General features: G+C 73.9%; 53 protein-coding genes and 4 tRNA genes (1 of these 57 running past the window's edge). 29 read left to right on the top strand and 28 right to left on the bottom strand.

The annotated features are described in order from the left end of the window. Positions 1-191 carry the end of a cysteine hydrolase family protein gene (locus tag AMK19_RS01330; protein ID WP_073807347.1) on the top strand. Its footprint begins 364 nt before the window's first position, so 191 of the gene's 555 nt are visible here — the last part of the coding sequence; its start codon lies off the left edge, out of view; its stop codon occupies positions 189-191. A 7-nt stretch (positions 192-198) separates the two neighbouring features. Here AMK19_RS01330 and AMK19_RS01325 read toward each other — a convergent pair whose 3' ends face one another. Beyond that, positions 199-1116 carry a LysR family transcriptional regulator gene (locus AMK19_RS01325; RefSeq protein WP_073807346.1) on the bottom strand — a complete coding sequence of 306 codons (918 nt, stop codon included), beginning with the start codon at positions 1114-1116 and terminating at the stop codon, positions 199-201. A gap of 274 nt (positions 1117-1390) precedes the next feature. Between AMK19_RS01325 and AMK19_RS01320 the strand changes: the two genes are divergently transcribed. Further along, entirely contained in the window at positions 1391-2839 is a 1449-nt protein-coding gene (locus tag AMK19_RS01320; protein ID WP_241844191.1) for an MFS transporter, read from the top strand. Between the two features lie 18 nt (positions 2840-2857). Here the strand turns inward: AMK19_RS01320 and AMK19_RS01315 are convergent, their stop codons facing one another. Then, positions 2858-3634 (bottom strand): MarR family transcriptional regulator, encoded by a 777-nt coding sequence (locus AMK19_RS01315; protein WP_073807344.1) that lies wholly within the window; start codon positions 3632-3634, stop codon positions 2858-2860. Positions 3635-3859: 225 nt separating this feature from the next. Between AMK19_RS01315 and AMK19_RS01310 the strand changes: the two genes are divergently transcribed. From AMK19_RS01310 to AMK19_RS01295, 4 genes are all read left to right on the top strand, one after another. Further along, positions 3860-4528 (top strand): DUF4097 family beta strand repeat-containing protein, encoded by a 669-nt coding sequence (locus AMK19_RS01310; RefSeq protein ID WP_073807343.1) that lies wholly within the window; start codon positions 3860-3862, stop codon positions 4526-4528. 142 nt (positions 4529-4670) lie between these two features. Then, complete coding sequence (locus AMK19_RS01305; protein WP_073807341.1) at positions 4671-5633, top strand: ATP-binding cassette domain-containing protein; 963 nt, start codon at positions 4671-4673, stop codon at positions 5631-5633. Beyond that, positions 5630-6406 (top strand): ABC transporter permease, encoded by a 777-nt coding sequence (locus AMK19_RS01300; RefSeq protein ID WP_073807340.1) that lies wholly within the window; start codon positions 5630-5632, stop codon positions 6404-6406. Before AMK19_RS01305 ends, AMK19_RS01300 begins: the two co-directional genes overlap by 4 nt. Positions 6407-6595: 189 nt before the next feature. Next, a complete protein-coding gene (locus AMK19_RS01295) occupies positions 6596-7963 on the top strand; it encodes an alpha/beta hydrolase family protein (protein WP_198953151.1) in 1368 nt (455 codons plus the stop codon). 12 nt (positions 7964-7975) lie between these two features. Here AMK19_RS01295 and AMK19_RS01290 read toward each other — a convergent pair whose 3' ends face one another. The 5 genes from AMK19_RS01290 to AMK19_RS01270 are packed head-to-tail and all read right to left on the bottom strand — an operon-like array spanning position 7976 to position 11449. Further along, entirely contained in the window at positions 7976-8803 is an 828-nt protein-coding gene (locus tag AMK19_RS01290; RefSeq protein ID WP_073807337.1) for a hypothetical protein, read from the bottom strand. Next, entirely contained in the window at positions 8800-9333 is a 534-nt protein-coding gene (locus AMK19_RS01285; protein ID WP_073807335.1) for a SigE family RNA polymerase sigma factor, read from the bottom strand. The genes AMK19_RS01290 and AMK19_RS01285 overlap by 4 nt, the downstream gene beginning before the upstream one ends. Positions 9334-9372: 39 nt before the next feature. After that, positions 9373-10365, bottom strand: a complete 993-nt coding sequence (locus AMK19_RS01280) for an ABC transporter permease subunit (protein WP_073807334.1) — start codon at positions 10363-10365, stop codon at positions 9373-9375. Next, positions 10362-11261 (bottom strand): ABC transporter ATP-binding protein, encoded by a 900-nt coding sequence (locus tag AMK19_RS01275; RefSeq protein WP_073808284.1) that lies wholly within the window; start codon positions 11259-11261, stop codon positions 10362-10364. The genes AMK19_RS01280 and AMK19_RS01275 overlap by 4 nt, the downstream gene beginning before the upstream one ends. After that, entirely contained in the window at positions 11258-11449 is a 192-nt protein-coding gene (locus AMK19_RS01270) for a hypothetical protein (RefSeq protein ID WP_073807332.1), read from the bottom strand. The genes AMK19_RS01275 and AMK19_RS01270 overlap by 4 nt, the downstream gene beginning before the upstream one ends. 118 nt (positions 11450-11567) lie before the next feature. Between AMK19_RS01270 and AMK19_RS01265 the strand changes: the two genes are divergently transcribed. The 3 genes from AMK19_RS01265 (at position 11568) to AMK19_RS01255 (ending at position 14804) form a co-directional block, all read left to right on the top strand. Further along, a complete protein-coding gene (locus tag AMK19_RS01265) occupies positions 11568-12704 on the top strand; it encodes a sensor histidine kinase (protein WP_198953150.1) in 1137 nt (378 codons plus the stop codon). A 40-nt stretch (positions 12705-12744) separates the two neighbouring features. Beyond that, the gene (locus tag AMK19_RS01260) at positions 12745-13419 is read left to right on the top strand and encodes a response regulator (protein WP_073807329.1); all 675 of its coding nucleotides are present in this window, start codon (positions 12745-12747) and stop codon (positions 13417-13419) included. A gap of 131 nt (positions 13420-13550) precedes the next feature. Then, positions 13551-14804, top strand: coding sequence for a serine hydrolase domain-containing protein (locus tag AMK19_RS01255; RefSeq protein ID WP_073807328.1), 1254 nt, complete (start codon positions 13551-13553; stop codon positions 14802-14804). Positions 14805-14865: 61 nt separating this feature from the next. On the opposite strand, the gene gap is transcribed toward AMK19_RS01255, so the two are convergent. The 3 genes from gap to AMK19_RS01240 form a co-directional block, all read right to left on the bottom strand. Then, positions 14866-15864: a type I glyceraldehyde-3-phosphate dehydrogenase gene (gene gap, locus AMK19_RS01250; RefSeq protein WP_073807326.1), complete on the bottom strand. Its 999-nt coding sequence runs from the start codon at positions 15862-15864 to the stop codon at positions 14866-14868. A 152-nt stretch (positions 15865-16016) separates the two neighbouring features. After that, positions 16017-16973, bottom strand: a complete 957-nt coding sequence (locus AMK19_RS01245; RefSeq protein WP_073807324.1) for a GlxA family transcriptional regulator — start codon at positions 16971-16973, stop codon at positions 16017-16019. A 181-nt stretch (positions 16974-17154) separates the two neighbouring features. Then, positions 17155-17727, bottom strand: coding sequence for a DinB family protein (locus tag AMK19_RS01240; RefSeq protein ID WP_073807323.1), 573 nt, complete (start codon positions 17725-17727; stop codon positions 17155-17157). A 143-nt stretch (positions 17728-17870) separates the two neighbouring features. Here AMK19_RS01240 and AMK19_RS01235 point away from each other — a divergent pair, with 143 nt between their 5' ends. Further along, the gene (locus tag AMK19_RS01235) at positions 17871-18863 is read left to right on the top strand and encodes a helix-turn-helix transcriptional regulator (RefSeq protein ID WP_073807321.1); all 993 of its coding nucleotides are present in this window, start codon (positions 17871-17873) and stop codon (positions 18861-18863) included. Further along, positions 18860-19240 (top strand): MerR family transcriptional regulator, encoded by a 381-nt coding sequence (locus AMK19_RS01230; RefSeq protein WP_073807319.1) that lies wholly within the window; start codon positions 18860-18862, stop codon positions 19238-19240. Before AMK19_RS01235 ends, AMK19_RS01230 begins: the two co-directional genes overlap by 4 nt. A 111-nt stretch (positions 19241-19351) precedes the next feature. Here the strand turns inward: AMK19_RS01230 and AMK19_RS01225 are convergent, their stop codons facing one another. Next, positions 19352-19873, bottom strand: a complete 522-nt coding sequence (locus AMK19_RS01225) for a DinB family protein (protein ID WP_073807317.1) — start codon at positions 19871-19873, stop codon at positions 19352-19354. Further along, positions 19873-20673 (bottom strand): VOC family protein, encoded by an 801-nt coding sequence (locus AMK19_RS01220; protein WP_073807316.1) that lies wholly within the window; start codon positions 20671-20673, stop codon positions 19873-19875. The genes AMK19_RS01225 and AMK19_RS01220 overlap by 1 nt, the downstream gene beginning before the upstream one ends. A gap of 329 nt (positions 20674-21002) precedes the next feature. Between AMK19_RS01220 and AMK19_RS01215 the strand changes: the two genes are divergently transcribed. Further along, complete coding sequence (locus AMK19_RS01215; protein ID WP_073807314.1) at positions 21003-22091, top strand: PD40 domain-containing protein; 1089 nt, start codon at positions 21003-21005, stop codon at positions 22089-22091. A 194-nt stretch (positions 22092-22285) separates the two neighbouring features. Then, positions 22286-23293 carry a TolB family protein gene (locus AMK19_RS01210; RefSeq protein WP_073807313.1) on the top strand — a complete coding sequence of 336 codons (1008 nt, stop codon included), beginning with the start codon at positions 22286-22288 and terminating at the stop codon, positions 23291-23293. 15 nt (positions 23294-23308) lie between these two features. On the opposite strand, the gene AMK19_RS01205 is transcribed toward AMK19_RS01210, so the two are convergent. Next, a complete protein-coding gene (locus AMK19_RS01205; RefSeq protein WP_073807311.1) occupies positions 23309-23908 on the bottom strand; it encodes a hypothetical protein in 600 nt (199 codons plus the stop codon). Between the two features lie 26 nt (positions 23909-23934). Beyond that, complete coding sequence (locus AMK19_RS01200) at positions 23935-24444, bottom strand: SixA phosphatase family protein (protein WP_073807310.1); 510 nt, start codon at positions 24442-24444, stop codon at positions 23935-23937. Positions 24445-24539: 95 nt separating this feature from the next. Here AMK19_RS01200 and AMK19_RS01195 point away from each other — a divergent pair, with 95 nt between their 5' ends. Continuing rightward, positions 24540-25124: an HhH-GPD-type base excision DNA repair protein gene (locus AMK19_RS01195; protein WP_073807308.1), complete on the top strand. Its 585-nt coding sequence runs from the start codon at positions 24540-24542 to the stop codon at positions 25122-25124. A gap of 54 nt (positions 25125-25178) precedes the next feature. Then, on the top strand, positions 25179-25673 hold the full coding sequence (locus AMK19_RS01190) for an FBP domain-containing protein (RefSeq protein WP_073807307.1): 495 nt from the start codon (positions 25179-25181) through the stop codon (positions 25671-25673). 7 nt (positions 25674-25680) lie between these two features. On the opposite strand, the gene AMK19_RS01185 is transcribed toward AMK19_RS01190, so the two are convergent. Beyond that, positions 25681-26202: a YbhB/YbcL family Raf kinase inhibitor-like protein gene (locus AMK19_RS01185; protein ID WP_073807305.1), complete on the bottom strand. Its 522-nt coding sequence runs from the start codon at positions 26200-26202 to the stop codon at positions 25681-25683. A 49-nt stretch (positions 26203-26251) separates the two neighbouring features. Then, a complete protein-coding gene (locus AMK19_RS01180) occupies positions 26252-27088 on the bottom strand; it encodes an alpha/beta hydrolase (RefSeq protein ID WP_073807304.1) in 837 nt (278 codons plus the stop codon). A gap of 95 nt (positions 27089-27183) precedes the next feature. On the opposite strand from AMK19_RS01180, the gene AMK19_RS01175 reads away from it, so the two are divergent. From AMK19_RS01175 to AMK19_RS01165, 3 genes are all read left to right on the top strand, one after another. Continuing rightward, positions 27184-28347 (top strand): hypothetical protein, encoded by a 1164-nt coding sequence (locus tag AMK19_RS01175; protein ID WP_073807303.1) that lies wholly within the window; start codon positions 27184-27186, stop codon positions 28345-28347. Positions 28348-28423: 76 nt separating this feature from the next. Next, the gene (locus AMK19_RS01170; RefSeq protein WP_014136828.1) at positions 28424-28720 is read left to right on the top strand and encodes a type II toxin-antitoxin system VapB family antitoxin; all 297 of its coding nucleotides are present in this window, start codon (positions 28424-28426) and stop codon (positions 28718-28720) included. Positions 28721-28928: 208 nt separating this feature from the next. Continuing rightward, positions 28929-29603: a LytR C-terminal domain-containing protein gene (locus AMK19_RS01165; RefSeq protein WP_073807301.1), complete on the top strand. Its 675-nt coding sequence runs from the start codon at positions 28929-28931 to the stop codon at positions 29601-29603. Between the two features lie 87 nt (positions 29604-29690). Here the strand turns inward: AMK19_RS01165 and upp are convergent, their stop codons facing one another. Next, positions 29691-30326: a uracil phosphoribosyltransferase gene (gene upp, locus AMK19_RS01160; RefSeq protein WP_073807300.1), complete on the bottom strand. Its 636-nt coding sequence runs from the start codon at positions 30324-30326 to the stop codon at positions 29691-29693. Positions 30327-31024: 698 nt separating this feature from the next. On the opposite strand from upp, the gene AMK19_RS01150 reads away from it, so the two are divergent. The 3 genes from AMK19_RS01150 to AMK19_RS01140 all read left to right on the top strand — a co-directional run bounded on the left by AMK19_RS01150 (position 31025) and on the right by AMK19_RS01140 (position 32311). Next, on the top strand, positions 31025-31588 hold the full coding sequence (locus AMK19_RS01150; RefSeq protein WP_073808282.1) for a tRNA adenosine deaminase-associated protein: 564 nt from the start codon (positions 31025-31027) through the stop codon (positions 31586-31588). A 29-nt stretch (positions 31589-31617) separates the two neighbouring features. Then, positions 31618-32157: a tRNA adenosine(34) deaminase TadA gene (gene tadA, locus AMK19_RS01145; protein WP_073808281.1), complete on the top strand. Its 540-nt coding sequence runs from the start codon at positions 31618-31620 to the stop codon at positions 32155-32157. Positions 32158-32224: 67 nt separating this feature from the next. Beyond that, positions 32225-32311 (top strand) — tRNA-Ser (locus AMK19_RS01140). Between the two features lie 75 nt (positions 32312-32386). Here the strand turns inward: AMK19_RS01140 and AMK19_RS01135 are convergent. After that, positions 32387-34381 (bottom strand): DUF7507 domain-containing protein, encoded by a 1995-nt coding sequence (locus tag AMK19_RS01135; protein WP_073807297.1) that lies wholly within the window; start codon positions 34379-34381, stop codon positions 32387-32389. A 263-nt stretch (positions 34382-34644) separates the two neighbouring features. Between AMK19_RS01135 and AMK19_RS01130 the strand changes: the two genes are divergently transcribed. From AMK19_RS01130 to AMK19_RS01110, 6 genes are all read left to right on the top strand, one after another. Then, positions 34645-35067, top strand: a complete 423-nt coding sequence (locus AMK19_RS01130; protein ID WP_143200005.1) for a DUF4337 domain-containing protein — start codon at positions 34645-34647, stop codon at positions 35065-35067. Then, positions 35064-38771 carry a HEAT repeat domain-containing protein gene (locus AMK19_RS01125; protein ID WP_073807294.1) on the top strand — a complete coding sequence of 1236 codons (3708 nt, stop codon included), beginning with the start codon at positions 35064-35066 and terminating at the stop codon, positions 38769-38771. The genes AMK19_RS01130 and AMK19_RS01125 overlap by 4 nt, the downstream gene beginning before the upstream one ends. A 402-nt stretch (positions 38772-39173) precedes the next feature. Beyond that, positions 39174-39314, top strand: coding sequence for a hypothetical protein (locus AMK19_RS36380; RefSeq protein ID WP_198953198.1), 141 nt, complete (start codon positions 39174-39176; stop codon positions 39312-39314). 96 nt (positions 39315-39410) lie between these two features. Then, a complete protein-coding gene (locus tag AMK19_RS01120) occupies positions 39411-39704 on the top strand; it encodes a Dabb family protein (protein ID WP_073807292.1) in 294 nt (97 codons plus the stop codon). A gap of 205 nt (positions 39705-39909) precedes the next feature. After that, positions 39910-40767, top strand: coding sequence for an RNA polymerase sigma factor SigF (locus AMK19_RS01115; protein ID WP_073807291.1), 858 nt, complete (start codon positions 39910-39912; stop codon positions 40765-40767). 143 nt (positions 40768-40910) lie between these two features. Continuing rightward, the gene (locus AMK19_RS01110; protein ID WP_241844225.1) at positions 40911-41732 is read left to right on the top strand and encodes an RNA polymerase sigma factor SigF; all 822 of its coding nucleotides are present in this window, start codon (positions 40911-40913) and stop codon (positions 41730-41732) included. 9 nt (positions 41733-41741) lie between these two features. On the opposite strand, the gene AMK19_RS01105 is transcribed toward AMK19_RS01110, so the two are convergent. The 8 genes from AMK19_RS01105 to AMK19_RS01070 form a co-directional block, all read right to left on the bottom strand. Further along, positions 41742-42590, bottom strand: a complete 849-nt coding sequence (locus AMK19_RS01105; protein WP_083646421.1) for a tyrosine-protein phosphatase — start codon at positions 42588-42590, stop codon at positions 41742-41744. Positions 42591-42693: 103 nt separating this feature from the next. Further along, positions 42694-42897: a hypothetical protein gene (locus AMK19_RS01100; protein WP_073807288.1), complete on the bottom strand. Its 204-nt coding sequence runs from the start codon at positions 42895-42897 to the stop codon at positions 42694-42696. 205 nt (positions 42898-43102) lie between these two features. Further along, positions 43103-44065 (bottom strand): C40 family peptidase, encoded by a 963-nt coding sequence (locus AMK19_RS01095; RefSeq protein WP_073807286.1) that lies wholly within the window; start codon positions 44063-44065, stop codon positions 43103-43105. Further along, positions 44062-45297 (bottom strand): SPFH domain-containing protein, encoded by a 1236-nt coding sequence (locus tag AMK19_RS01090; protein WP_073807285.1) that lies wholly within the window; start codon positions 45295-45297, stop codon positions 44062-44064. Before AMK19_RS01090 ends, AMK19_RS01095 begins: the two co-directional genes overlap by 4 nt. A gap of 212 nt (positions 45298-45509) precedes the next feature. Continuing rightward, entirely contained in the window at positions 45510-48539 is a 3030-nt protein-coding gene (locus AMK19_RS01085) for an Ig-like domain-containing protein (RefSeq protein ID WP_073807283.1), read from the bottom strand. A gap of 506 nt (positions 48540-49045) precedes the next feature. Next, positions 49046-49121 (bottom strand) — tRNA-Arg (locus tag AMK19_RS01080). A gap of 34 nt (positions 49122-49155) precedes the next feature. Then, positions 49156-49231: transfer RNA gene (locus AMK19_RS01075), tRNA-Arg, on the bottom strand. Between the two features lie 177 nt (positions 49232-49408). Beyond that, positions 49409-49499, bottom strand: a tRNA-Ser gene (locus AMK19_RS01070). 201 nt (positions 49500-49700) lie between these two features. On the opposite strand from AMK19_RS01070, the gene AMK19_RS01065 reads away from it, so the two are divergent. After that, positions 49701-52916: a PAS domain-containing protein gene (locus AMK19_RS01065; RefSeq protein WP_073807282.1), complete on the top strand. Its 3216-nt coding sequence runs from the start codon at positions 49701-49703 to the stop codon at positions 52914-52916. A gap of 48 nt (positions 52917-52964) precedes the next feature. On the opposite strand, the gene AMK19_RS01060 is transcribed toward AMK19_RS01065, so the two are convergent. Both AMK19_RS01060 and AMK19_RS01055 read right to left on the bottom strand, forming a co-directional pair. Further along, complete coding sequence (locus tag AMK19_RS01060; RefSeq protein WP_241844189.1) at positions 52965-54416, bottom strand: sensor histidine kinase; 1452 nt, start codon at positions 54414-54416, stop codon at positions 52965-52967. After that, positions 54409-55086, bottom strand: coding sequence for a response regulator transcription factor (locus AMK19_RS01055; protein WP_073807280.1), 678 nt, complete (start codon positions 55084-55086; stop codon positions 54409-54411). The genes AMK19_RS01060 and AMK19_RS01055 overlap by 8 nt, the downstream gene beginning before the upstream one ends. 135 nt (positions 55087-55221) lie before the next feature. Here AMK19_RS01055 and AMK19_RS01050 point away from each other — a divergent pair, with 135 nt between their 5' ends. After that, complete coding sequence (locus AMK19_RS01050) at positions 55222-55809, top strand: PepSY domain-containing protein (RefSeq protein ID WP_073807279.1); 588 nt, start codon at positions 55222-55224, stop codon at positions 55807-55809. The last annotated feature ends 18 nt before the right edge of the window (positions 55810-55827 follow it).

The raw sequence follows: 55827 nt of genomic DNA, 5'->3' as shown, positions 1-55827 counted from the left end.
TCCTCGCCGGTCTCAGCACCGGCGGCGCCGTCCTGGCCACCGCCCTGGACGCTGCCGACCACGACTACCGCCTCCGCGTGCTGTCCGACGGCGTCGCCGACCCGGACCCGCACCTCCACGAACTGCTGCTCGAAAAGGTGCTCCCGGCCCGCGCCGAACTGCTCAACTGCTCAAGCCTGAAGGCAGGTTGAGCGCAGCTCACGCCGCCGCCCCCTCCATCGCCAGCCGGGCGAACGCGGCGCGCGCCGTGGCGAGGAACGCCGGTACGGCGGGCCGCGTCTCGGCGCGGCGCAGCCAGGTCATGGTGATCGTCGTCCGGGCGGCGTCGCCGAGCAGCGGGACGGCGGTGAGTTCGCCGCGGGACGCCGCGTCGGCCACCGCGAGTTCGGGCAGCAGGGCGCAGCCCAGGCCGGCGGCGGCGCACTGGCGAAGGGCGGCGATGCCGGCCAGTTCGGTCTCGATCACAGGGGCGTCGGAGTCGAGGCTGTCGATCAGGCGGTCCAGCATCTCGCGGAAGCCGCAGCCGACCGGGGTGGCCAGGAACGGCTCTCCGCGCAGTTCGGGCCCGGCGAGCTGCGCGTACTGGGCCAGCCGGTGGCCGTTCGGGGCGACCACCATCAGCCGCTCGCCGGCCAGCGTCTCGCTGGCCGTCGCCTCGCCGCGGGGCGCCCGGCCGAAGGTCAGTACGACGTCGATCTCGCCGCGCCGCACCCAGTCGTACAGTTCGCCGCGGCTGCCCTGGCGGACCGACACCTGCACCCGGGGGCACTCGCGGCGGTAGGCGGCGAGGACGGCGGGCAGGCGGTGCGCGCAGAGCGTCTCCAGGCCGCCGACGACCAGTCGGCCGCCGGGGTGGCGGTCTCCGTCCTCGACGGCCGTCCGGGCCTCCTGGACGAGCAGCAGCATCCGGTCGGCGTACTCGACCAGTCGCTCCCCGGCGGAGGTGAGGGAGAGCCGGCGGTGGCTGCGGTCGAACAGTTTGGTGCCGAGTTCGGCCTCCAGGGCCTGGACCTGTTCGGTGACGCTGGACTGGGCGTAGTTCAACTCGGCTGCGGCGCGAGTGAAGTTGAGCGTCCGGGCGACGGTGCGGAAGGTCCGAAGGTGGCGCAGTTCCACGGCGTCCGCTCCTCGTCAGGTCGGTGTCGGCCGCCGTACCGGCTGCATGGCGTGTACCGCTTGCGTCGCTCGCATCGCGTGCGTCGCGTGCATCGCTTGCATCGGTTCCGGCGATGGGTGTCATCGGAAGCGCCCGCTTCCTCAACCACCCTGGCACGGCCAGAATTTCAGTGACCGCCCGCCGTGCACAACCGGCGAGGTGAACTCCGGTGCCGCCACCGTCCGGCGCGCCCTTCGCATCCATTCACTTCTTTCGCACCCTCGGGGGACAACTGTGCCCGGTCGTCGACGGACCGACTCCCGGCGTGGGAACGGGCTGCTGCTGCTCGGACTCTCGCTCGGCTACTTCATGGTGATGCTGGACACCACGGTGGTGACCGTGGCCCTGCCGGCGATCGGCGCGGACCTGTCGGGTTCGCTCGGCGCTCTGCAGTGGGTCTCCAACGGTTACACCCTCACCTTCGCCGCGCTGCTGCTCACCGCGGGTGCGCTGGCCGACCGGCACGGCGGACGGCGGGTGTTCCTGGCCGGGCTGTGGCTGTTCGGCGCGTGCTCCGGCGTGAGCGCACTGGCCGGTTCGATGGGCGCGCTGATCGCGCTGCGGGCGCTGCTCGGGGTGGCGGGCGCGCTGCTGCTGCCGGCCTCGCTGGCGGTGATCGCGCACGCCTGGACCGAACCGGCGGCCCGGGCCCGGGCGATGGGCGTCTGGGCGGCGATCAGCGGCAGCGCGCTGGCCGCCGGGCCGCTGGTCGGCGGGGCGCTCACCGACCGGTTCGGCTGGCAGGCGATCTTCCTGGTCAATGTGCCGGTGGCGTTCCTCGCCCTCGCCCTGACGGCACGTCACGCGCCGGCGGACCGGCCCGGGGCGGACCGGGGCAGGGCGGACCGGGGCGTGGACCGGGGTGTGGACCTGCCGGGGCAGGTCTGTGCGGTGCCGGCCCTGACCGGCCTGACCTGCGCCCTCATCGAGGGCGGGCCGGCGGGCTGGGGCTCGCTGCCGGTGCTCGGCGGCTTCGCGGTGTTCGCGCTGTCCGGCGGCCTGTTCGTGCTGGTCGAGCGGCGCCGGGAGACCGCGGGACGTGCCGTGATGCTGCCGCTGGGACTGCTGCGCGACCGGACGCTCGCCACCGGGCTGGGCGCGGGGCTGCTGGTGAACTTCGGCCTGTCGGGGGTGCTGTTCGTGCTCTCGCTGCACTTCCAACGGGCGCACGGCCTGAGCGCGTTCGGCGCGGGCGTGGCGTTCCTGCCGCTGATGCTGCCGACCGCGTTCAACCCGGTGTTCACCGGCCGCCTGGTGGGTCGGATCGGCGCTCGCCGCCCGGCCGTCGCCGGGTTCCTGCTGATGGGCGTCGGGGTGCTGGTGGCCGCCGCGGCGACCGGGGGTTCGACGGTCGCGCGGGTGGCGACGGCGGGCGGGCTGCTGGTGCTCGGCTTCGGGGTGTCGTTCGCGATCCCGTCGCTGATGACGGCGGTGGTCGGCGCGGTCGCCAAGGAGCAGTCCGGGATCGCCTCGGGCGCGCTGAACTCGGCTCGGCAGACCGGCGCGGTGCTCGGCGTGGCCGTACTGGGCGCGACGGCCGACGCGGCCGGGGACGGCTCCGGCACCCGGCTCGCGCTGCTGGTGGCCGGTGTCGCCCTGCTGGCCGGCGCCGCGGCGGTCGGCGCGTTCCTGGCCCGCCCGGTCGGGCCGCGCGGCCCGAACCCGGCCCGGCCCACGGCCTGACCGGGCGGGCCAGGACCCTCAGCCCCTGCCGCCGCCGACCACCGCGTCCTCGGCGGCTTCGGCGGCTTCGGTGTCCTCGGCGTCCGGATCGGGCTTGGCGTGCTGGATCTCCCGGGCGTCCTCGGCCAGCCGGAACAGGCCCTCGGAGACGAAGTTCAGGAACCGCGCGATGCTGTCCAGCCGGTCGGAGGCCGGGGTGCCGGGGCCGAGCACGGAGACGCCCTCGCGGACGGCCTCGACCACGGCGGCGTTGGCCCGGGCGCTGGCGACGGTGGCCTGGTACCAGATGTCCTCGTCCAGGACATAGCTCTCACGGCGGCGCTCGTCGCGCTCACGCCGGATCATCGCCTGGTCGTCCAGGAAAGCGACCGCCTTGGAGATGGACGCCGGACTGACCTGGAGCCGCTGGGCGAGCTCGACCGCGGTGAGGCGGCCTTCGTCGGTGAGCATCAGCGCGGCCAGCACCCGTGCGGGCATCCGGCTCATGCCGGAGTGCATGAACACCGTGGTGACGGTCTCCGCATAGACCGCCACCGCCTCCGGGTCGCGCCCGTCGGCGGGCCGGTCGGAGTACGGGCTGCGGGGCAGCGCCTGTCGGCGCTGGGCGCGGCGTTCGGTGGCGCGGTGGGCCAGGTCGGCCCGGTAGCCGTTGGGGCCGCCGTTGCGCATGACCTCGCGGGTGACGGTCGAGGTCGGACGGTCGAGTCGGCGGGCGATCTCGGCGTACGCAAGGTCCTCGGCCAGTCCCAGCGCGATCTGCTGGCGTTCCTGCTGGGTGAGCCTGCCTCCCGGCATCACGGTCTCCTCGGTCGGTCTTCCCGGTCGGCCCCAGCATAGCGTTCACGCACATTTCATTGCACCGCACCCGCCCTCAACGTTGCGTTAGCTGGAGGGCCGTTGCAACGATTTACAGCCATTGACCTGCTGCGATGCGCTTCGATTGCAACAAGTCCATTGCCGAATTCATGAACGCAACGTAGCGTTTCCATCATCAGAAACGAAGCGCAGATGGAGTCAGCCATGCAGCAGTTCGCCACCCCCGCCGCGATCACCGCCGTCGTCGAGATCCCCGCCGGCCACCTCCGCCTGATCGCCACCGACCGCACCGACACCGTCGTCGAGGTGCTCCCCGCCAACCCGAAGAAGGACCGCGACGTGCGGGCCGCCGAGCAGACCGAGGTGGTCTTCGCGGACGGCGTGCTGCGGATCGTCACCGCCTCCGGACAGCACCGCCTGCTCGGCCCGACCGGCGCGCTGGAGGTCACCGTCCAGCTGCCGGCCGGCTCCCGGATCGAGGCCAAGTCCGCCGACACCGAACTGACCGGCGTGGGACGGCTCGGCGAGGTCGCGTTCGAGAGCGCCCGGGGCACGATCAAGCTCGACGAGGCGGCCGGCGGCTGGCTCGTCCTCCAGGCCGGCAGCATCGAGGTCGGCCGCCTCACCGGCTCGGCGAAGCTCGACACCCAGAGCGGCGACCTGACCGTCACCGAGGCGGTGAGCGGCGAGCTGGCGCTCACCACCCAGTCCGGTTCGATCACCGTCGGCGCCGCCCGCGGAGTGTCCGCCTCGCTGGACGCCGGCACCGGCCACGGCCGCATCCACAACGCCCTGCGCAACGCCGACGACGTGCCCGGGCTCGCCATCCGCGCCACCACCATGAACGGCGACATCACCGCCCGCACGGTCTGACCGCAGCCCCGCCACCGGGCCGCCGCACCGCACGGCGGCCCCGCACGGCACCAACTTGCACGGCATAGACCCGCACGGCACCAACCCGCCCAGTACCAACCCGCACGGCATCAACCCGCCCAGCAGCAGAAGGAGTTCTCCCATGACCGGCCTGGCCATCGCGGCACAGGGGCTGCGCAAGTCCTACGGGGACAAGACCGTCCTCGACGGCGTCGACCTGTCCGTCCCGCAAGGCACCGTCTTCGCCCTGCTCGGCCCGAACGGGGCCGGCAAGACCACCGCCGTGAAGATCCTCTCCACCCTCATCTCGGCCGGCCCCGGCAGCGGCCCGATCCGGATCGGCGGCCACGACCTCGCCACCGACCCGCAGGCGGTGCGCGCCGAGATCGGCGTCACCGGCCAGTTCTCCGCCGTCGACGGCCTGATCACCGGCGAGGAGAACATGCTGCTGATGGCGGACCTGCACCACCTGCCCAAGGCCGAGGGCCGCCGCGTCGCCGCCGACCTGCTGGCCCGGTTCGACCTCACCGAGGCCGCACAGAAGCCCGCCTCCACCTACTCCGGCGGCATGAAGCGCCGCCTCGACATCGCGATGACGCTGGTCGGCAATCCTCGGATCATCTTCCTGGACGAGCCCACCACCGGCCTCGACCCCCGCAGCCGCCACAGCATGTGGCAGATCATCAGGGAACTCGTCACCGGCGGCGTCACCGTCTTCCTCACCACCCAGTACCTGGAGGAGGCCGACGAACTCGCCGACCGCATCGCCGTCCTGCACAACGGCGTGATCGCCGCCGAAGGCACCGCCGACGAGCTCAAGCGCCTCGTCCCCGGCGGCCACGTCCGACTCCGCTTCACCGACCCGGCCGGGTACCGGTCCGCCGCCGACGCCCTCGCCGAGAGCGCCCGCGACGACGACTCGCTGACCCTGCTCGTCCCCAGCGACGGCAGCCAGCGCGCCCTGCGCTCCGTACTCGACCGGCTGGACTCCGCCGGCGCCGAGGCCGACGCGCTGACCGTGCACACCCCCGACCTCGACGACGTGTTCTTCGCGCTGACCGGCGCGCCCGCCGTCACCGACCAGCCCAAGGAGAACGCACGATGAGCGCCTTCGCCCTCGCCTTCCGCGACTCGTCGACCATGCTGCGGCGCAACCTGCTGCACGCCCGGCGCTACCCGTCGCTCACCCTGAACCTGCTGCTCACCCCCGTGATGCTGCTCCTGCTGTTCGTCTACGTCTTCGGCGGCGCGATGAGCGGCGGGGCCGGCCGGGCCGCGTACGTCGCCTACCTGCTGCCCGGCATCCTGCTGATGACCATCGGCTCCACCGTGGTCGGCACCGCCGTCTCGATGGCGACCGACATGAACGAGGGCATCGTCGCCCGGTTCCGCACCATGGCGATCCACCGCGGGTCGGTGCTGTTCGGCCGGGTCGTCGGCAGCGTCCTGCAGTCGGTGCTGAGCGTGGTGCTGGTCGGCGCCGTCGGCGTCGCCATCGGATTCCGCTCGCACGACGCCACCGCGCTGGAGTGGCTCGCCGCGTTCGGCCTGCTGGTGCTGGTCGCGCTCGCCCTCACCTGGCTCGCCGTCGGCATGGGCATGGGCAGCCCCAACGCGGAGGCCGCCAGCAACGCCGCACTGCCGCTGATCCTGCTGCCGCTGATCTCCACCGCCTTCGTCCCGCTGCACTCGATGCCCGGCTGGTTCCAGCCGATCGCCCAGTACCAGCCGTTCACCCCCGCCATCGAGACGCTGCGCGGCCTGCTGCTCGGCACCCACATCGGCAACAACTGGTGGATCGCGCTGATCTGGTGCGCCGCCCTCACCGTGCTCGGCTACCGCTGGTCCCGCTCGCAGTTCGACCGCGAGCCGAAGTAGCCACCCAGCCAAAACAGAGCTGACATCTCGTCAGCTCATTTGGCGTATCCGGGGGTTGCCCCTACCCCGGGTCCGGGTGGCAACCGCATCGTGCGACGGCGGACGATCGGAAAGGGTGGATCGACCGACCGCGCTCGACCACGGGGAGACCACACCATGGGGAACAGACATCGAACAAAACTGCTGGGAGTGATCGCACTCCTGCTCCTGCTGCCGACCGCGGCCCCCGCAGCAGCCCGCCCGAACGGTCAACTGGCGCACACGGCCGTCGAGTTCACCAGCGTCGACGGCGTCACTCTGCACGGCGAACTGATCGCCCCGCAGGGCGCGAACGGCGCCCCCGGGCTGGCGATGGTCGGCGGGGCCGGCCCGGTCACCATGGACGAACTGCGGCCCGCCGCCGAGGCGTTCGCCGCCCACGGCATCCCGACCCTGATCTGGGACAAGCGGACCGCCGGTTACTCCACCCTCCGACGCGACTACGACCGGCTCGCCGACGACGCCCTCGCCGCAGCCCAACTCCTGCGCTCCCGGCCCGAGATCGACCCGAACCGGGTCGGCCTGTGGGGCCTGTCGGAGGGCGCATGGGTGGCCACCCTGGCCGCCGGACGCACCCCCTCGGACGTGTCCTTCGTGCTGACGGCCGGCGCGGTCGGCCTCACCCCGGCCCGCCAACAGGCCTGGGCGTACGGCGAGTTCCTCCGACACGCCGGAATCACCGGCTCGCTGGTACCGACCATGCAGAGCACGCTGATCCGACAGCTGGCCGCTGCCGGGCTCTTCCCGGAGGCGGACTACGACCCGGTGCCCGCCTGGGAGCGGATCCACCAGCCGGTGCTGGCCGAGTGGGGCACGCTGGACCGCGAGGCCGTGCCCGCCGAGAGCGAGCGGATCGTCCGGGAGGCCCTGGACCGCGCGGGCAACCGCCACTACACGATCCGAACCGTCCCGGACGTCCGCCACAACCTCCGCCGCAGCTTCGCCGACGGCTTCGACCGATCCCCTCAACTGCCGGACGACTACGCCGACTTCGAGTCCCGCTGGATCAACGGGCTGGCGAGCGGACTGCCGGCGGCATCCGCCGACACCGCCCCCGCACAGGAGTACGCCAGCCGGCCGCTCGCCCCGCTCCACTGGTACGAACCCCCGTGGCTCCAGGCCGCGTTGACCGGCGTCTGCCTGATCGGATTCGTCGGGCACCTCGCCACCGGCACAGTCCGCCGACTGCGCCGCCGCCCCGCCCCGGCAGGCCTGCCCCGCCCGGCCCGCTGGGCCGCCCTGACCGGCACCCTCACGGTCGTCGGCACCCCGCTCTACCTGCTGTTCATGGCGATCACCGCAGCCTCCCTGCCCGGACCGGTCCTGCTGGGCCGGCCGGCCGTCTGGTGGCTGCTGCAACTCGCCGCCGTGGCAACGGTGGTGGCGGTCGCACTGACCGCGTTCACCGCGCTCCGGAACCGCCCGGCGGGCGGCGCCCGGGTACGGCTCGGACTGCTGACGCTCTCGGGCGCGGCGTTCGTCCCGTGGGCGCTCTACTGGGGGCTGCTGCGCCCCTGACCGGCGCCGGGGTCAGACCTTGGCGTCCGGCGCGGTGTCGGCGACATGCTGCCACACCGGGTCCAGCGCGAGGGCCGTGAGCTGGTCGCCGTCGAGCAGCGGCGACGGATACAGCTTGTCCCCCTGGTTGGCGATGGTGTTCGAGGAAGCGGTGATCATGCTGCCGTCGGTGCGGTAGAGGGTCACCCGCCAGTCCTGCAGGCCCGCCGCCGCGTCGGGGAGGTACGTGTACAGCTGGCTGCCGTCGGGGCGGTTCTCGACCGCGCACTTGGGCACATTGCCGCAGGTCGCGTGCGGCTTGTAGCCCGTCGAGTGCCGCGGAACACCGATGACCTGGCCGACCTCGATCCGGATGTTGCCCGACCGCGTGCCGTTGGTGATGCTGTGCAGCGCCCCGACCCGGAACGCCTGCTGCCGGACTCCGTCCGTCGGGCCCGGCATCCCGCTCGGCAGCGGCTGCGGGCCCGGGTCGTTCCAGGTGTTCTCGATCCGGTAGCCGGCCGGGATCCGCGCCGCCAGCAGCTCCGCGACATTCGGCACGGAACCCGGGCTGCCGGGCTTGGACGACGCACCGTCGCTCGGCTTCGACGAGCCCCCGCCGGACGGGGCGGCCGCCGGACCGGCCACAGTGCTCGTCGGGCCGGCGGTCAGCACGGCGCCGCCCGCCACCGCGACGGCGATGATCGCCGCGACGGCACCCGTCATGGTGGCGGCGCGCCGACGCTTGCTGCGGCGGCCCCGACGCAGCAGGTCCGCCACCGGCGCGGGCCCGGCCGGGGCCTGGCCGTCCGCCAGCACCTCCAGCGCGTGCGACAGGTCCTCGTGGTCAGTGGTGCTCATGGGCTGACAGCCTCCTCGTTCCTCGACCGGTTGTTCGACAGGGTGGTGCGCAGCCGGGCCATCGCCCGGGAGTGTTGGCTCTTGACGGTGCCGACCGAGCAGCCGAGGACGGTGGCGGTGTCCTTCTCGGACAGGTCCTCCAGGTGCCGCAGCACCACTACCGCACGCTGCCGCGGTGCCAACGACCGCAGCGCACGCCGGAGTTCGTCCATCTCGTCGTACTCGACACCGACCGCGCCGGCCGTCTCCGGCAGATCGGCGGTGAGCGTCTCCCGACGTCGTCGACGCCACCAACTGATGTGCCCGTTGACCAGCATCCGCCGCAGGTAGGCGTGCGGATCGTCGGTGGCCACCCGTCGCCAGCGGACGTACAGCTTGACCAGGCAGTCCTGCAACAGCTCCTCGCCGCGGTACCGGTCCCCCGCTATCAGGGTGGCCGTGCGCAGGTGCCGCGGCCAGGCGGCCGCGACGAAGGCCGTGTAGGCGTCGTCCTCGGTTTCTCGACTCACACCGACCACACGCCCGAACATGCCGGAAAGGTTGTCAGCAGTTTTTCGGATCGTCTCCGCTCAGTCGGCGCGGGTCCGCAGCCGGCGCACCGCGAGAGCGGCCAGGGCGGCGGCGAGCAGGGCGAACAGCGCACTCTCCACGAACTGGAAGGTCCAGTAGCGATCGGCGGGCTGTTGGGTGATCTCGACGTGGATCCGGTGGTCGGCGAGGCAGCCGGGCAGGTCGGTGAGCGAACTGTGGTCCATGCAGTCCTGGAACCAGTCGCTGTGCCCGACGGGCGCGCCGGACTCGTCGAGGATCGCGCTCGTGTCGATCACCCACGGCCCGCCGGGCACCCGCAGTCCGCCGATGTCGCCGTAGGTGCCGATCTTGCTGAGGTTGGCGACGATCGGCGCGGTCAGCTGCACCGCGGTGCGCTCGGGCGCCCGGTAGTGCGGACGGACGACGGCCGGGACGACCAGCTGGACGACGGCGAACACGGCGAGCGTGGCCGCCATCGCGGGGACGGTGCGCCGCAGGTACAGGCCCAGGGTGGCGCCGAGCACGGACGCGAACGCGGCGTACGCGGCGGGCACCAGGCCGTGCGAGGCGAACGCGACCGGCTCGAAGCGCGCACCGCGAACGGCGGTGACGGGGCCGGTGGCCCAGCCCAGCAGTAGCGCGGCGAGAGCGGCGGCGAGGGTGCAACTGCCGCCCACCACACCGAGTTTGGCCGCCAGCCAGCGGCGTCGGGTGATGCTCTGGTTCCACACCAGCCGGTGCGTGCCCGCCTCGAACTCCCGGGCCACCAGCGGCGCGCCGCAGAACACCCCGAACACGGCGGGCGCCACCAGCAGCAGGTAGCCGAGCAGGTCGGTGCGCAGCCCGTAGCGGTCCGCGAAGGCGGCGAGCGGCCCGGTGCAGTCGGCGCGGGCCGAGCAGTGCGCGAGCGTGTCCTGCTGGGCGTGGTGGACGTCGAGGCCGAGCACCACCAGGTAGCCGGCCAGCAGGAGCAGCGCGCCCAGGCCGATCAGCGCCTGGGTGCGGAACTGACGCCAGGTCAGCCAGATCATCGACGGGCCTCCGGTCGGGCGGCGGGACGGCGCGCGTTCTCGGCGCGGGCCAGCTGGGCGAGGACGAGTTCCTCCAGGTCGGGCGCGGTGACGGCCCACGGTCCGTCCGGCAGCGGGTGCTCGGTGCGGACCAGGGCGGTCGCCGGGCCGCCGTCGGACGGCTCGGTGCGGGTGAGCACGGTGACGGCCGACGGGAGCGCGTCGAGGTCGGCGGGACGGCCGGTCACCCGGGCGTGCCGGGCCAGCAACGGGCCGATGTCGCCGTGCAGTTGGACCCGTCCGCGAGCCAGCACCACCAGGTGGTCGCAGACCCGGGCGACATCGGGCAGGGCGTGCGAGGAGAGCACGGCCGTCGCGCCCAGCTCGGTGACGGACTCCATCAGGTGGTCCAGGAACGCGTGCCGGGCCAGCGGGTCGAGCGCGGCGGCGGGCTCGTCGAGGATCAGCAGGTCCGGCCGCTTGGCGGCGGCCACGGTCAGGGCGAGTTGGGCACGCTGCCCGCCGGACAGCCGACCGGCCTTCTGCCGAGGGTCCAACTCGGAACGGGCCAACCGGCGTTCGGCGAGCGCCGCATCCCAGCGCGGGTTGAGGCGGGCGCCGAGACGCAGGTGCTCGGCGACGGTGAGGTCCGGGTAGACGGGCGTGTCCTGGGCGACGTACCCGACCCGCGCCAGGTGATCCGGTCGGACGCCCGGCTCCGCACCGTGCACCCGGATCCGGCCCGCCGTCGGGGCGATCAGCCCGCACGCGAGCTGCAACAGCGTCGACTTCCCGGCCCCGTTCGGCCCGACCAGACCGACCACCCGGCCCGCCGGAACACTCAACTCCACGTCCGCGAGCGCCGATCGACGCCCGTACCGCTTGCCGAGCCCGACGGCCTCCAACACCGGCGTCACCACAGCTCCACGTCCTCGGCGTCCCGCCCCGCCCGCCGCCCCCGCCAGGCCCGCACCAACCGGTACGCACCCCACCCCAGAGCAACCAGTACGCCCAACTGAAGCGCCCACCACGCGTACAACAGCGGGCTCCGCTCGGTCTTCTCGGCCACCGCCACCAGCACGGCACCGCTCGTCAATCCATCCATGCCCCCACACTCCCGCCCACCCCCGACCCCCCACAGCGGCCGAAGGTACGGTCCCCCCACCCGCCCGTCGTACTTTCGGCCGGTCCGCCGCACCCGCGGCTTCCCCTAGCGTGGCGGCGTGAGACGGACGTCGGTGGTGGGGAACGCAGTGCTCGGGGCGGGGTTCGCGCTGGTGGTGCTGGTGATGGCGGCGCAGTACGCGGCGCAGGGCCGGATGTGGCTGCTGGACGCGGCGACCGGTGCGGTGGTGTGCGCGCTGGCCGTGGGGCGGGAGCGGAACCGTGGCGGGGCGGCCGCGCTGGGTCTGGCCGTGGCCGGTGCGGCGGCCCTCGCCGCCCGCGCGGCGGGGCTGCCCGGGGAGCCCGGCGCGGCGGCGGTGCTGGGGCTGCTGGTGCTGGGCGGCTCCGCGGTGCGGACGCTGCCGTGGCGTTCGGCCGCCGCGCTCGCCGTCGCCGGGCTGGCGATGATGACGGCGGGCCTGCTGGCGGCGCAGGCCCCGGCGACCCCGTTCCGGGTCGGCATCGAGGTGTGGGCGCTGGCGCTCGCCGCCGGCCTCGGGCTGCGCCTGCTGGACCACCGCCGGCAGGCCGCCGCCGAGACCGCGCGCCGCGACGAACGCCTCGCGCTGGCACGGGAGTTGCACGACCTGGTCGCCCACCACATCACCGGCGTGGTGGTGCAGGCGCAGGCGGCCCGGATCGTCGCCCGCAAACGTCCCGAGCAGCTGGACGACACCCTTGCCGGGATCGAGACGGCCGGCGCGGACGCGCTGTCCGCGATGCGCCGCGTCGTGGGCCTGCTGCGCGCCGCCGACGACACTCCGGGGACGGCGCCCGCCGCCCCCGGCCCGGCCGAACTCGCCGATCTGGCAAGGAAGTTCGAAGGCCACGGCCCGAGCATTCGGCTGCAGCTTCCGGACCGGGACGCGCCGACCTGGCCGCCCGAGGTCGCCACCACCGTGCACCGGATCGTCCAGGAGTCGCTGACCAACGTCGCCCGCCACGCCGCCCACGCCCGGACCGCCGAGGTCGCCGTCGCCCACACCCCGGGCGTCCTGACCGTCACCGTCGCCGACGACGCCGCCCCCGCCCACACCCGCCACCGCCGCCCCGCCGGATACGGCCTCCTCGGCATGCGCGAACGCGTCGAAGCCCTCGGCGGCACCCTCACCACCGGCCCCGCCCCCACCGGCGGCTGGACCGTCCACGCCGAACTCCCCGTCCCCGAAAGCGCCCCCGAAAGCACCTCCCGATGACCGACCCCACCCCGCCGCCCGTCCCCGAAAGCGCCCCCCGATGACCATTCGCATCCTGCTCGCCGACGACCAGGCGATGATCCGCAGCGGCCTGCGCCTGATCCTGGAGGACGAGGACGACCTGACCGTCGTCGGCGAGGCCTCCGACGGCGCCGAGGCGGTCGAACTCGCCCGCCGGCTGCGGCCCGACGTCTGCCTGGTCGACATCCGGATGCCCGGCCTGGACGGCATCGACGTGACCCGCGCGCTGGCCGGTCCGGGTGTCGCCGACCCGCTGCGGGTGGTCGTCGTCACCACCTTCGACCTCGACGAGTACGTGCACGGCGCGCTGCACGCCGGCGCGGTCGGGTTCGTCCTCAAGGGCGCGGCGCCCGCGCTGCTGATCGAGGCCGTCCGGGCCGCGCACGCCGGCGACGCCCTGATCTCCCCGTCCCTGACCCTCCGTCTGCTGCGCGGCCTCGCCCCCGCCCCGGCACCCACCGTGCTGGGCCGCCCGCCCGGCCGCCCGCTCTCCGCCCGCGAGACCGAGGTGGTCCGCGCCATCGCCCGGGGCCGCACCAATCAGGAGATCGCCGCCGACCTGTTCATCACCCTCAGCACCGTGAAGAGCCACCTGACCGCCGTCCAGCAGAAGCTCGGCGCCCGCAACCGCGTCGAGATCGCCGCCTGGGCCTGGCAGCACCACCTGGTCGACCCGCCCCTGAGCCACCCCTGAGCCGGCCCCGAGGTCCGACCTCCGGGGCCGCTCAGGGTTCGTCCCGGATGACCACGGAACGGCCGGACGGAAGACTTTCCCACGTCAACGCGCTCATCGGGAGCGGCTGTTGAGGAACATGGGGGACGAGCATGAAGACCACGGGACGCAAGCTGGCAGCCACCGCCGCGATCGGCGCACTGGTGGTGGGCCTCACCGCCGGCGTGGCCACCGCCGCACCGACCGCCCCCGCGAGCCTGCCCACCGCCGCGAGCCCGTCCGCTGCCGCCGGCCCGTTCACCGCCGCGACGCCGCCGAACGCGGCCGCCCTGAAGGCGTCCATCGCAGGCCTGCCCAGCGACCAACTCACCAGCGCCGTCGTGCTGGTGGGCGGCGAGGGCGGCCGCTGGTCGGGCACCTCCGGGGTGGGCGACCCGGCGACCGGGCGGCCGGTGAAGGCGGACGGCGAGTTCCGGATCGGCAGCATCACCAAGGTCTTCACCGCCGCCGTGGTCCTCCAGCTCGCCGCCGAGCACCGGGTCGACCTGGACGGCCCCGCCGTGCGGTACCTGCCGCCGAACACCCTGCCGGAGGCCTACTCCGCGGTCACCGTACGGCAGTTGCTCAACCACACCAGCGGCCTGCCGAACGGCCTGGGGCAGTTCCCCGACGACGGCACCCCGGAGTGGTTCGCCGCCCACGCGAGCGACAGCTTCACCCCGCAGGAGGTGGTCCGGCGGATCATGCTCAACCCGAAGGCGTTCGACGCGGGCAAGGCCCAGCAGTACAACGGCGTCAACTACTACCTGGCGGGCCTGCTGATCGAGCAGGTCACCGGCCACAGCTACGGCCACGAGGTCGGTGCCCGGATCCTGCGCCCGCTCGGCCTGCACCACACCTGGGCGCCGGGCGTCGACGACACCGCGCTGCCGAACCCGACCGCGCACGCCGTCCTCACCGTCACCCGCCCGGACGGCAGCACCGGCCTGGCGGACGTGACCGAGCAGAGCCCCTGGCCCTGGGCCGAGGGCGGCATGATCTCCACCGCGCCCGACCTGGAGCGCTTCATGTCCGCGCTGCTGCACGGCAAGCTGCTGCCGCCCGCCCAGCAGGCCGAACTGTTCGCCGTCCCGGACGTGCCGAACAACCAGAACGACCACTGCGACATCGGCCCCACCACCGGCCGGGCCTGCTTCAGCACCGGCCTGATGCGCTTCTCCCCCGCCCCCGGCGTCGAGTTCTGGGGCAAGACCGGCAGCCGCCCCGGGTACACCAGCGCCGTCTTCGCCACCCGCGACGGCTCCCGCGACCTGGTCTACTCCTTCACTCCGACCTCCCGCGCGGGCGCTTCCTTCGCCGCCCAGTACCAGGTCGCCGCCGCCGCGTTCGACCTGCCGACGCACTGACCCGCACGCACGCGAGAGGGCCCGCACCGCGCATCGCGGTACGGGCCCTCTGCCACGCGCGTCAGTTCGCGGCGAGCAGCTCCAGGGTGTCGATCACCCGGTTCGAGAAACCCCACTCGTTGTCGTACCAGGCGACCACCTTGACGTGCCGGCCCTCGACCCGGGTGAGCTCCGAGTCGAAGATCGAGGACGCCGGGTTGCCGGTGATGTCGGAGGAGACCAGCGGGTCGTCCGAGTACTCCAGGACGCCCGCCAGCTTGCCGGCGGCGGCCTCGCGGTAGGCGGCGAGCACCTCCTCGCGGGTGACGTCGCGGGAGACGGTGGTGTTCAGCTCCACGATCGAGCCGACCGGGACGGGCACCCGGATCGAGTCGCCGGACAGCTTGCCGTCCAGCTGCGGCAGCACCAGGCCGATCGCCTTCGCGGCGCCGGTGGTGGTCGGCACGATGTTGACGGCGGCGGCGCGGGCCCGACGCGGGTCGCGGTGCGGGCCGTCCTGGAGGTTCTGCTCCTGGGTGTAGGCGTGCACGGTGGTCATGAACCCGTGCTCGATGCCGGCCAGTTCGTCGAGGACGGCGGCCAGCGGGGCCAGCGCGTTGGTGGTGCAGGACGCGTTGGAGACGATGGTGTGCGCGGCCGGGTCGTACGCCTCGGTGTTGACGCCGTAGGCGAGGGTGACGTCGGCGCCGTCGGACGGCGCGGACACCAGGACCTTCTTCGCGCCGGCCGCCAGGTGGGCGCGGGCGGCGTCCGCGGAGGTGAACCGGCCGGTGGCCTCCAGCACGAGGTCCACGCCGAGCGCGGCCCACGGCAGGTCGGCGGGGTTGCGCTCGGCGAGCACCTTGATCCGACGGCCGTCCACCACCAGCACGTCGCCCTCGACGGTCACCGGGCGGCCGAGCCGGCCCGAGGTGGTGTCGTAGGCCAGCAGCCGGCCGAGCGCGGTGGGCTCGGTCAGGTCGTTGACGGCCACGACCTCCAGCTTGCTGTCGCGCTCCAGCAGAGCGCGCAGCACGTTGCGTCCGATGCGGCCGAATCCATTGATGGCGATGCGGGTCATGGGAAGTGCCCTCCTGTGCGCTGAGTGAACTCCTCCACTCTCGCCCGCCCGCCCGGCCCGTGGCAGTGGCGTCAGTGCCACGGTTCGCAAGGATCGTGCCAGGCCCCCGCGGCAGCGGGAAAACGCTTTCCCGTCGCCTCCGGAAAGCGCTTTCACTCCCCCTTGGCGAACGTCCGCCGGTACTCGCTCGGCGTGGTCCCGAGGATCTGTTGGAAGTGCGTGCGCAGGTTGGCCCCGGTACCGAGACCGGTCTCCGCGGCGATCCGCTCTACGCTCCGCTCGGAACGTTCCAGCAGCTCACGGGCGAGATCGACGCGGGCTCGCAGCACCCACTGCATCGGCGTGTACCCGGTGTCCTCGACGAACCGCCGGGAGAAGGTGCGCGGCGAGACCGCGGCGTGCCGGGCCAGCGTCCGTACCGTCAGCGGCTCGTCCAGCCGGTGCAGCGCCCACTCCCGGGTGGCGGCGAACCGCTCCCCGATCGGCTCGGGCACGCTGCGCGGCACGTACTGCGCCTGACCGCCGCTGCGGTACGGCGCGGCCACCAGCCGCCGCGCGGTGTGGTTGGACGCCGCCACCCCGAGGTCCCGGCGCAGCATGTGCAGGCACAGGTCGATGCCGGACGCCGCGCCCGCCGACGTGAGCACGCTGCCCTCGTCCACGAACAGCACGTTCTCGTCCACCCGCACCTGCGGATACTTGGCGGCCAGCGCCCGCGTGTAGTGCCAGTGCGTGGTGGCGCGGCGGCCGTCCAGCAGCCCGGTCGCGGCCAGCGCGAACGCCCCGGTGGAGATCGCCGCCAGCCGGGCCCCGCGCCGGTGCGCCGCGCACAGCGCCTCGACCACGGCGGCCGGCGGGTCGTCCCGGTCGGGGTGACGGTAGCCGGGCACGAACACCGACTCCGCCCACTCCAGCGCCTCCAGCCCGTGCGCCACGTGGTACGACAGTCCGTCCCCGCCCGCCACCAGCCCGGGCGCCGCGCCGCACACCCGCACCTCGTACGGCATGCTCGCGCGGGTGGAGAACACCTGCGCCGGGATCCCGACGTCGAGCGGCTTCGCACCGTCGAGGACCAGCACGGCGACCCGGCGCAGACGAGGAGCAGACATCCCGTCAGCCTAAGGTCCGGAGGCGCCCGGCCCGCGCTGCCGAGAGTCCGCCCGCCCGCCTCCGGGTCGCCTCGCCCGGGCAGCCCAGCACGCCGTCCGCGCCGTCCGCACCAGGCCGCCGTGCCGCGCCACCACCCCAGCCCCCGGGGTCGTGACGCGGCGGCCGCAGCCCGTCCGAACCTCAGCCCATGCTCTTCGCCCCGTCGATCGCCTCCCGGATGATGTCGGCGTGCCCGGCGTGCTGGGTGGTCTCCGCGACGATGTGGATCAGCGTGCGACGGGCCGACCAGGCCGTGTCGGCCTGGAACCACGGCGCGGGCGGCAGCGGGTGCGAGACGCCCAGGTCGGACAGGTTCGACACCAGCTCGTCGGTGGCCCGGGCGACGGTCTCGTACGCGGTCAGCACCCCGGCCAGGGTCTCGCCGGGCAGCATCCGGAACTCCGCGGCGCGCTGCTCGTAGTCCGCCTCGGTGAAGCTCATGAAGTCCGGCATCACGGACGGCCCGAACTCGATGAACGCCGCCCAGGTCCGCTCCACCGAGCTGACGTGCTTGATCAGGCCGCCGATGCACAGCTCGCTGACGGTGGTGCGCCGCCCGGCCTGCTCGTCGTCCAGGTCGCGGGCGGTCAGCCGCAGGAAGTGCCGGGCCGCCCGCAGCGCGTCCAGCAGCTCGGCCTGCTCGCCGGTCGGCCGCTCGTCCGTGGCGGTGGCGACGGGGTACTGGCCGACGGGGGTCTCGGTGGTCTCGGTCATCGTCTCGCCTCTCGTAAGCACATCAACAGCGTTTCAACACAAGGGAGTTCGGCGCGTTCTCGGCGCCGTCCCGCTCGCTCGTGTTCCACACTAGGGGCCATTGCGGCCAGTTTCCGGCCGCAATTGCGAGAGGATCCGGAGTCATGGCCGACACCAGTGCCCGCACCCTGCGGCTGCTCACCCTGCTCCAGTCCCACCGCTACTGGAGCGGCGAGGAACTCTCCACCCGCCTCGGCGTCTCGGCCCGCACGCTGCGCCGCGACGTGGACCGGCTGCGCGAGCTCGGCTACCCGGTCGAAGCCCGGCGCGGCGTGGACGGCGGCTACCAGCTCGCCGCCGGCGCCGCCCTGCCGCCGCTGGTGATCGACGACGAGGAGGCGGTCGCGCTGGCCGTCGGACTCCAGGCAGCGGCCGACGGCCCGGTCGAGGGCATCGCGGAGGCCTCGGTGCGGGCACTGGCCAAGGTGGTGCAGGTGATGCCGACCCGCCTGCGCCGCCGCGTCGACGCGCTGCGCACCGTCACCGTGCCGGGCGTCTGGCGCGGCCGGGACACCGCCGACGACCGCATCGACCCCGACACCCTCACCGCCACCGCCCTCGCCTGCCGCGACACCGAACGCCTGCGCTTCCAGTACGGCACCGCGGACGGCCGCACCGGCGAGCGCCACACCGAGCCGCACCACCTGGTCCGACTGGGCCGGCGCTGGTACCTGGTCGCCTACGACCTCGTCCGGCACGACTGGCGCACCTTCCGCCTCGACCGGCTCACCGCGCCCGCCCCGACCGGCGCCCACTTCCGCCCCCGCACCCTGCCGGCCGCCGACGCCGCCGAGTTCGTCCGGGCCGGCCTGAACGCCCAGTCCCGCCCGCACCGCGTCGAAGTGCTGATCGACGCCCCGGCGGCGACCGTCCGGCAGCGGATCGGCCACTGGTCCGACATCGAGGAGGTCGACGAGGGCCGCTGCCGCCTCCTGATGAACGCCGAGTCGCTGGACTGGCCCGCGATGGCCGTCGGCTCCCTGGACGTCGACTTCCAGATCGTCTCCCCGCCCGAACTCGCCGCCCTGATGGCCGCCTGGGGCGAACGCTTCGTCCGCTGCACCGCGCCCAACAAGCAGGCAGAATCGGCCCCGTGACGACTCAGCAGCTGCTCACCCCCGCCGAGGCCGCCGAACGCTCGGGCTTCAGCCTGGACACCCTGCGCTACTACGAGCGCATCGGCCTGCTCACCTCCATCACCCGCGCCACCAGCGGCCACCGCCGCTTCACCCCCGACGACCTGGCCTGGCTGGGCATCCTGCGCTGCCTGCGCGACACCGGCATGCCGATCGCCGACATGCGCCGCTACGCCGAACTCGCCCGCACCGACCACCCGGACAGCCTCCGCGACCGGATCGCCCTGCTGGAGAAGCACGACACCGCCGTCAACGACCAGATCACCCTGCTGGCACGCCAACGCACCCACCTGCGCGACAAAATCGACTACTACCGGACCGTCCTCGACGCCGACTGACCCCCCGCACCGCCCCGTCCAGAGCCGCAGCCGCCCACCACCGACCCACCCGCCACCGCACCGAACAGGGCCGCCTCCAGGGCAAGTTGGTCCTGCACGTCGCGGACCGACTCAGCCCATGGTGCGCTGCCCGTCCAGCGCCTCGCGGAGGATGTCGGCGTGGCCCGCGTGCTGTGCGGTCTCGGCGACGATGTGCAGCAGGACCCGGCGGACGCTCCAGGCCGCACCCGGTTCGAACCAGGGGGCGGACGGCAGGGGGTGGACGGCGTCCAGGTCGAGGGTGGCGACCAGGCCGTCGGTGTGCTCGGCAACGGCCCGGTAGCGCTCCAGCAGGACGTCCAGGGTCTCGCCGGGCAGCATCCGGAACTGCTCCGCCCAGGCCCCGGCGTCCGTCGGCGCGCCCTCGGAACGCATCGCCTCCGCGCCGCCGATGGCGAACCGCATCCAGCGTTCCTCGACCCCCGCGACATGCTTGACCAACCCGCCGAGGGTGAGTTCGCTGACGGTGGTGCGCTGCTGGGCCTGGTCGTCCGTCAGCCCGCGGACGGTGTAGCGCAGGAACCCCCGGTGCTTGTCGAGCGAGGCCAGCAGATCGGCCCGCTCGCCGGTGGGTTCGGGCCGCGGCGTGACCATCAGGACACCTCCACCGTGGACGGCGGCTCGCCCTCCGCGGCCCCCGGGTCGATCAGCGAGAACGCCGCGCCCTGCGGGTCCACGAACGACGCGAACCGCCCGAACGGGCTGGTCATCGGCCCGAACACCAGCTGCCCGCCGGCCTTGGCGACCCGCTCGACCGCGGCGTCGCAGTTCTCCACGATGAAGTAGATGCTGATGAACGACGGTACCTGCGCGGGCACTTCGGGCGTCATCGCCATCGACCCGAGCACCTCCCTGCCGCCGACGGTGAAGAGCCGGTACTCGACCTTCTCGTCGACGAGCTTCCGCACCCCGTACGAAAAGACCTGCGGGAAGAAGGTGTTCGCGGCGTCCGGGTCCCGGGTGAACACCTCCGCCCAGCCGTAACTGCCAGGCACGTCGCGCAGTTCGAAGCCGGTGTGCTCCCCGCCCTGCCAGACGCCGAACAGCACGCCGCCCGGGTCCGTGGCGACCGCCATCGACCCGAAGGCGCCGACCTGCATCGGCTCCAGCAGCAGGGTGCCGCCGGCCGCCCGGATCCGCTCCGCGGTGGCCCGGACGTCCGGCGAGGCCAGGTAGAGCACCCAGGTGGACCGGGCCTCGCCGTGCCCGGGCGGCGGCGGGACGATCGCGGCCACCGCCTTGCCGTCCCGGAACGCCTGCGTGTAGTTGCCGTGCTCGGTCGAGGACTCGCCGAACGTCCAGCCCAGCACCTCGCCGTAGAAGCTCTTCGCACCCTCCAGGTCGGTGAACATCGCGTCCGCCCAGACCGGGGTGCCTTCGGGTTGCGCAGCCATGGTGCCTCTCGCTCCGCTGTCGGGGATCGGGAATCCGCGGCCCGGCAAAGGACCGGCCACGGGCACGACCACGTGCGCTGGCCACGCTAGCCAGCGACCGCCCCGGTTTCCCGGCGACGCGCGCGACCGCCACCCGACGGGTCGTCACCAACCCTGGGACCACTCGGAAACGGGCTCTCGAACGCCGGTTACAGGGCAGTGACAGTGCACACACGGTCCCGGGTCATCCGGCTGACTATCTTTGGTCAACGCCCGAACGACAGCGCAGCAGAGCGCGGAACGGACCGGGCGAAGCCACCATCACTCACTGCTTCCGGGGGAAACCTTCCATGTCCGCGCGCGCCCGCCTCCGCCGTTCCGCCGCCGTCGCCTTCGTCTCCGCGATCACTGCGGGTTCCGCTCTGCTGCTCACCGCCTGCGACCCGTCGGCCGACGCGGCCGACGCGAAGTCCGGCACCGCCGCGCCGACCCGGTCCACCTCCCCGTCCGCCGCCGGCTCGGCCTCGCCCTCGTCCTCCGCCGGCGGCTCCGCCACCCCGTCCGCCGCCGCGTCGACCACGCCCACCGGCTCCGCGTCCGCCCCGGCCGCCACGCCCTCCACCACGCCGACCAAGGCCGCGCTGAACCTCACCAAGGGCACCGGGCTGACCATCAGCAACGGCACCCGGTACGTGGTGATGGACGGCAAGGCCGTCGACTTCGGCACCGTGGTCCGCGACCTGACGTGGTCCCCGGACGGCAAGCACGCCGCGTTCGTCGACGGCAACGGCAACCTGCAGACCTCCGACCCGGACGGCAGCCACAAGGTGCTGATCGCCAAGGCCCCCTCGGGCCAGACCTGGTCCCACCCGACCTGGCAGGTCACCGTCCCCGACTCGATCGACCCGGGCCGCAACAACCTGCTCCTCACCGCCGACGACCACGACACGCTGCGCCTGCTCACCGTCCCCGCCCACGCCGGCGCCACCCCCGCGGCGCTCCGCCTGATCACGTCCGACATCGACGGCGGCCCGGGCGTGCCGCAGGCCGGCAACCTGTGGCCGAACGCGACCGGCTCGCACGGCTCGGCCGTGTACGCCAACAAGGACGACGGCCAGGTGTACATCCGCGACGAGTACACGCGGCTCGACGGCGCCGCCGTCACCAAGGGGTCCCAGCCGGCCGCCGACGACGAGGGCGACATCGTGTTCGTCCGCTCGGTCGACGGGCACAGCCACATCTTCGAGCGGTCCGTCGACTCCCACCAGGAGCGCGACCTCACCCCGCGCGCCTCGGCCGACTACACCGAGCCGGTCCTCTCGCACGACGGCAGGACCGTCGCCTTCCGCAGCCCGGACGGCATCTACACCGTGCCCGCCAAGGGCGGCACCCCGCAGAAGGTCAGCGACACGGTGGGCCTGCCCGCGTTCCGCGGCTGACGCCCCGGTCCGTCCCGGTTCGCACCTGCTGCGACAAGCCGCCGCCGAGCCGCCGGCATCCTGAACGGCCGCCGCAGTCAAGGCCGTTGGTGCGAACTGACAGGATGTGTACGAGACACATGCCATCATGGCGGCGGCCCGGTCACCGATCGGGCCGCTGCCGCACGCAGATCAGTTCCATGGGGGAATCTTCGATGAGCGAACGCATCCGTCTGCGCCGGTCCGCGGCCGCCCTGCTGGTGGCCGCCGTCACCACCGGGTCGGCGCTGCTGCTGACCGCCTGCGACCCGGAGGGCGGCGACAGCCCGGCGACCACCGCCGCGCCCAGCAAGGCCGCCGACAGCCCGGCCGCGGACGCCCCGAGCGCCGGCGCCGAGGGTTCGTCCGCGCCCACCGCGGGGGGCAAGCTGAACAAGACCGCCGGCACCAGGCTGACCGTCAGCACCGGCACCAACACCGTGCTGATGGACGGCAAGGCCGTCGACTTCGGCACCGTCGTCCGCGACCTGGCCTGGTCCCCGGACGGCAAGCACGCCGCGTTCGTCGACGGCAACGGCAACCTGGAGATCTCCGACCCGGACGGCGGCCACAAGACCGTGGTCGCCAAGGCCCCGTCGGGCACCACCTGGTCCCACCCGACCTGGCAGGTCTACGGCCCGGACGAGCCGCACGGCGCCGGCACCTTCCTGCTGTTCACCGCCGACGACAAGAAGGCACTGCGCCTGCTGTCCGTCGAGGCCAAGGCCAACGCCAAGCCGGAGCCGCTGCGCGTCGGCGACAGCGAGGACCAGAAGACCCTCCCCGACACCGGGAACCTGTGGCCGAACTCGGCCGGCCAGGCGGGCATGACGGTGTACGCCAACAAGAACGACAACCAGGTGTACTACCACGACGTGCTGAGCCGTACCAACGGCGGCGTGCTCACCAAGGGTTCGCAGCCCGCGATCGCCGACGACGGCGAGCTGGTGTTCGTCCGCTCGTCGAACGGCCACAGCCACATCTTCGCCATGGCGAAGGAGCAGGGCTCCAAGGAGGTCGACCTGACCCCGGACGCCAACGCCGACTACACCCAGCCGGTGATCTCGCACGACGGCAAGAACGTGGCGTTCCGCGGCCCGGACGGCATCTACACCGTGTCCGTCAAGGGCGGAAAGGCCGAGAAGGTCACCGACACGGTCGGCCTGCCCGCCTACCGCGGCTGACCTTCCCGCGCCCGCCTACCGCGGCTGATCTTCCCGCTTCAACTCCTCCTGCAAATGCGGGAGTTGCTCGTCGGCGACGTCGTACGGGAGCCACTCCACCGGGTCGATGAAACGGAACAGCACCCGGCTCGGGGTGATCGCGAACTCGTAGTCCGCGAAGCCCACCACGGCGCCCAGCTCGCCCCGGGCGGCCCCGCGCACCACGTGCGCGGTCAGGTCGTCCGGGGCCTCCGCCCGGTCGGCCGTCACGTGGCGGCGGGCGTTCGGCCGCCCCAGGTACGGACAGACCATCGTGGCGTACAGCATGCACGCCCGGTGCCCGGGAGCCTCCATGGTCGGCGCCATGTTCCGGTACGGGAGCCCGGCCGCCAGCGCCTCGCCGATCGCGGCCGCCTCCTCCCCGCCGACCACCCGCCACACCGGGCCCCGCGGCATCAGCGTGTTGCACACCGAGCACAGCCGCTCCCGCGCACAGGCGGCGGACCGCTCGTAGTCGGTCAGCCCGAACTGCGGGGCATCGCCCTCCCACGGGGTGATCGCGGGCACCGGATAGCCGCGCCCGTCCTGCGGGCGGACGGCCACGGCGGGCGGCTTGGGCACGGAGTCGAAGCGCATGCCCCATCCCTATCACGCCCGACAAGTCAGCCACGCGGCACCGCAAACTCGGTCAACTCGGCACTTCCCGGACCGAGTTGACTCCACTCCCCGGGCACCTCCAGAACCGCGATGCCGGCCGTGGAGAACTTCTCCCGCACCCGCCGCAACGGCTCGCTCTCCCGCTCCCCGGCCAGCTCCAGCACCAGCTCCTGCACCTCCGGCCGGTGCCCGACCAGCAGCACCGTCCGCACCATCGGCGGCAACTCCCGTACCAGCCCGAGCAGTTCGTCCGCACCCGCCCGGTACGCCCGCGGCTCCAGGACGAGTTCGGGCGTACCCCCGAGGGCCGGCTCCGCCAACTCCCAGGTCTGCCGCGTCCGCACCGCCGTCGAGCACAGCACCCGGTCCGGCACCAGCGCGTGCGCGGCCAGCCAGCGCCCGGCCGCCGCCGCGTCGGCCCGGCCGCGCTCGGCCAGCGGGCGCAACTCGTCCGGGACGTCCGGCCAGTCCGCCTTGGCGTGCCGCAGCACGATCAACCGCCGCTGTTGGGTCATCCCCCCAGTGTGGCCCGCCCACCGGCGGTGTGTTGTGGGACGCGCCGCCGAACCGCGGCTGCCAGGATGGGAGCCCCGACCACCTGGAGCCCGCCATGGCCGTCACCGTGCACCTCGCCCAGCAGGACGACGCCGACGCCCTGCTCGGCCGCAGCCCGCTCGCCGCGCTCACGGGCATGCTGCTGGACCAGCAAGTCCCCATGGAGAAGGCGTTCAGCGGCCCCTGGGTGATCGCCCAGCGGCTGGGCGCGGACGACCTGGACGCGCACGCCATCGCCGCCGCCGACCCGGAGGCGTTCGCCGCGCTGTTCGCCGAGAAGCCCGCCGTGCACCGCTACCCCGGCTCGATGGCCAAGCGCGTCCAGCAGCTCTGCGCCCACCTGGTCGAGCACTACGACGGCGACGCCGAGGCGGTCTGGCGCGACGCCCCCACCGGCAAGGACCTGCTGGCCCGCCTGAAGGACCTGCCCGGCTTCGGCGCCCAGAAGGCGCAGATCTTCCTCGCCCTGCTCGGCAAGCAGTACGGCGTCCGCCCGCCCGGCTGGCGCGAGGCGGCCGGCGCGTACGGCGAGGAGGGCAGCCACCGCTCAGTCGCCGACATCACCGGCCCCGAGTCGCTGCTGAAGGTCCGCGCCACCAAGCAGGAGGCCAAGCGCGCCGCGAAGGCCGCCAAGAGCTGATACCGGCCAAAAACCGGACGACACGCCCGGGCGGCGTCGACTAGCGTCTGGCCCATGCGTGCCCTGAGCGAGCCCGAGATCCGTGCGTCCTTCGTCAACTGCTCGAAGGGCGAGGCCAAGCGCCTGCCCGTCCCGCGCGAACTGGCCGAACAGCGCTGGGACGACCTGGACTTCCTCGGCTGGCGCGACCTCGGCGCGCCCGACCGGGCCTACCTGGTCTCCGCACTCGACGGAGACCTGGTCGGCGTCACGCTCCGCTCCCCGAACGTCCGGCGCAGCCTCACCCGCACCAACGTCTGCTCGCTCTGCATCACCGCCCACCAGGGCAGCGGCGTCTCGCTGCTGACCGCGCCCCGGGCCGGCGTCCGCGGCCGCGAGGGCAACTCGGTCGGCACCTACATCTGCGCCGACCTGGCCTGCTCGCTGTACGTCCGCGGCATCCGCCGCCCGGCGACGGTCAGCCGCCCGGACGAATCCCTCCCGCCGGAGGACCAGATCGCCCGGACGGTCGCCAACCTGGAGGCCTTCCTCCGCCAGATCCTGGCCTGAGGGACCGTCACGACCCGGACTTGTACTCCACGGTGAGCAGCGCCCGGCCCAGCGCGTGCGCGGTCAGCGCGAAGCCGACCTGCGCCGCGGGGGTGTCGCGGTCCACGCCGAGGCGCTCCACGTCCAGGGCGTGCACCACGAACACGTAGCGGTGCGCCGGCCCGGGCGGCGGCGCCGCGCCGTCGTACCGGTGGCCGGGGAAGTCGGTGCGGACGTGGAACGCCCCGCCGGGCAGCGTGCCGTCCTCCGCGCCCGCGCCGCGCGGCAGTTCGGTGGTGCCGGCCGGCAGGTCGACGGCCAGCCAGTGCCACCAGCCGGCCCCGGTCGGCGCGTCCGGGTCGTAGCAGGTCACCGCGAACGACCGGGTGCCCGCCGGGAAGCCCTGCCAGGACAGCTGCGGCGAGAGGTTCCCCGCCGCGTACACGTGCGCCTCCGGCATGGTCGCCCCGTTCACCAGGTCCGCGCTGTGCAGCTCGAACCTCGGCACCGGCGGCAGGAAGTCGTACGGAAGCGGGATGCGGCCGGTCATCGGCGTCCTCTCTCAGCTGTGCGGGGTACCGCGGGCAGTCTACGGAGCGTCAGCCGCGACCCGGCGCCTCGGCGGCCGCGCCGAGCACCGTGTCGGTCCGGCCGAGGTCGAAGACCAGGTCGAAGTGGTTGCGGCCGCCGATCAGCAGCTCGCGCACCGGCACCCCGGCGTCCCGGGCGGCGTGCGCGAACTCGGCCTGCTGGCGGGCGAACTCGCCGGTCTCGTACTCGCCGAGCGCCACCACCAGCGGCGGCAGCGCCGACAGGTCCGCGAACAGCGGGCTGAGCCGGCGGGCCCGCTCGGCGTCCAGGCCGAGCGGCTCGTTGATGTAGCTGAGCGCCACCGGCTCCAGGTCGTACACCCCGCTGAGCAGCGCCGCCCCGGCGATCCGCCCGCGCAGCCGCCCGTCCAGCAGCGCGGTGGCCGCCAGGTGCGCGCCGGCCGAACTGCCGCTGAGCACGATCCGCTCCGGGTCCACGCCCAGCTCGGCGGCGTGCTCGACCAGCCACACCACCGCCTCGGTGACCTGCCCGGCGATCTGCTCCACCGTCCAGGCCGGCGCCAGCCCGTAGCCGACGGCGGCGTACGCGGTGCCCCGGGCGACGAAGTCCAGCGCGGGGAAGAGCGAGTCCTCCTTGCCGAGCTCCTGCCAGTAGCCGCCGTGCACGAAGACGTGCAGCGGCGCGCCCGGCAGCGCGGGGAAGAAGTCGATCAGCTCCGGCCCGGCCGCCCCGTACCGCAGCTCCCGGTGTCCGGGCACCTCCCGCAGGGCCCGCCCGCTCTCCCGGGCGTACGCGGCGAGTTCCGCGCCGAAGTCCGCCACCCGGCTGCTCGGCGAGTACTCCCGATCGAGTTCCTGCTGGTCGAAGCCCCGGTAGACCGCCACCCCTGCCACTCCCCTCACCCAACCAGGTATAGACCAATACGGGAGGCCCCGGTTAGCGTGGTCACTCCCCGTACTTCCTTCTCCGGAGTTGCCCCGTGGAGACGTCCGTCCTCGCCTTCGCCACCGACCTGCTCGACGAAGGGGCCGACACCTTCTTCGGCAACCTTACCGACCGGGCCGGCGTCGGAGGAGTCACGCTGGCCTCCGTCTACCACGCCGCCCGCGACGTCTTCCCGCACAACCCGCACCGTGTGGTCCGCTACCTCGAACCCGGCGCCGCCTACTTCCGCCCCGACCCCGCCCGCTGGGCCGGCCGCCGCCTCGCCCCGCTGCCCTCCACCGCGATCGGCGACCGCGACCCGTTCGCCGAGGCCGCCGAGGAGACCCGCCGCCGCGGCCTCAAACTGCACGCCTGGACGGTCTTCTGCCACAACGACCGGCTCGGCTTCGCCCACCCCGACTGCGCCCCCGCCAACGCCTTCGGCGACCGCCACCTCACCGAGCTCTGCCCCGCCAACCCCGAGGTCCGCGCGTACTGCCACACCCTGGTGGAGGAACTCGCCCGCTACGGCGTGGACGCGATCCGCGCCGAGTCGCTGCACTTCCACGGCCTGGCCCACGGCTACCACCACGAGCGCTACTTCGAGCAGCTCGGCCCCGTCACCGAAGCCCTGCTGTCGATCTGCTTCTGCCCGCACTGCCTGGCCGCCGCCACCGCCGCGGGCATCCCCGCCGAGCACGTCCGCGACACCGTCCGCACCGAACTGCGCGCCCGCCTCGCCGACGAGACCCGCGCCCTCACGCCCGTCCGGCTCGACGGACTCGCCGACGGCGCCCTCGCCGCCTACGTCGACGCGAGCGCCCGCACCGTCACCACGCTCGCCGCCGAACTCGCCGCCACCGCCGCCACCCACGGCATGCGCCTCACCTTCATGGACGGCGGCGGCCCCGGCACCGGCTGGCTCTCCGGCATCGACCTCCCCGCCCTCGCCGGCGCCGCCCACCGGATCGAGACCCTCGGCTACGCCAAAACCCCCGAGGCCGTCCGCGAAAAGGTCGCCGCCTTCGCCCTGCACGGCGTCCGCCCCCAGGACATGGCCGTCATCCTCCGCCCGATGTCCTCCGACTGCGACAGCGCCGCCAACCTCGCCGCCAAGATCACCACCCTGCGCGAACTCGGCGTCCCCGAGGTCGAGTTCTACAACTACGGCCTGATGCGGCTCGCCTCTCTCGACCGGATCGGAGCCGCACTGCGCTGAGCGCCCGAAGGGGAAAGTCACGCAGCGTTGGTCCCGCTTGCTGCGCCCGCCATGCCCCAAACGGTAGGCTTTCCGTGTGATCTTCAAGCGCATCGGTAACGGGCGGCCGTACCCGGATCACGGCCGGACCAGCACCCGCCAGTGGGCGGACGTCGCGCCGCGTCCGGTGCGGCTCGACCAGTTGGTGACCACCAAGGGCCAGTTGGACCTGGAAACCCTCCTCGCGGAGGACTCCACCTTCTACGGGGACCTCTTTGCCCACGTGGTGAAGTGGCGCGGTGACCTCTACCTGGAGGACGGGCTGCACCGTGCCGTGCGGGCCGCGCTCCAGCAGCGGCAGGTTCTGCACGCCCGGGTCCTCGAAATGGACTGACGCACCGCCACCCGCCGTCGGCTGCAACCGATGGTCGGTGTCGGTACGTCCTTTCGAGTGCCGTCGTCCCCCGGATGATGATCATCCAGTACCTGTACCGCTGTTGTCGGATTAATCTGCTGCTGACGACCGCGGTTCACGCGGCCTTTTTCCACGGCCGCACCGCGGTCACCGGCACCCCACCCTGGCACCTATGGGGAGACAGACCATGAGCATGTTGACTCCCCGGGGGTTGAAGGGGAAGCAGTACCGGGTCACCGGCAACAGTTACCCCCGTCTCGGGCGTCCCCCGCGTCGCGGCCGCAAGGTCGTCATCGCCGTCGGCGGCGTCCTCGCCCTCGGCCTGGTCTCGGTCGGCGGCGTCCAGCTCTACGACGTCTTCACCGGCAAGAACAAGAACGCCGCCGCGCAGGCCTGCGCCTCGCCGTCCGGCAAGCCGCTGGCCGCCCCGGAGGGCTCCCCGTCCGCCGCGGAATCGGCCGCCCCCGGGGCCGCCCCGAGCAACACCGCCGTCCCGCAGCCCGGAAACGTCACGGTCAACGTCTACAACGCCACCGACAAGTCCGGCCTCGCGGCCCGGACCGCCGACGAACTGAAGAAGCGCGGCTTCCAGGTCGGCAAGGTCGGCAACGCGCCGTCCGCGCTGGACAAGAAGGTCACCGGCACCGCCCAGGTGCTGAGCGGCCCCGGCGGACTGGGCGCGGCCACCCTGCTGGTCTCCCAGGTCGCCTCCGGCACCAGCACCCAGGACGACCGCTCCGACGCCACCGTCGACTTCGTCATCGGCGACGCCTTCACCGCCCTCGCCGACCCGAACCAGGCCTCGGCCACCCTGGCCGAACTCACCAAGCCCTCGCCGAACCCCGAGTCCGGCCACTGCTAGGGCCTGTCCTGAGACGCAGAACAGAGCGATCCGGCCGGAGACAGAAGCCCGTCTCCGGCCGGATCGCTCTCCGTCGAGCGGGCGGAATCAGCCGGCGGTGCCGTACAGGCGGTCGCCGGCGTCGCCCAGGCCCGGGACGATGTAGCCGTTCTCGTTGAGACGCTCGTCCACGGCGGCGGTCACCACGGTGACGGGCTGGCCGGCCAGCTCGCGCTCCATCACGGCGATGCCCTCGGGCGAGACGAGCAGCACCACGGCGGTGACGTCGGTCGCCCCGCGGTCGAGCAGCATCCGGATCGCCGCGACCAGCGTGCCGCCGGTGGCGAGCATCGGGTCGAGGACGTAGACCTGCCGGCCCGAGAGGTCGTCCGGCATCCGGGTCGCGTACGTGGAGGCCTCCAGGGTCTCCTCGTTGCGGACCATGCCGAGGAAGCCGACCTCGGCGGTGGGCAGCAGCCGGGTCATGCCGTCGAGCATGCCGAGGCCGGCCCGCAGGATCGGCACCACCAGCGGGCGCGGGTAGGACAGCCGGGTGCCCCGGGTGACGGCGACCGGGGTGGTGATCTCGACCGTTTCGGTCCGGACGTCCCTGGTCGCCTCGTACGCGAGCAGGGTCACCAGCTCGTCGGTGAGCCGCCGGAAGGTCGGCGAGTCCGTGCGCTCGTCGCGCAGGGTGGACAGCTTGTGGGCGACCAGCGGGTGGTCGACGACGTGGAGACGCATGACAACGACGATAACGGCCGTCGGCACATCTGTACGACTTCGCCCGTTCCGCGACGACCCGCCGTGACCAGCCCGGAGACCTGTGGAAATCGCCGATTCCCGGGCACCGCTGTGGTATCGGCGGGTGACATCTGGGAAAGTCGGAACCTATGAAGAGCAACCCGACGCGGGCATCGACCGCCGGCGCGGGCGGGTCCGGCTCGACAGACGAGTCCCGTCCGGAGTCAGAGAACGTCGAAGAGACCGACGCGGAGACCGAGGAAGAAACCGCCGCGGAACGGCGCAGGCGCCGGGCCGTGTTCCTCCGCGAGCTGGCCGAGGCCCGCGAACTGCGCGCCCGGGTGCAGCCCAGACGCACCAAGGAACGCCGGATGCGCGAGGCCCTGCGGATGAGAACCTTCCGGATCTGAGCCGTCCGAGGGCCGCGCCCCGCACCGCGGTCGCGCCCCACGCGCCGCCGTCCGCCCCCCCGCCCGGGGGCGTTCGAGGGGCATGATCCACGCCTGGAGCGGCCGGAGACCGGCCATTCCGACACGACCTGCGAAGACGCGCTGCCGAACACCCCCCGCAGCGGCGGGCTTTCTGTCACGATGCGGTGGGACGGTCCGAACAGCGGACCGCCCCTCTGGCGCGGGGGCGGCCGGACCGCACCCGCCCGAGATCGCCGACAGCCGAGACCAATCTTGGGAGTGTCCCTGGTGGCGTACTTCGCTGCAGTGCTTGCTCGCACCGGTGCCGGGTGGGATGTGAGCGAGACCGAACTCGACGACGTAGAGACCCTGGCCGACCTGACCGACCTGGCCCGCGAGACGGCCGAGGACGACGACACGGTGCTGGTCTTCATCGAGCAGGAGGACGCCTGGTTCGCCGTCCTGCGGATCGACGGTGAGGACGACCCGCGGATCTTCGTCTCCGACGCGGCCGCCGCGGCGCGCAGTTCGTACGGCTCGGTGCTCACCGACGAGCTGATCGAACAGGACGGGGAGGCCGACTTCGACGACCTGGACGGCTTGGTGGCCGAACTCGACGAGAACACCGACGCGAACGACGAGGCCGACGACGCGGACGAGGACGACGAGCCGGCCGGCGGACCGGGCGCGACGCCGGTCGGGCCGATCGGCGACTCCGAACTGCTGAGCGAGTTCGGCCTCGGCCAGGCCGCGCTGCTGGAGCTCGCGGGCGAGGGCGCGGCGCCGGGCGACGCGCTCGGCGAGATCGCCGAGGCCCTCGGCTGCGGCGAGATCCTGGAGGCCGTTCGGTAGCGGTGGTCCCGGTGTCCGACACTGGGTCCATGCAGTCCGTTCCCCTCCCCGCCGGCACCCTGGGCGACCGGCCGCGGATCGCCCCGCTGCCCGCCCCCGAACGCCCCGATCCGGTCCGCGACCGGTGGCGCGACCTGATGCGCCTCGCCATCGACGAGGCGGCACTGGCCACCGCCACCGATGACGTCCCGGTCGGGGCGTTCGTCCTCGGGCCGGACGGGTCGGTGCTGGGCCGCGGCCACAACGTCCGCGAGGCCGTCGGAGACCCCACCGGGCACGCCGAGGTGGTGGCGATCCGTCAGGCGGCGAACGCCGTCGGCGAGTGGCGGCTGAGCGGCTGCACCCTGGTGGTGACGCTGGAGCCGTGCACCATGTGCGCGGGCGCGATCGTGCTGTCCCGGCTGGACCGGGTGGTCTACGGCGCCCTCGACCCGAAGGCCGGCGCGGCCGGCTCGCTCTTCGACGTCCTGCGCGACAACCGGCTCAACCACCGCCCCGAGGTGATCCCGGGCGTGCTCGCCGAGGAGTGCACCGCCCAACTGCGGGCATTCTTCGACACCCAGCGCTGACCACCGCGCCGATCTCCCGCCCGAAACGGATTTCGTCCGTCCCCGCCCATCCGGTAGAGTTCCCCTCGGTAGCGTGTCCGAGCGGCCAAAGGAGCACGCCTCGAAAGCGTGTGTGGGGGCAACTCCACCGTGGGTTCGAATCCCACCGCTACCGCTTGTTGAAGGGCCCCGACCTCAGGTCGGGGCCCTTCTCCGTTTCCGGGTGCGGCGTTTCCGGGTACCGCGCGGGTCAGCCGCGGCGGCGGGCCCAGCGGAGGGTGAGCAGGCCGACCACGCCCAGTCCGGCGGAGAGCAGCAGCGGCAGCACCGGGGATCCGTCACCACCGGTCCTGGGCAGCTCGCCCGGGCGGCCCGGGTGCTCGGACGGGTGCTCGGACGGCGGCTCCGAGGGGTGCTTGGAGTGCGACGGCGACGGGCTGGGGCTCGGCCCCTCGCCCCGGACGACGATCTCCTCCTCGGCGGGCGGCGAGGTGACGGTCCGTTCTGGCGCGGTGCCGGTGGCGTGCGCGGTGTTGTGGACCGTTCCGGCGTCGGCGTCGGCCTCGGTGACGGTGTACGACCCGGTGCAGGTGGTGGCCGCGCCGGGCGTGTCGAACGGGGCCAGCGTGGTGGACTCGCACTGCACCCCGGTCAGCCGGTCGTCGAGCACGGCGAGGTCGGAGACCTCCTGATCGGTGGTGTTGGTGACGGTGTAGGTGTAGGTCGCGGTCTCGCCGACCCGGTAGACCCGGTCGTCGTCGACGCGCTTCTCCAGCAGCAGGCCGTAGGCGTCGTTCAGCGGCAGCGTGTGCTCGGCCTCCGGCGAGACGACCGGCCCGCTGTCCGAGTCGCCGTCGGCGACGGCGACGTTGGTGAGGTAGCCGCGCCGCACGTCCTCGGCGGTGACGGTGTACGTGCCGGTGCAGGTGACCGTCTCGCCGACCGCCAGCGTGCCGGTCGGGCAGCTGACGGCGCCGACCACCGGGTCGCTGACCACCAGGTCGCGGATCTCGATGTCGCCCGCGTTGGTGACCACGAACTGGTAGGGCAGCACGGTGCCGGCGGTGACCGGGTCGGGCAGCGGCGTCGTCCGGTCGATCTGCTTGACCAGGTTCAGCTGGGGCAGCGGGTTGACGCTGCGGGCGACGACGTTGCGCAGCAGGTGCACGTCGGTGAAGTCGCCGGTGGACGAGGCGAAGCCGAACTTGTAGGTGGCGGGCACCGGTTGGGGCGCGGGAGTGCTGAGCACCCGGACCGGTCCGGAACCGAAGTCGACGTCCACCTCGATCTGCGGGTCGGGGGTGGGCGTGACGGTGACGGTGACGGTGCGCCGACTGGGCACCAGCGCGAGCTCGGCCTGCGCCGGGGTGATGCCGGGCGGCAGGTCGGCGGCGGTGGTGGGGCCCTGCAGCTCGCCGGGCAGGGTGGAGGGCCACGGTCCGGTCGTGGTGGTGTTGCTGGTGGTCGCGGCGAGGTAGCAGTACCCGGTGGTGTCCTCGCCGGGCCCGCGCAGGGTGATCATGTTGGGCCCGGGCGCGGGTGCGTGGAAGCCGGTGCCGGCCGGGGAGCGCTCGCCGGGCGGGCAGCCGTTGCCGCGGCGCTCCCAGTCGCCGAAGTAGTTGCCGAGCACGTCGAGCCCGACGCCGAGGTACCCGCCCTCGACGCCCGGCAGGAACGGGTTGGCGGGGTTGTCGTCGGGCAGCTTCTGGGCGTACCCCAGGCTGCCGCCGTACGCGCCGGGCCGACTCAGCGGGGCGGCGCCGTCGACCAGGAAGAACGAGATGCCGTCGGCGGGGCGCGGCTCGGCGGGGTCGCCGCCGTACTGCCACTGCTCGAACGAGACCTGGATGCCCTCGTGGGCGGGCAGCGGCCGCTCGTACAGCACGGCGGCGGTGCGGTCGTGGCCGGCGTCGGTCATCCGCAGGTAGCCGTGCGGGGCGGCGTTGTTCGGCGGCACGGGGCCGGTCCCGGCGTCGGGGCAGCCGGGCAGCGGGTGCGGGTTGCCGACCGGGGGCGGGGCGGTCGGGGCGCCGGTCAGGCAGGCGCCCTGGGTGGCGACGAACGCCGGGTCGGCGGTCGCGCCGGTGAACGTCTCGGACACCAGCAGGGTGCCGGAGCCGGCCCGGGGCACGGTCGGCGCGGCGGCGGCCGGCGGCAGCGCGGCCGGGGCGAGGACGGCCAGGGCGCAGACCGCCCCCGCCAGGAGTCTGCGGCCGGCCCCGACCGGCCGATGGGTGGTCAGCACTTCTCGTTCCGCCTTCCTGCGGCGCTCCGCCGGGCCACTGCCCCGCCACGGACGCACGCGGTCTGCTGTCGACGCCTCGCAGTCGACCCGCCCGAACGTGGCCTCGATGCTCGGACACGCGAGCGACCGCCGGTAAGTACCCGCCCGGTCCAGCCGCCGGGGGGCCTTCGGAGTGGAAACCCGGGCCGCCCGGTTTCCCCCGGGCACCGCACTGGGCGCCCATTTCCGGTTGCCCGGGGCGCAGTTGAGGGGATGATGCCCGCATGGGGAGTACGAGGTGGCGCTGGTTGGTGTGGGTCGGGGCCGGGATCTCGGTGGTGGGGCTGGCGTTCTTCCTGTGGGGAGAGGGCCTGGACCGGGCGAATCAATGGGCGGGCGTGCTGGGCCTGTTCGTCGGGCTGGCGGGCCTGGTGCTGTCGGTGACGGGCGGCATCCGCGGCCGCGGCGGCGGCCAGTCCGCGGACGGCGCGGCCGCCGGCGGCTCGGTGCGGATGGTGCGCAACGTGAAGGGCGACGTGGTCATCGGCGGCTCGCCCGCCCCCGGGACCGTCCCCGACGCCGCCACAACTCCCGTCACCGACACGGCGGATGACGGCCAGTCGGCGCGCGGCGTCCGCGCGGGCGGCGACGTGAACCTGGTGGACGGGGTGGAGGGGTCGGTCCGGTTCGGCGAGCAGCAGCCGTGAGCGGCTTCTGGCGCCGGCTGTTCGGCGCCGAGGGCGCCGCGAGCGGCGGCCAGTCCGCCGAACACGCCACCGCCGGTCGTGACCTGACGATGATCCAGCACGCCCGGAGCGTGCAGATCACCGTGGGCACCCCACCTCCGCCCCCGGGCGACCTGGACGCGGCCCGCCGACGCCACGCGGTGCGGCTGCGCGAGCGCTACCACCGGCTCGACCTGGAGGTGCTGACCCCGCTGTCCGAGCAGGACGAGCACCCGGCGGTGCACCTGCGCGAGGTCTTCGTCCCGCAGCTGGTCCGGGCCGACCCGCCGCCGGTGGAACTCCCCCGCGAGCTGCTGAAACGGCTGACCGAGACCGGCGAACTCGACCCGGGCCGGCTGCCGCCCGGCGTGGAGCGCGAAACCGTCCGCCGGGTGCGGGAGGCCTACCGCCGCCGCCCGGCGGTGCCGGTGCTGCCGATGCTGGCCGGCCCGGACGGCCACCGCGCAGTGCTGCTCGGCGACCCCGGCTCCGGGAAGTCCACCCTGGCCCGGTTCCTCGGCCTGACGCTGACCGAACCGCTGGTCCACCCCGGCGCGGCCGTCCCCGAGGAGGTCGCCGCGCTCGCCGGCCGGCTGCCGCTGATCGTCGAACTGCGCCGCTACGCCGACCCGGAGTGGCGGGAGCGGACCTTCGAGGACTTCCTCGCCCACCTGCACGGCACCGAGGGCCTCGGCCTGCCCGCCGACCTGCTCGACCGCCAGCTGACCGAGCACCCCGCAGCCACCCTGGTGGTCTTCGACGGCCTCGACGAACTGTTCGACCCGCAGGTCCGGGAGACCGCGAGCCGGCGGATCGCCGCGTTCGCCGCCCGCTACCCGCAGGTGCGGGTGCTGGTGACGTCCCGCGTCATCGGCTACCGGCGCGAACCGCTGGACGCCGCCGGGTTCGGCCACTACATGCTGCAGGACCTCGACGACCGGCAGATCGACACCTTCGCCACCCTCTGGTACGCCACCGCCTGCCCCAACGACCCCGTGGAGGCGCAGCGGCTGCGCCGCCGGGTGACGGCCGCCGTGGCGTCCTCCGCGCCCGTGCGGGAGCTGGCCGGAAACCCGCTGATCCTGACCATCCTGGCGATCATCGGCCGCCGCCGGGAACTGCCCCGGGACCGCCGCACCGTGTACGAGCACGCGGTGGCCGTGCTGGTCGAGCACTGGGACCCGAGCAAGTACCTGCAGGACCGGCGGGTGGACGGCGGCATGCCGTACCTGGCGTCCGAGGACCGCCTGGAGCTGCTGCGGCTGGTCGCCCGGCGCATGCAGGAGGGCGGCGACGGCATCGCCGGCAACCACATCCCCGGGCGGGTGCTGCTGGCGTCCTTCGAGGGCTACCTGCGGGAGCGCTACGAACTGCCCGCCGACCGGGCGGCGCCGGTCGCCCGGGCGATGCTCCAGCAGTTCCGGGAGCGGAACTTCATCCTGAGCCGCTTCGGCGGCGAGGTGTACGGCTTCGTCCACCGCGCGTTCCTGGAGTACCTGGCGGCGTCCGACATCGCCTACCGCTTCAACCGGGAACGGTCGCTGACCGAGGAACAGCTGCTGGAGGGCGTCTTCGCGGCCCGCTGGCGGGACCCGGCCTGGCGCGAGGTGCTGCTCCTGCTCGCGGGCGAACTCGACGAACGCTTCGTCGGCGAGGCCGTCACCCGCCTCCTCGCGGCCGCGCCCGCCCTGCCCGCGGCGGGCGACCCGGCGCCGGAGTGGCTGGTGCTGGCGGTGCGCTGCCTGGGCGAGGTCCGCAAGCTCGGCCTGGTGACGGCGCAGAGCGAGGCGGTGGTGGACGCCCTGGTGGCGCTGTTCGAGGCGTACGCCGCGGAGGGCTCGACGGTGCTGTCGGGCGACACCGTCGAGGCGCTGGACGGGCTGCGGCCGGTGCTGACCGGACTCGGCCCGCACTGGGTCGGCCGGGAGCGGTTCCTGCGCTGGTACCTGGTGTACGGGCACCACGCGCAGCGCGAGTCCCCGCTGCTGGCGGTGGGCGCGGTGACGGCCCGGCTGGCCTGCGCGCTGCTGCTGAACGACCCGCGCGGCCCGGCGGTGCTGCGGGCCTGGGCCGAGCACGGCTGGTCGCCGGCGCAGCGGGCGGCGGCGTTCGCGGCGCTCGCCGACGGCTGGGCGGGCGACCGGCAGGTGGGGGCGTTCGTGCGCCGCCGCATCGAGGAGGACCCCGACCCGCTCACCCAGGAGGCGGCGGTGGCGGCGCTCGCCGACGGCTGGGCGGGCGAGGCCGCCGGCGGGGCGTTCCTGCGCGCCCGGGTGGCGGGCGCGCGGGGCGAGAACCGGCTGAACGAGATGCTGGCGCTCGGCAAGGGCTGGGCGAACGACGGCCCCGCGCAGCAGCTGCTGCGGGAGATCGCGGCGGCCGACGTGCACCCGGAGCTGCGCGGCCTCGCGGTGTTCGCGCTGACCGTGAACGAGCGGGTCGGCGGCCCGCTCGCGGAGTTCCTGCGCGACCGGGTCCGCACCGACCGGGACCCGGGCGTGCGCGGCCTGGCCCTGCAGGCGATCTGCCTGCAACCGGCCGAGGACCCGCGCAACGCCTCGTTCCTGCGGCTGCTCGCCGGGGCCGACAAGGACCCCCGGGTACGGATGGCGGCGCTGGCCGGGCTGGCCCGCGGCTGGGCGGGCGACCCGGAGGTCGCCGAGTTCCTGCGCCAACGCGTCGCCGAGGACCCGGACCCGATCGTGCGCCGCCGCACGCTCGCCGTACTCGCCCACCGCTGGGCGGGCGACCGGCAGGTCGCCGACCAGCTGCGCGGCTTCGTCGCCGGCGACGGACTGCCCGAGGTGCGGGCCTTCGCGCTGACCCTGCTCGGCCAGGGCTGGGCGGGCGACCGGGAGGTCGCGGAGTTCCTGTTCGAACGCGCCCGGGCCGCCGACGGGCACGGCCGTGCCCAGGCCACCGGCGAACTCGCCGCGCACTTCGCCGACGACCCGGAACTCGACGCCTTCGTCCGCCACGAGGCCGTGCACTCCCCCGACCCGCTGGTGCGCGGCGCGGTGCTGACCGCCCTGGCGGACCGCCGCGCGCCGAGCGCGCAGGCCCGCGCCCTGTTCCTGGAACGCGCGGTGTCCGACCCCGACCCGCGCACCCGGGACCTGGCGCTGGCCGCCGTGGTCCGCTGCTACGACGGCGAGGACCGCGCCGGCCTGCTGCTGCTCGCCCGCGCCGCACACCTGCGGGACGCGGCCGTCCGGCTGTCCGTGCTGCGGGCGCTGCTGGCGCACCGGCCGGACGACCCGGCGGTACGGGCGCTGCTGCGCGAACGGGCGGTCGCCGACACGTCCGCGCCGATCCGGGCGATCGCCCTGCACGCCCTGGCCCGCCACCGCACGGCCCGCCCGGCCGGGCTGCTGCGCGAACGCGCCGTCGCGGACGCCGACCCGCTGCCGCGCAGGGTGGCGCTGCGGGCCCTGGCGGCCGAACCGGACGTGACGGAGTTCCTGCGCCTGCGGGCGGTCGCGGACGGCGACGAGGAGACCCGGATCGCGGCGCTGCGGGCCCTGGCGTTCGCCTTCCCCGGCCCGGAGACGCTGGAGCTGCTGGCCGCCCGGGCGCGCGCCGAACGGCTGCCGTCGGTGGCGGTCGAGGCCGCCCGGCTCGGCGAGGCGCTGCGCTCCACGGTCACGCCGTGGACAGCGGACGGCTCCGCACTCCCGAGCGGTTGACCACCGAGCCTCGGGAGTGCGGAGCCGTAACGAACCTCTCGGTCCGCGGTGGGGGCGGCAGCTCCGGGGGGACGAGCTGCCGCCCCGGGCGGAGGTCCCACAACCGGGTCCGCGTCGGGGGGAAGCCGCGGTGCCCGGTCCCACAGCGGGGACCTCCGGATCGCCGTACCGGGGATTCCTGCCAGATCCTCGGTACATGAACCATCCTGCCGTGCCGCCGCGAGGGGCACACCCGGAGAAAGCCCTGTCCGCGCAGGACCTTCGTCCTGCCAGGTGAACAAGGCCCTCACCCGTTGCGCCGTCCGGTGGATAAGCTGCGGGTGGCAGGGCCGTGCGGGGAGAGGACGGCGGCCCGACTCAGGGAGGCAGGCCCGTTCGATGGCTCAGGCGAAGAAGGTGGCCATGTGGATTCTGGTCATCTTCGTCATCTACACGATCATCACCTCGCCGGTGCGCGCCGCCGAGCTGGTGCAGTCCGGCTTCGTCGGGATCTCGGACGCGGCCAAGGCGGTCGGCTCCTTCATGACCGGACTGGTGCGCTGAGGCCGGGCCGACCCGCCCTGTAGCGTTTGCGGGGTTCGTCCTTCGGGGGCGCTCCCCCGCCGGGGCGTGCCCTCCTGATCCGCGAGGAGCGGCATCGTGATCCGGCACCTGGTCCTGTTCAAGCTCAACGACGGCATCGCCAAGGACGACCCGCGGGCCCTGGCGGGTGCGAAGGCGTTCGACGAGCTGGGCGCGATCGTCCCCGAGCTGCGCGAGTGGGAGTGCGGCTGGAACACCACCGAGCGGGACATCGCGTACGACTATGCGATCAACAGCCTGGTCGAGGACCGCGACGCGCTGGCCGCCTACCTCGGCCACCCGGCCCACCAGGCCGCCGCCGGCCAGTGGCGCGCCTTCGCCACCTGGGTGATCGCCGACATCGAGGTCTGAGCGCCCGACACCCCCGCCGTACACGCACGACCACCGCGACCCCCGGCCCGCCCAGCAGGCCGGGGGTCGCGGTGCGCTCCGCCGAATGCTGGACAGTCCGTCAACACGCCTCCGTCGGGTGCTTGCCCGGCCACAGAGCGACTTGTGATGCTATGACCGGTTTTGCCGGAAATTTTGGCGAGGTGATTCACGAGGGAGGGGTGACGTGTCCGTGCGGACGCAGGGCAGCAGTGCGCCGGAGGACCGGGCCGAGGAGCTGACGGACCCGGTCGAACTGGCCGCCCGCCGCCCCGGCGCGCGCGGCACGATCGACGTCCGGACCCTCACCCGGGTGCTGTTCGAACGGCTCACCGAACTGCCGACCGACACTCCCGAACGCGCCCGGGTCCGGGCCGCCCTGATCGAGATCAACATCCCGCTGGTCCGCTACGCCGCCACCCGCTTCCGCAGCCGCAGCGAACCCATGGAGGACATCGTCCAGGTCGGCACCATCGGCCTGATCAACGCCATCGACCGCTTCGACCCCACCCGCGGCGTCCAGTTCCCCACCTACGCGCTGCCCACCATCCTCGGCGAGATCAAGCGCTACTTCCGCGACAACGTCCGCACCATGCACGTCCCGCGCCGGCTCCAGGAACTGTGGGTCCAGGTCAGCGGCGCCATGGAAGAACTGACGGTCACCCACGGCCGGGTCCCGAAAGTCCCCGAGATCGCCGCCAACCTGCGCATCCCCGAGGAGGACGTCCGGGCCTGCCTGGACGCCGGCCGCGCCTACAACGCCGCCTCGCTCGAAGCCGCCCAGGAACACGAGGGCGGACTCGCCCTGCTCGACCGGCTCGGCTACGAGGACTCCGCCCTCACCGACGTCGAACACCGCGACATGGTCCGCCACCTGCTGGTCCAACTCCCCGAACGGGAACGGCGGATCATCATGCTGCGGTTCTTCGCCAACCTCACCCAGTCGCAGATCTCCACCGAACTCGGCATGTCCCAGATGCACGTCTCCCGACTGCTGTCCCGGATCCTCACCCGGCTGCGCACCGGAAACTCCTGGGAGGAGTGAGCCGCCTGTTCGGGTTTGCCGGGCCCGGTGATCCGGTATTGAGCAGGAGGACACGTCAGTCGGGAACCGCCGTACCGCGGCACCCGTTCGACAGGCAGTCACTAGGGGGTGGGCGCGTGTTGACAGAACAGGGCAGTGCGGTCATCGAGTCCGTCGTCGTACCGATCCCGGCCCAGGCCGGACCCGCCGAGGCCCCCGACCGGGCACTCGACACCCGTACGCTGTCCCGATCGCTGTTCCGCAGACTGGCCGCGGTGGAGCCCGGCAGCGCCGAGCACGGCTACGTGCGCGACACCCTGATCGAGCTCAACCTGCCGCTGGTCCGGTACGCGTCCGCGCGTTTCCGCAGCCGCAACGAGCCGATGGAGGACATCGTCCAGGTCGGCACCATCGGCCTGATCAAAGCCATCGACCGCTTCGACCCGGACCGCGGCGTCGAGTTCCCCACCTTCGCCATGCCCACCGTGGTCGGCGAGATCAAGCGCTTCTTCCGCGACACCAGCTGGTCGGTGCGCGTCCCGCGCCGCCTCCAGGAGCTCCGGCTCGCCCTCACCAAGGCCGGCGACGAACTCTCCCAGCGGCTCGACCGCTCCCCCACCGTCCCCGAACTCGCCGTCTACCTCGGCGTCTCCGAGGACGACGTGGTCGAGGGCCTCGCCGTCGGCAACGCGTACACCGCCAGCTCCCTCGACTCCAGCCCCAGCGAGGACGACGGCGGCGACGGCCCGCTCGCCGACCGCCTCGGCTACGAGGACCTCGCCCTCGAAGGCGTCGAGTACCGCGAGTCGCTGAAGCCCCTGCTGGCCAAACTCCCGCCCCGCGAACGGCGCATCATCATGCTGCGCTTCTTCGGCAACCTGACGCAGTCCCAGATCGGCGAGGAGATCGGCATCTCCCAGATGCACGTCTCCCGCCTGCTCACCAAGACTCTCGCCCACCTCCGCGCAGGCCTGACGGCCGAGTAGTCGGGCTCCCTAGAGCGTGCACGCGGCCCGGAGATTCGAGAGGTGCTCGCCCGTCAGGCCCAGGCCGTCCTGCCAGAAATCCTCGAAGGTGGGCCAGCCGCGGGCGAGTTCCTCGAAGGCCGCGTCCAGGTACATCGTTTCAGCGCGGGCCAGGGGCCGCACCAACGGGTCGACGCGGGAAATCCGCGTCGCGGCGCGCTCGTTGGTGAGCAGGTAGTCGGCGAGGACGGCTTCCCGGTCCACGCCGAGGGCGGTGAGCAGCAGGGCGGCCGTCCAGCCGGTGCGGTCCTTGCCGGCGGTGCAGTGGAAGAGGACCGGCGCGCCGTCGGCCTCGGCGATCAGGCGCAGCACGGTGGCGAAGCGGGAGCGGGCCAGGGCGTCGGTGACGAACCAGCGGTACATCGACGTCATCATCGCGGCGCCCCGGCCGTCGCCGAGCACGGCGTGCATCGCGTCCGGCTCGCCGCTGCCGAGCGCCCGCCGCAGGTCGACGTACAGGTCGAAGTCGGCGGAGAAGACCGGCAGGTGGTGCAGGGCCGGGCCGAACCCGTCCGGCGAGGGCACGCTGAGGGCCGCGGCGGCGTCCACCGGGAGCACCGCCGTCGGCAGGCCCGGGACCAGGTCGGCGCCCAGGTGGCGCACCTCGTCCAGGCTGCGCAGGTCGACGACGTGCCGAAGGCCGAGCGCGCCGAGCAGCTCGCGGTCGCGCTCGCCGAGGCGGCTCAGCGCCTCGGTGCGCAGCATCAGACCCGGACGGACGGTGCGGCCGTCGGCGGTGCGGTAGCCGCCCAGGTCGCGGGCGTTGACGGCGGCCGCCAGGCCGAGGCTGCGGGCGGTCTCGACGGACGGCGCGGACACGGGGCCTCCTGGCGGACTGCGACGGTTGCCGCCAGTGTAGGCGCGCCGACCCGCGGGACCGCCCGGAGTGTCCGGCCGGCCCCGACAGGGCGGATGCCGTGCGTTACTTGACGGCCAGCCAGATCACACCGACCACGACCGTCAGGGCCACGATGGCCCCGACGACGATCATCGGGGTGCGGCTCGACGAGGAGCTGCTGCTGCCGTAGGTGGTGACGGTGCCCGGGGCCTGTGCGGCCGGGGCCTCGTCGACGAACGCCCGGAACATCTGGGTGGAGCCGGCGGGGTCGTAGTCGTTGTCAGCCATGGAACGGGACTCTAGCCAACGCCGACACCCCGCCGACACCCCGGACCCCACTGCGCGCCCACTCTGCACGGAGCCCTCACCTCGGACGACGCCCGCATGAACAACCGGTCGCAGCGGAACCGAGCAGGACCCGAACGGGTTGCCCCCGAACATGATGCCGACTGACGCCCCCGGGTGACATCCCGCACCCCGGCCGGCCGGCCCGTCAGGGACGGCCGAAGAAGTCCGGGTAGTAGCCGCTGTTCAGATGGGAGACCCGCACGTCCTTGCCGGGCCGGGGGGCCTCCACGTACGTCCCGTCGCCGAGGTAGATCGCCACGTGGTGGATGCCGGAGACCCGGCCGTTGCTGGACCAGAAGATCAGGTCGCCGCGCTTCAGCTGCTTCGCGGTGATCGGGGTGCTGGCCCGGTACTGATCGTCGGCCACCCTCGGGGTCGACACCCCGGCCCGGCGGAACGCCTGCTGGACCAGGCCCGAACAGTCGAAGCCGTTCGGCCCGTTGCCGCCCCACACATAGGGCTTGCCGACCTGCGCCAGCGCGTACGCCACCGCCGCCTCGGTGCCGCTCGACGCGGGCTTCGACGACGAGGAAGAGGACGAGGAAGAGGAAGAGGAAGAGGAAGAGCCGCCCCCGCCGGTGCGGGAGACGTACACGTCGTAGTGGCTGGTGTAACGCCACTCGCCGGCCGCGTTCTTGAACCAGTAGACCTTGCCGTCCCAGCCCTGCCGGATGCCCCCCGAGGAGCCGGAACTCTGCGACTGCGACTGCCCCTTGGAGCCGCCGGTGCGCTCCTGGTAGACGCTCTGCCACTTGGTGTAGCGCCACTCGCCGGACGCGTTCTTGAACCAGTAGACGTGACCGTCCCAGCCGGGGCCGGACGGTGCGGGCATGGCGTGCGCGGTGCTCGCGCCCAGGCCCAGACCGACGGCTCCCGCGCCGGCCAGCACGGTGGTGGCCAGACAGGTCGAGCGCACGGCGCGGTGTATTCGGCCCGCCCGCTCGGCGGCCCTCGACCCGGCGGCCTTCGAGCCGGCGGCGGGCCGGGCGCACTGCGGGCAGCGGCAGGGCGCCGCACCGTCGGATTCGGCGAAGCCCAGCAGCGGGCCCTCCGACCAGTCGGGGAGATCAGCGGGATCGGTGGATATCGAGGCGAGCGTCGGCTTCACGCGGGCTTCCCTTCCTTGCGGCTCGGCCGCCGGACGGCCGGAGCGGGCACCGAGGCGGTCACCCCGGCCGGGGCGACGAACGCGACCAGCAGCTGCTCCATCAGGGCGCTGCGCGCGCTGTCGTCCAACTCATGGGCGGTGGCGCGCTCCAGGCGGCGCACCGCGAGCGCCGCGGCCTCCACCGCGTCGTCCACCAGGACGGTCCGCAGCCCGGCGTCCAGGTCGGCCAGCCTGCGGCGGCGCATCGACTCGGCGACCTCCGGCGCGTAGTCCAGGGCCAGCGGCTGCACCGAGTACACCTCGATGCCCGCCGGGGCGGTCTCCGCCGCCAGCGCCCTGGTCAACTCGTCGGCGAACCACTGGCCGTCGCGCAGCGCGGGCCCCGGGGCGGAGTTGGAGTCGCACGGCAGAGCGGAGGCGGTTCGGGTGAGAACGGCCTGCACCTGCTCGCGCAGATACGTTTCATGTTCGGCGATGCCCAGGGTGACCCGCGCGGTGTCCTTGACCCGCCACACGATCAACACCCGCACCAGCAGCGGCGTGCCCGTCCGGTCGGTGACGTGCACCGGCTCGCTGCGCCAGTGCCGCAGCCGGACGTCCACCCGGCGGCGGCGCACCATCGGGTTCACCCACAGCAGGCCGGTGCGGCGCACCGTGCCCCGGTAGCGGCCCCAGCGGGTCAGCACCCGGGTCTCGCCGCCCGGGTTGGAGAGCAGCCCGGCCAGCGACACCAGCATCGCCAGGCCGATCGCGCTGACGGCGGCGATCGTCCGGTCGTCCATCCGGCCGCCGTCGGCCTTCGCGGCCGCGTTGCGGACGTCCGGCAGGCCGTCCAGGTGCGGGATCGCCCCCGCCCTGGCCAGCACCAGCAGCACACCGGCGGTGCCGAGCAGCAGCGCCAGCAGCGGCAGCCAGCCCGGCAGCGCGAAGGCCGGACGCTCGCGCAGCGACTGGTCGGCGCGCGGCGGCCGTCGATGGGTGGCGGCGTCCGAGACCGTCGGGTGGGCCGCGCCGCCCCCGGCCGGGGCGGCCGGATCGACGGCCGGGAGCTGCTGGGTCGGCTCGCTCCGGTCGGACTGCTCCGGAGCCGGTGCGGGTGCGGGTGCGGGTGCCTTGATCAGCGGGTTGGTCACCGCCTTGACCAGTTGGGTCGCGCCGACAGGGTCGGCGGGAGGCTCGGTGGGGGTGGGCCAGGAACGGGATCGCGGCGACGAGTCGCGGGTGACGTCCATGCACGTGTCCTAAGGGTCAGAGTGTCGCGCAACGGGCGGCCCGGAGCTGACGGGCAGTGCCGGACCACAGGCTAGGCCGATTGATCATCAAATGCGATGAATGCCTTGCGGTGTGTCGCTATGTCGGAAAATCCGGCGACACCCGGCCCGCCCTCCCGCACACGGCGGAAAAGGCGGACCGGGCAGCCGTCGAACCTCCGTCGGGCCGACCGTCAGTGACGGCGGGTGCGCCGCCTCCGACCGCCGAGCACCCGGCGCGCCAACAGCCCGAAGCCCGCCGCGATCAGCAGCGCCCCACAGGCCAGACCGCGCCACCCGGTCGCCGCCGCCCGACGCTCGACCGCCGCCACCCCGCCCGGCGGCGGCGGCGCGGCCAACGTCCGCTCCCGGACGGCCTCGTCGGCCGCCGCCGCACCGGACGACGCGGCCGAGGCTGCCGTGGTGTCCGTGGTGTCCGACGGCGTGAGCAGGACCGTCGCATCGGCAGCGGCCGGCTCCGGGGTCGGGCTCGACACCTCGGCCGTCGGCGCCGCCCCGGACGGCGTGGGGCTCGCCGCCGGCGTGCCCGTCGCCGCGGGCACCTGGCGCTCCGGGGCGCCCTCCGACGTCACGGGGCGGGCCGCGAAGACGGACTGATCGGTCGTCACCACCTCTTCCAGGAAGGGCGGCAACGGCACCTCCAGCTCGTCCGGCTCCTGCACCGCGGGGGCGGCCGGAGCGGACGGCCTCCGGCTCTCCGTCGGCACCACGACCGGCAGCACCGAGGGCACCGCACTCGCCGGGGCCGACACCGGGGCGGAGACGGCAGCGGAGGCGGACGGACCGGTCGCGGCCGGGCTCTGGGCCGACGGCACGGACGGCACGGACGGCACGGACGGCACGGACGGTGTGCCCGTCGGGGCCGGTGCGCTCGGCCGGACCGTGGTGGCCGTGGAGGTCGGCGAGGAGGTGGCGGACGGGACCGGTGCGCTCGGCGACGCCGTCGGGGCTGGCGTCGTCGGGGCGGTGCTGCCGCTGCCGGCCGGTGCACCGGGCACCCGGACCGCGACCGGGTCGCCCGCCGTGCCGTTGCCCGCCGGGTCGGTGGCGGTGGCGATCAGCGTGACGTCACCGCCCGTCAGGTCGTGGGTGGCGGTGCAGGACCAGCTGCCGTCGGCCGCCGTGACGGCGCTGCACACGGTGGCGCGTTCGCCGCGGCTCTGCCCGGCGGTGACGGTGACGGTGGAACCGGGCTCGGCGCGGCCGCTGATCACCGGCCGGACGGTGTGCAGGAGTTCACCCGCGACCGGCGAGACGAGCTGCGGCTTGTCGGGCGCGGCGGTGTCCACCGTCAGCCCGACGGTCTTGCCGTCGGAGCGGTTGCCGGCCGCATCGCGGGCGTGCGGGGTGAGCCGGTGGTCGCCGTCGGGCAGGTTCTCCACCGGCAGGCAGGACCAACTGCCGTCGGCGGCGACGCCGGTGGAGCACAGGTCGATGTCCTCCGCCCCGCCGTCCGTGGAGACCGTGACGGTGGAGCCCGGCTCGCCGAGGCCGGTGACCAGCAGCCCCGGGTCGTTGCTGTAGGCGGGCAGGGTGAGGACGGGCGCGGTCGGGGCGGCGGTCTTCACGGTCAGCCGGAACGGGTCGCCGTGCAGCACGCCGCCGCGGCCGGTCTCCGCCAGTACCAGGGTGTGGGCGCCCTCGCCGAGCGCGCCCTCGGGACGGCAGTTCCAGCCGCCGTCGTTGCCGACCTGCGCAGTGCACAGCGCGGAGCCGTTCTCCTGGACGGCGATGCCCGCCCCGGCGAGTGCGCCGTCGCCGCGGAACTCCGGACGCACCTCGCCCGTGACGGTGCCCGGAATGGGCAGCGCGATCTCCGGCCCGGGGGCGGCGGGGACGACCGTCACCGCGACGCGCTGGTCGACGACCTGCCCGGAGTCGGCGAAGCCGTCGGCGGTGGCGAGTTGGGAGCCGCTGCGGGCCAGCCGCAGCCGGACCCAGGTGTCGCCGCTCGCCGCGTCGGACGGGACCTGCCACTCCAGCGCGGCGCTGCGCGCCCCCGCCGGGACCTCGGCCTGCACCCGCTCCTCGGGGTCGAACCGCCCGTTGTGGTCGAAGTCGATCCAGCCGGCCAGGACTGCGGGGCCGCCGCCCGCGCTGACCGGCACCTCCACCCGGTAGGTGCTCCCGGCGGTGGCCTCGGCCGGGAACGTGAGGCTCGGGTCGGCCCCCCGGTAGTCCGCCCGGCCGGGCCGGGGCCGGGGCTGCGCCGGGTTGGCCCAGGGACTGCGGCGGCTCGCCCCGCCGTCGGTCTCCACGCTCGGCACGAGCGGGCCGGCGTCGGCGGCGGGCGGCCCGGACCCGGCCGGGCCGGGCAGCAGCGGCTGCTCGACGGACTGGGCCAGGTCGGGCCGGGTGCGGGTGGCGGACGGGGCGGCGTCCTGACCGAGGAACAGGTCGGAGACCAGGTGGGAGGCGTTGCCGTAGTCCTGCGGGGCGCTGCCCAGGCCCTCGTCCAGGGTGACCGTCCAGGCCGGGCGGAGGGCCTCGGGCGGGGTGGTGGAGCCGTCCCGAGCGGTGGAGCGGCGGTCGACGCGCAGATCGACGGTGCTGACGGTGCCGGTCAGTTCGAGGGTGCCGGTGCCGTCGGCGTCGCCGTCGCGGGCGCCGCCCTCGGCGGGGGCGAGTTCGGCGGGGCCGACCGTCCAGCCGGCCCAGGCGGTGCGGCCGGCCAGGGCGGGCGCGGCCGGGCTGCCGCCGGCGACCGTCAGCCGGGTGCTGGTGCCGGTGGTGCCGTTCTTGCCGGTGGCCAGCCCCGTCAGGCCGCTGACGTGAAGGCGGGGGTTGCGCACCGGGTGGGAGAAGGAGAGCCGCAGGGTGCCGAGCGGGTGCCAGGAACCGTCCGCGTGCGGATGTTCCTCCGTGGCGCGGAAGGTCTCGGCCGGGTCGCCGGGGCGGATGCCGTCGCTGTAGGCGGCGCCGGCCACCCGGTCGGCGAGCTTGCCGGGCGCGGCCTCGACGCCCACCCCGGGGGCGGCCTCCCAGTCGAACTGGACGGCCAGCCCGGACGGCAGCTGGGCGCGCCGCTCGGCGGACCAGCTGTCGGGCGACTGCTGGGCGACCGCCGGCGGGGTGCCGAGGCCGGTGAGCAGCCCGGTGGCGATCAGGGCGGTGGTGGTCCGGCCGATCCGGGGTCCGGGCCGGTCACGGTCGGCCGGGCGGGCGTCGGGGGCCGGGGCCCGGTGGAGGAACTGTCGGCACATCCGGCTCTCCTCTCGGTATCTTCGTCCGCCGAATTCGCGGTCCGATGCCATGCCCCGAATGGTCATGACGATCAGACAAAAGGGAATCACGATCTGGTTTCGGTCATACCGCGACACCTGGTCAATTTGCCCGACACCACCCGATCGGCGGCCACTCGTTCGGCAGCATGGGGATACCCGCTGAGCAGGGCGTCAACTCGCCCAAGCAGGCATCAATCGGGCGTCGACGTCGAGCACTTGACTGACAGTCAGGCCAGCGTGTCGGAATTGGTGTGTTTATCAGTAGATTCGACCGGTGCGTTCATTGATTCCACACGCACCAATAGCGGGTTCGCCGCGGTCCGGCCCTGCGGCAGCGATGCCGCCGCACAGTTCTCCGCCAATTTGTTCGAGCACGATTCGGATCTCCGCAAGCTCGCCGCCTGCGACGCCCCGGACCGACCGGACCGGGCTCGGGCCGCCGGCAGAACGACGAAGGCCCCGGGTGGAAACCCGGGGCCTTCGGCTGGTGCGCTCAGCAGGATTCGAACCTGCAACCTCTTGATCCGTAGTCAAGTGCTCTATCCGTTGAGCTATGAGCGCTCGGACGGCCCCTTGCGGAGCCGCGAGCGGAGATTGGTGCGCTCAGCAGGATTCGAACCTGCAACCTCTTGATCCGTAGTCAAGTGCTCTATCCGTTGAGCTATGAGCGCTCGCCCCGTCGGCCTTGGCCTCTTGGGCGGTGCGGGGACAACATTACATGACCGTCGACCTGGGGCGAAATCGATTGCCGTCGGCCCCGTCAAGGCCGCCACGGGGGCCACCGGACGAACAGTCGCCGACAACGAAGGAGCCCCGTCGGTCTGTGACCGACGGGGCTCCCGGTGAGGCGGAGGCGGAGGGATTTGAACCCTCGATGGACGGTAAAGCCCAAACCGCATTAGCAGTGCGGCGCCATAGACCGGACTAGGCGACGCCTCCAACACCCGGACTGCGGCCGGGACTCCGGCGCACTCCGTGCGACTGCGATGATGCCACAGCCGAAGGCTCCGGCACCAACCACCACAACGATACTGGCCGGGTCGTCCACGGCGCAAAGAAGAATGAGATACTCCAGTCTCCGAGGAGAGCCAGAGCCGCCCGTCGAAGCGGCGGCCCGAAGGCGTGAGGAGACCTGTCGACGTGAGCAGCAGGCCGACCCGAGGCGCTGCTCGCCTCGCCGCGATACTCGACGCACTACCCGACCCACTGCTGTTGGTGAACTCCAACGGCACTGTGGTGGACGCCAACAAGGCAGCCGTGGAGAGCCTGCAGGCACCCGGCACCTCGCTGGTCGGACGGGGAGTGCTGGACCTGCTGCCGGAGTTCGACCCCAGCCGAATCCCCGGTTCGATGCGGCCCCCGGCGAGCGAGACCCAGAGCCTTGAACTACCGGTCCGGATGACCGCCCGACGCACCGACGGCACCACCTTCGCCGTCGAGGTGTCCGGCAACGACTTCACCGACGAGGGCGGCGGGGAGGCGCACGGCTTCCTGTCATTCGCCACCACCGACAAGGACCTGCTGCTGTTGCTGGTCCGCGACCTGTCGACCCGCCTCGGCGTGGAGTCGGAACTCCGGCGGCAGCACAAACAGACCGAGATGATCCTGCGCGCCGCCGCCGAGGGCGTTCTCGGCGTCGACCTGGAGGGCCGTGTGGTGCTGGTCAACCCGGCCGCCGCGCACATCCTCGACTTCCGGGCCAGCGAGCTCGGCGGGCGCGAACTGCACCCGCTGATCCAGCACTCGCAGCCCGACGGCAGCCCGCTGGCCGCCGAGAGCTCGGCGCTGAACGACACCCTGCACTCCGGCCGCAAGCACCGGATCCGCAACACCGTGCTGTGGCGCAAGGACGGCAGCCCCGTCACCGTCGACCTGACCACCGCACCGGTCCGGGACGGCGAACAACTCGTCGGCGCCGTCATGACGTTCACCGACCGCACCCACGAACTCGCTCTCACCGCACGCAACGAGCACCTCACCGCCGTGCTGGAGTCCGAACTCGGCGGCGCGCTCGGCGCCCTGCACCGGCGGATCGACTCGCTCGCCGCCGACCCGGCGGGACAGCTCTGGCCCGAGGCCAACTGGACGCTGCGCCGACTCGCCGACGAGTGCCGCCGGTTCGGCCGGCTGATCGAGGGCGTGCTGGAGCACCAGCGCTTCGAGGCCGCCGCCGACCGCGGCAAGGCCTCGCTGGACCGCGAACGCGTCGGCCTGGACGAGGTCGTGCAGCTCGCCGTCGACCGGGCCGGCGAACTGGTCGGCCCCGGCCGGGTCCGCTACTCGGTGCACGCCGCCGCCGTGAAGGTGCTCGCCGACCGCGAACGCCTCGCCCAGGCGCTCGCCCACCTGGTCGCCGACGTCAGCGGCGTCACCCCCGTGCCCGAACCCACCCGCGCCGAGGACGAATCCGCCACCACCGGCGGGGCCTTCGCCGGCCCCGCGCCCGACCCCGGGCAGCCGCCGATGGTGGTGCTGGCCGCCGCCCAGCGCGGACAGGTCGCCCGGATCGAGGTGCGCGGCCCCGCGCAGACCGCCAGCGCCGTCCACCTGCCGATCGCCCGCGCCGCCGTCCAGCGGCACGGCGGCGTCCTGCAGCGGCACGACCTGCCCGGCGGCGCCGGAGCCACCTACGTGGTCGAACTGCCGCTCGACCCCGACGGCGGCGACGGCGGCACGCCCGACAAGCAGCAGCACGTCCCCAAGGACTCCGACACCGCGATGCTGCCCGGCCTCCCCGGACAGCCTGCCTCGCCCGAGGCGGCCCCCGCGGACGACGACGGGCCGTCAAAGCCCGAACCGGCCGAACCGGCCGAGGAGGACGCCCCGGCCGCCCGGGCCGCCCGGGCCGACGACACCCAGGGCTCCGGCCGACGCCGGGCCCGCCCGGCCCGCGAGGGGGGCGCACGGCCCGAACAGGCCGCCCCCGGCGCGCCGATCGCGCTCGGGCCCGGCCCGTCCGCCGACGAGCCCGCCGAGCAGCCCGCCACCGCCGAACCGCCCGCCCCCACCGGGCGGCGGGCCCGCCGGGCCACGCCGATCGACTCCGACGACAGCTCGCCGGCCCTGCACCTGCCCGGCATCCCGGACGCCGGCGCGGCCGTCTACCCCGGCCTGGAGAACGCGCTGCCCGCCGGCCCGCCGGAACCCGTCGCCCCGCCGACCCGGCCCACCGGGCGGCGGCGCCGACTGGCCCTGCCCGCCGACACCACGGAGAGCGCGGAAGAGGTGACGACGGTCCTGCCGCCCGTCCCCGCCGCCGAGCCCGAGCCGTCCACCGCGCTGGAGATCGCCCGGCCCGCCGCCCCGGCCGTTCCCCCGATGCCGCCCACACCGCCGGCCCCGGCCGAGGGCGGGCAGCCGCAGCCCGTCGGCAGCGGACTGGGCGAACTCGTCCCGCCGCGGCCGCTGGGCGGCTTCCCCGGCCAGCTCCCGGCCCCCGGAACGCCCCAGCAGGCCGAACCGACCGGCCCGGCCCCGGCGGCCGTCAACGGGCAGGCGCTGCCCGCCGGTTCGGGCGACGGCGGCGGGGCGCTGGCGCTGCCCGCCGGGCCCGGCGCCGTCGAGGGGCGCACGCCGCCCCGGCCGATCGCCGAACTGGCCCCCGCCAAGGAGCCCGCGTTCGACGGCCCGCGCCCGCTGCTGGTGTGGCCCGAACCCGACCCGTCCACCCACGGCGCGCTCCAGAACCGGGGCTTCCGGCCGGTCGTCGTCGCCTCCCGCGAAGAGGTCGACGCGCAGGTCCCGCAGACCCCCGCCGCGCTCTTCGTCGACCCGCTGACCGGACCGATCACCCGCACCGCCCTGCAGGCGCTGCGCACCGCCGCACTGGCCGGTCGGATCCCCGTGCTGCTGGCCGCCGGGCTCGGCCAGGCCACCCGGGACGCCGCCTACGGGGCCGACCCCGCCGTGCTGCTGCGGGCCCTCGCCCCCCGCGACAGCGAGAACCACGCCGCCCGGGTCCTGCTGGTCGAGTCCGACCCGGAGGTCGCCGCCGCCCTCGTCGCCAGCCTGGAACGACGCGGCATGCAGGTCGAACACGCCACCGACGAGAACGAGGCGGTGGCCCGGGCCAGCAGCATCCAGCCCAACCTGGTGGTGCTCGACCTCGCCCGCATCGAACAGCGCAACCGCGGCCTGCTGGACTGGCTGCGCGCCAACGACCGCCTGCACCGCACCCCGCTGGTGGTGTACACCTCGGCCGACCTCGACCCGCAGGCCCGCGCAGGGCTCCGCACCGGCGCGAACGTGCTGTTCCTCGCCGAGCGCTCCACCACCGACGAGGTGCAGCGCCGGATCGTCGAACTGCTCGCCCGGGTCGGCGCGTTGGGACAGGTCGCGACGGCCGCCTCGTTCTGAGGCCCGCTCACCCTGCCCGCTCGATCCCGCCCGCTCGACCCCGCCCGCTCACCCCGGCGGATCGGCCCGCGGCAGGCGGGCCACCAGGCGGGCGCCGGTGCGGGCGGGCTCGGCGGCCAGGGTGCCGCCGTGGTGCCCGGCGAGGTCCCGGGCGATGGCCAGCCCCAGTCCGGCGCCGCCGAGTTCACGGCTGCGGGCGTCGTCGAGCCGGGTGAAGCGCTCGAACACCCGCTCCCGGTCGGCCGCCGGGATGCCCGGCCCGTCGTCGCCCACCTCCAGCACCACCAGGCCCTGCTGCACGGCGAGTCGGACCTCCACCCGGCTCGCGGCGTAGCGCTGCGCGTTGTCGACCAGGTTGGTGAGCAGCCTGGTCAGCCAGGTGCGGTTGCCCAGCACCCAGGCGTCGTCGGCGAGTCGGGCGGCGACCGGGATCCGGTCGGCGGTGCGGGCGGCCAGGGCACCGGTGAACACGTCGGCCAGGTCGAGGAGTTCGACGGCGACCGGGTCGGCGGCGTCCAACCGGGCGAGCAGCAGCAGGTCGGCGGCCAGGTCCTGCAGCCGGACGGTGTCCTCGACGGCGTCGGCGAGCAGTTCGGGCCACAGCTCCGGGTCCGGGTGGGCCAGCGCCACCTCCAGCTGGGTGCGCAGCACCGCGATGGGGCTGCGCAGTTCGTGCGAGGCGTCGGCGATGAAGCGGCGCTGGCGCAGGCCGGCGTCCTCCAGCCGGTCCAGCGTGGCGTTGACGGTGACGGCCAGCCGGGCCACCTCGTCGCCGGTCGGCGGGACCGGCACCCGGCGGTGCAGGTCGCGGTCGGTGATCTCGGCGACCTCGGCCCGGATCGCCTCCACCGGGCGCAGCGCCCGGCCGGTGACGCCCCAGGTGACGGCCGCGACCAGCAGCACCAGCGCCGGGACGCCGACGGCCAGCGCGGTGCTCGTGGTGTCCTGGGCGGCGTCCAGGTCGCGCAGTGAGACGGCCGCGTGCACGGTGAGCGGCCCGTCCGGGCCGGTGACGGACAGCGAGATCACCGGGAGGCGGCGGTCCGAGATCACGCCCACCAGCAACTGGTCGCCGGGCGGGTGCCGGTCGTCGTCCGGGCCGGGGACGGCCTTGAACGGGACGTTCGGGGTCGGGACGTTCGGGGCGGGCGGCGGTGCGTACGGGCGGGCCAGCAGGTCCGGGGTGGCGGCGACCGGGTTGCCGTCGGAGCCGAGCACCCAGACGGAGACGCCGCCGCGCGGGGCGAGGACCGACGGCAGGTGTCCGCGGGACGCCGACTCGACCACCTTGCCGGCCTGTTCGATCGCGGCGTTCCGGGCGGCGCGGACCAGGTTGGTGTGCAGCACGGCGAGCAGCGCGAACGAGCTGGCGCCCAACGCGAGCGTCACCACGGCCGTGGCGGCGAAGGTGGCCCGGGCACGGACCGAGCGCGGCAGGAACCGGCGGAGGCTGTGCAGACGGTGGCGGAGGCGTCGTGGGCGGCGGGGGCGGTCAACCACCGTCCACCGCCAGCCGGTAGCCCGCGCCGCGGACGGTACCGACGGCGCTGCGGCCGAACGGGGCGTCGATCTTGCGGCGCAGGGCGCTGATGTGGACCTCGACGATGTTCGGGTCGCCGTCGTAGGCCGAGTCCCAGACGTTCTCCAGGATGTCCCGCTTTGAGACCACCCCGCCGGCCGCCCGGGCCAGGCACTCCAGGACCGCGAACTCCCGGGTGGTGAGCCGCACTTCGCCGCCCGCGCGGGTGCAGATGCGGCGGGCCGGGTCGATCGCCAGATCGCCGAACTCCAGGGTCTGCGGCAGGCGTCGGCCGGTCCGCCGGACCAGGGCGCGCAGCCGGGCCACCAGCACCACGTAGGAGAACGGCTTGGAGAGGAAGTCGTCGGCGCCGGTGTCCAGCGCCTCGGCCTCGTCGAGTTCGCCGTCCTTGGCGGTGAGCATCAGGATCGGGGTGTCGTCGCCGGCCGCACGCAGCCGGGCGCAGATCCGGTAACCGTTCAGGCGGGGCAGCATGATGTCGAGCACGATCACGTCGTAGTCGTGCTCGGTGGCCAGCCAGAGGCCGTCCTCGCCGTCGTGGGCGATGTCGACGGCGAACCCCTCGGCCCGCAGGCCGCGTTGCAGTGCGGCGGCGAGCCGCCGTTCGTCCTCGACCACCAGTACGCGCATGGGGACCAGCGTGGCAGGCGTCCGGGCGGGCGGCGGGGGCGGCTTCAGCTTGGCTTCAGGCGGGTGGCGGCATGCTGGGCGCCCCGGCCGGCGGACTGGTCCCGGCCCGGGTCGTCGAGGGGAAGTGGTGGGCAGATGTCCGAGCCGCAGTCGGAGCCGTTCGAGTCCGAGGCCGAGGTCGGGATGGAGAAGGCGGCCCGTCGGCGCCGGTTCCGGCTGCCGGAGCGGCGGGGTGGCCGGTGGGCGCTGGGCGCGGCGGTCGCGGTGCTGCTCGGGGTCGGCGCAGCAACCGCCGGGGTGGCCCTGCACCACCCGGAGCACTCGCGGCCGATGTGGGACCGGACGCTCGCCCAGCCGATGCCGGGTGCGCCCGAGGCGCCCTGGGCTCCGGGGGCGCACAAGGACGGCCGGAACGACGGCCGGAACGACGAGCGGAAGGGCGGCGGGAAGGCGACGCACCGCGACGGGGCCGTCCAGCCGGGCGGTCGGGCGGCGCAGCTCGCGCCGGCCGCGCTGCCGACCGTGCCCGCCGACCAGGCGCTGACCAAGGCGGTCGGCGCGGTGCCCGGCGGCAAGGCGGACGCCCTGTCGGTGGTCGGCCGGGAGGGCGGCGGCAGCTCGTGGGCGGTCGAGGTGCTCGGCACCGACGGGGTCCGCCACCTGGTGACGGTGGACGGCACCGACGGGTCGATCACCGGCAACACCACCGTGAACGGCCGCTGACCGCACGGAACAGGGCCC

This window comes from Kitasatospora sp. CB01950, assembly GCF_001905465.1.
Taxonomy (GTDB): Bacteria; Actinomycetota; Actinomycetes; order Streptomycetales; family Streptomycetaceae; genus Kitasatospora.
This window is presented reverse-complemented; position numbering and strand designations above follow the sequence as displayed.

What these genes read in the sequence shown, in the direction of transcription:
- AMK19_RS01315 (WP_073807344.1), bottom strand. Translation starts at nt 3,634, where the DNA reads ATGCCGGGAGGCAGGCTCACCCAGCAGGAACGCCAGCAGATCGCGCTG.
- AMK19_RS01310 (WP_073807343.1), top strand. Translation starts at nt 3,860, where the DNA reads ATGCAGCAGTTCGCCACCCCCGCCGCGATCACCGCCGTCGTCGAGATC.
- AMK19_RS01305 (WP_073807341.1), top strand. Translation starts at nt 4,671, where the DNA reads ATGACCGGCCTGGCCATCGCGGCACAGGGGCTGCGCAAGTCCTACGGG.
- AMK19_RS01300 (WP_073807340.1), top strand. Translation starts at nt 5,630, where the DNA reads ATGAGCGCCTTCGCCCTCGCCTTCCGCGACTCGTCGACCATGCTGCGG.
- AMK19_RS01290 (WP_073807337.1), bottom strand. Translation starts at nt 8,803, where the DNA reads ATGAGCACCACTGACCACGAGGACCTGTCGCACGCGCTGGAGGTGCTG.
- AMK19_RS01285 (WP_073807335.1), bottom strand. Translation starts at nt 9,333, where the DNA reads ATGTTCGGGCGTGTGGTCGGTGTGAGTCGAGAAACCGAGGACGACGCC.
- AMK19_RS01280 (WP_073807334.1), bottom strand. Translation starts at nt 10,365, where the DNA reads ATGATCTGGCTGACCTGGCGTCAGTTCCGCACCCAGGCGCTGATCGGC.
- AMK19_RS01270 (WP_073807332.1), bottom strand. Translation starts at nt 11,449, where the DNA reads ATGGATGGATTGACGAGCGGTGCCGTGCTGGTGGCGGTGGCCGAGAAG.
- AMK19_RS01260 (WP_073807329.1), top strand. Translation starts at nt 12,745, where the DNA reads ATGACCATTCGCATCCTGCTCGCCGACGACCAGGCGATGATCCGCAGC.
- AMK19_RS01255 (WP_073807328.1), top strand. Translation starts at nt 13,551, where the DNA reads ATGAAGACCACGGGACGCAAGCTGGCAGCCACCGCCGCGATCGGCGCA.
- gap (WP_073807326.1), bottom strand. Translation starts at nt 15,864, where the DNA reads ATGACCCGCATCGCCATCAATGGATTCGGCCGCATCGGACGCAACGTG.
- AMK19_RS01245 (WP_073807324.1), bottom strand. Translation starts at nt 16,973, where the DNA reads ATGTCTGCTCCTCGTCTGCGCCGGGTCGCCGTGCTGGTCCTCGACGGT.
- AMK19_RS01240 (WP_073807323.1), bottom strand. Translation starts at nt 17,727, where the DNA reads ATGACCGAGACCACCGAGACCCCCGTCGGCCAGTACCCCGTCGCCACC.
- AMK19_RS01235 (WP_073807321.1), top strand. Translation starts at nt 17,871, where the DNA reads ATGGCCGACACCAGTGCCCGCACCCTGCGGCTGCTCACCCTGCTCCAG.
- AMK19_RS01225 (WP_073807317.1), bottom strand. Translation starts at nt 19,873, where the DNA reads ATGGTCACGCCGCGGCCCGAACCCACCGGCGAGCGGGCCGATCTGCTG.
- AMK19_RS01220 (WP_073807316.1), bottom strand. Translation starts at nt 20,673, where the DNA reads ATGGCTGCGCAACCCGAAGGCACCCCGGTCTGGGCGGACGCGATGTTC.
- AMK19_RS01215 (WP_073807314.1), top strand. Translation starts at nt 21,003, where the DNA reads ATGTCCGCGCGCGCCCGCCTCCGCCGTTCCGCCGCCGTCGCCTTCGTC.
- AMK19_RS01210 (WP_073807313.1), top strand. Translation starts at nt 22,286, where the DNA reads ATGAGCGAACGCATCCGTCTGCGCCGGTCCGCGGCCGCCCTGCTGGTG.
- AMK19_RS01205 (WP_073807311.1), bottom strand. Translation starts at nt 23,908, where the DNA reads ATGCGCTTCGACTCCGTGCCCAAGCCGCCCGCCGTGGCCGTCCGCCCG.
- AMK19_RS01200 (WP_073807310.1), bottom strand. Translation starts at nt 24,444, where the DNA reads ATGACCCAACAGCGGCGGTTGATCGTGCTGCGGCACGCCAAGGCGGAC.
- AMK19_RS01195 (WP_073807308.1), top strand. Translation starts at nt 24,540, where the DNA reads ATGGCCGTCACCGTGCACCTCGCCCAGCAGGACGACGCCGACGCCCTG.
- AMK19_RS01190 (WP_073807307.1), top strand. Translation starts at nt 25,179, where the DNA reads ATGCGTGCCCTGAGCGAGCCCGAGATCCGTGCGTCCTTCGTCAACTGC.
- AMK19_RS01185 (WP_073807305.1), bottom strand. Translation starts at nt 26,202, where the DNA reads ATGACCGGCCGCATCCCGCTTCCGTACGACTTCCTGCCGCCGGTGCCG.
- AMK19_RS01165 (WP_073807301.1), top strand. Translation starts at nt 28,929, where the DNA reads ATGAGCATGTTGACTCCCCGGGGGTTGAAGGGGAAGCAGTACCGGGTC.
- upp (WP_073807300.1), bottom strand. Translation starts at nt 30,326, where the DNA reads ATGCGTCTCCACGTCGTCGACCACCCGCTGGTCGCCCACAAGCTGTCC.
- tadA (WP_073808281.1), top strand. Translation starts at nt 31,618, where the DNA reads ATGCAGTCCGTTCCCCTCCCCGCCGGCACCCTGGGCGACCGGCCGCGG.
- AMK19_RS01130 (WP_143200005.1), top strand. Translation starts at nt 34,645, where the DNA reads ATGGGGAGTACGAGGTGGCGCTGGTTGGTGTGGGTCGGGGCCGGGATC.
- AMK19_RS36380 (WP_198953198.1), top strand. Translation starts at nt 39,174, where the DNA reads ATGTGGATTCTGGTCATCTTCGTCATCTACACGATCATCACCTCGCCG.
- AMK19_RS01100 (WP_073807288.1), bottom strand. Translation starts at nt 42,897, where the DNA reads ATGGCTGACAACGACTACGACCCCGCCGGCTCCACCCAGATGTTCCGG.
- AMK19_RS01090 (WP_073807285.1), bottom strand. Translation starts at nt 45,297, where the DNA reads ATGGACGTCACCCGCGACTCGTCGCCGCGATCCCGTTCCTGGCCCACC.
- AMK19_RS01085 (WP_073807283.1), bottom strand. Translation starts at nt 48,539, where the DNA reads ATGTGCCGACAGTTCCTCCACCGGGCCCCGGCCCCCGACGCCCGCCCG.
- AMK19_RS01055 (WP_073807280.1), bottom strand. Translation starts at nt 55,086, where the DNA reads ATGCGCGTACTGGTGGTCGAGGACGAACGGCGGCTCGCCGCCGCACTG.
- AMK19_RS01050 (WP_073807279.1), top strand. Translation starts at nt 55,222, where the DNA reads ATGTCCGAGCCGCAGTCGGAGCCGTTCGAGTCCGAGGCCGAGGTCGGG.